Below are 57,671 nucleotides of genomic sequence, written 5' to 3'. Positions count from 1 at the left end.
AAGGGATTAACCGTTGATCGTGCGGGCTTTGATGCTTCGATGAAGGAGCAGCGTGATCGCGCCCGTGCAGCTAGCAACAAAGAAGGCGGCATGAAGGTTCAAGGCGGACCCCTGTCCGAATTAACGATTAAAAGCGAATTTGTTGGATATAATGAATTGGTAGTTACTGCTAATATCGAAGCGATTGTGCATGAGAATGAGCTCGTGGAGCTTGTTGGTGTTGGTGAGACTTGTCAGGTTGTCCTAGATCGTACGCCTTTCTATGCAGAGAGCGGTGGTCAAGTTAGTGATCATGGTACGATTCGTAACGATCAAGTAACTCTACAGGTTGTTGATGTGATGAAAGCGCCGCATGGTCAACATGTACATAAGGTTATTGTTGAATCTGGCGTACTTCGCAAAGGTGACTCGATAGAGGCGGTAGTAGCATCTGCACCACGTACGGATATCATTAAGAACCATACGGCGACTCACTTGCTGCATAAAGCACTTAAGGAAGTGTTGGGCACGCATGTTAATCAAGCGGGGTCCCTCGTTGAACCAGATCGCTTGCGGTTTGACTTCTCTCATTTTGGCTCTATCACTAGTGAAGAGCTGCAAGACGTAGAACAACGTGTGAATCAACAAATTTGGAAGGGCACGGATGTAGATATTTCCCTCAAAGCGATCGCAGATGCGAAAGCAATGGGCGCTATGGCGCTGTTCGGTGAGAAGTATGGCGATATCGTTCGCGTAGTACAAGTCGGTGATTATTCCTTAGAGCTCTGTGGAGGCTGTCACGTTCAAAATACAGGTCAAATCGGCTTGTTCAAAATTGTAAGTGAATCAGGAATTGGCTCCGGTGTACGTCGGATTGAAGCCGTTTCTGGACGCAGTGCGTACGAATATTTAGATGGTCAACTGCAACTGTTAAAAGAAGCAGCTGGATTGCTGAAATCGAACATCACGGATGTTCCGAAACGCCTTGATGCTACCTTGCAGCAATTGAAAGAGCTGGCGCGTGAGAATGAGTCACTTCGTGGAAAGCTTGGTCGTATTGAGGCAGGCTCGCTTACGGATCAAGTGAAACAAGTTGCAGGTGTTGCCGTTCTGGCAGCGCAAGTCAATGCGGCTGATATGGATTCTCTTCGTAACATCGTTGATGAAATGAAAGGGAAGTTGGGTTCGGCTGTAATCGTTCTCGGCGCAGCTGCAGAAGATAAAGTCAATTTAGTCGCTGCTGTAACACCTGATCTGGTTTCCAAAGGCTTCCATGCGGGTAAAATTATTAAAGAAGTCGCGGGGGCTGTTGGCGGCAGCGGTGGCGGTCGTCCAGACATGGCGCAAGCTGGCGGTAAGGATGCATCTAAATTGCAAGCGGCGTTAGCTAGTGTCGAAGGGCTGCTTTCCCAATTCGTATAATTATTTTTCTAATGGACAGGAATTTTTAAAACCATAGAGAATATATCACATGTATAACGCAAGTTTTTTTAATTATTTTACAAAGGTCACAAGGAAGTGGGGTGCTCCTGATGAGTTCCATGGACAAAACGATGAAGTTCAATGTGAAGGCAGAAGAGATCGAAACTTCGCCGAAGGATGTATTGCTGGCGGTGTATGATGCTCTTCAGGAAAAAGGGTATAATCCGATTAACCAGATTGTTGGTTACTTGCTTTCGGGAGATCCTGCCTACATTCCGCGTCACAATAATGCGAGAAGCCTCATTCGTAAACGGGAACGGGATGAACTTATTGAAGAATTAGTTCGTGCTTATCTGGGTCAACACAAATAGAAGAAAAGAGAACCAGCATGAGATGGATGGGCTTGGATTATGGGGATAAAACCATTGGTGTTGCATTAAGCGATGAGCTTGGATGGACAGCCCAAGGGCTTGAAGTGATTCGCCGCAATAAGCCGGGAGAGGACATTGAACGGCTTATACAGATTGTTAATGAATATGGCGTATCGCAAGTTGTTGTGGGGTTGCCCAAGAATATGAACAATACGATTGGACCCCGCGGCGAGATTGCGATTGCCTTTTCGCAAGAATTAGAGCAAAAGATCAGTGTACCAGTACACCTATGGGATGAGCGCTTAACAACCGTAGCTGCGACTCGGACGCTTCTTGAAGCGGACGTAAGCCGGAAGAAACGGAAGTTAGTCATTGATAAGATGGCTGCACAGCTTATTCTACAAGGGTACATGGATGCCAATATGAAGAGGTGAATGAACGTGTCCAAAGAAGAATTGCGTGAAGAAGAACCAGAAATCATTTACATCCCGGACGATGAAGGCAACGAAGAAGAGTTCGAGGTTATCATGAAATTCGAAGTGGACGGTTCAGATAAGAAATATATGATGGTTGTGCCGACAGACGGCGGAGATGAAGAATCCGACGAAGTGTATGCATTCCGTTACGAAGAAGACGACGACGGTGAGGATTTGAAGCTTTTCACCATTGACGACGAGGAAGAATGGAATATTGTGGAAGAAACGTTCAACACCTTAATGGCGGAGTTCGATGAGGAAGAAGAAGCATGAGTTTGACAACACCTTCTGATGTATTGCGCAAAATTTACGGGGATGATATCCTGTTGTCTGACGACCAAAGTGAGTCGACGGTGTATCAACTTCTGAAAGAATTCGTCTATGAGAACCAAACCTATGCTGTTATGCAATCGGAAGCCTTGAAGAAGGAAGAGGAAGTTGCTCTCTTTCGTGTCATTTCCAATGCTGACGGTGAATATGAACTAGTTACCATTGACGATGATGATGAGTGGGAAACGGTTTCTGAGTTATACGACGAGATGGTTTTCCCTGAGCAGGATGACTTGTAAGAAGTAGATAACCGAGCGGATGATATCCGCTCGGTTTTGTTGTGCATATGGTTAATGCTAGTAAGGGAAGCTACAGCAAAGGCTTGATGAGGGATGTTCTTAGGAGGAATCGAAGCGTTGTGAATATGGATGATGAGCTAGAAGAATTACAGAAGCCTAAGCGTAAAGTGTTGAAATGGGTATTGATTAGCTTTAGCATCGTTGTGTTGCTTGTTCTCGGTACAGCGGGTGGCATTGGATTGTTTATTGCAAGTGCGCTGCAGCCAGTTGATGCTACTGACCAAGAGGTCCGTGTATCGATTCCGCAAGGCTCCAGCTCGATACAGATCGCAGATGAATTAGAAACCAAAGGTCTCATTAAGAATTCCTCCATTTTCACGTACTATTTAAAGTTTAAAAAGCAGGGCTCCAAATTTCAAGCTGGTGAATATGCGATGAAGCCAGGTATGACATTTGAAGCAATGATTGATAAGCTCAACAAGGGAGATGTTGTGAAGGAAGAAATGATTCGCATCACGATTCCTGAGGGCTTTACAATTGAGCAGATCGCCACGAAAGTGAGCGAACAGAGCACTTGGAAGAAAGAAACGTTTCTGGGGCTTGTCGATGATCCTGCGGGCTTTAAATCTGAATCAACGCTATCAATTCCGGACACTAAAAATATCAGACACCGACTAGAGGGATATATATTCCCTGAAACGTACGAATTTAAGAAAGGCTCTACCGAAAAGGAGTTTGTCGAACGTTCATTAGACCAACTAGACAAGATGCTCGCGACGCTTCCACCTGACTGGAAGGACAAGTTAAAGGCTCGTAATCTCTCGATACACCAGATGCTGACGATTGCTTCGTTGATTGAGCGGGAGGTTGTTGTTGATTCGGAGCGTGCTACTGTTTCCGGGGTCATCGTGAATCGTTTGAAAATGAACATGCCGCTTCAGATCGATGCGACGGTACAGTATTTATTCGATAAGTCAAAGGAGCGTTTATTGGAAAAGGATCTTCAAATCGAGAGTCCATATAACACGTATTTGAATACTGGCTTGCCACCAGGTCCGATTGCGAGTCCTAGTCTAGCCTCGATTAAGGCCGCGATCTATCCGGAGGAAACGAAATATGTTTTCTATGTGACGAAGAAGGATGGAACTATGGGGCATTTGTTTGCAGAAACCTTTGAAGAGCATAAGAAGAATATTGCCAATAGTAAGAAGGCCACGAATTAAGTTGACAGAAGGTAGGTAAGCACGTGAATAAACCAGAATTAGTCATCAGCTGTGGTTCAATCGCTGATTTGAAACAAATGATCCTTGCAGGTGCAGATGCCGTTATTATAGGGGAAGATCGCTATGGACTTCGACTGCCAGGCGAGGTGAAGCTGAATGAGATCGGGGAAGCCGTCGCATGGGCTCACGAACGGAAAGCGAAAGTGTATGTCGCGGTTAACAATATTATGGACAATCAAACACTCGAAAGTTTAAAAGAGTACTTAGCCGCCCTGCAGGCAAATGGTGTTGATGCTATTATTTTCGGAGATCCAGCTGTCCTCATGACGGTTCGTCAATTACCGGAGTCGCTGCCGCTTCATTGGAATGCGGAAATGACTTCAACGAATTATGCAACCGCGAATTATTGGGGGAAGCAAGGGGCAGTTCGCGTTGTACTCGCGAGAGAGTTGAATATGGAGCAGGTGCTTGATTTTAAAGCGAAGTCAGAGATTCCTGTTGAAGTTCAAGTGCATGGAATTACGAACATTTATCACTCCAAGCGTGAGCTTGTCAAAAATTATATGGCACATCAAGGAACAACGCCGGAAGCGGACCGTTCGAAAGGACGAGGACTATTCCTCATTGAACACGAACGACGCGACCAACGTTATCCTGTTTACGAGGATTGCAATGGCACGCACATTATGAGTTCTGAAGATTTTTGTATGCTGGAAAATTTGCCAGAACTTATCGACGGAAATGTGGATAGTTTGAAAATTGAAGGCTTGCTCAAATCATCGCAGTACAATGAAACGGTCGTGAGAAGCTATCGTGCTGCGATTGATGCTTATCTTGCGAATCCCGAAGGCTATGAGTTTCAGCAAGAGTGGCTGGATGCGATTGTGGAACTACAGGATCCTGAACGTGAGCTTAGTTTCGGGTTTTTCTATAAAGAACAGGTATATTGATCGAAGAAAGAAGGTGCACTCCTAGATGACGACAGCCGTAGAAGCACGAGCCAGGGGTAAACGTGTAAGACTTGATAAGCCGGAGCTTCTAGCTCCAGCAGGTAATTTGGAAAAGCTGAAATTTGCGATTCATTATGGCGCAGATGCGGTATATATCGGTGGACAAAAGTATGGTTTGCGTTCGAACGCCGACAATTTTTCCAAAGAGGAAATGCGTGAAGGCGTTGAATTTGCTAAGCAATATGGTGCCAAAGTATTCGTAGCAACGAATATCTACGCACATAATGAGGATATTGAAGGCTTAGATGAGTACCTACGAGGGCTGCAGGAGGTTGGTATTTCAGCTATTATCGCTGCAGATCCCATCATCATGGAAACGTGTCGACGGGTTGCTCCTGAGCTCGAAGTTCACGTTAGTACGCAGCAGTCGGTGATGAACTGGCAAACGGTCCAATTCTGGAAAGATCAAGGGATCGAACGCGTCGTATTGGCGCGTGAGGTTAGCATGCAGGAAATCGATGAAATCAAGGCGCATGTGGATGTTGAAATTGAAGCTTTTATTCATGGCGCCATGTGCAGTTCGTATTCGGGGCGGTGTGTGTTGTCCAATCACTTTACGGATCGTGATTCGAACCGCGGCGGCTGCTCACAATCGTGCCGTTGGAAATATGATCTATTCACGAAGGATCAGCCGCTTGATGCACCGTTGGCAACGGATTTCCCTATGTTTGCAGAGGATGATGATGCATTCACCATGGGCTCCAAGGATTTAAGCATGATTGATCATATCGCGGATATGATTGAATCGGGTGTGGATAGCTTTAAGATCGAAGGCAGAATGAAGAGCATTCACTATGTGGCAACCGTCGTGAATGCCTATCGTCAGGCGATCGATGCTTATTTCGAAGATCCTGAGCATTTCAAGCTCAATCCTGTGTGGCAGGACGAAATTCATAAAGCGGCGAATCGACCTTTGAACGATGGATTCTTCTATGAAGCGCCAGGTCATGAGGATCACATTTTTGAACCAGAAGATAAAGTTGTTGGCTTTGATTTCGTTGGATTGGTTATGGGGTATAACGAAGAAACAGGGGTTGCCCTTATTCAGCAAAGGAATCATTTCAAGCCTGGCCAAGAAATTGAGTTTTTCGGCCCGGAAGGGACGCATTTTAAACAAACAGTTGGCGTTATCCAAGATGAAGCGGGTCAAGAATTAACCGCAGCTAGACATCCCTTACAGCTAGTTCAGATAAAAGTAGAGTCTCCTGTAAAAAAATGGGATATGATGCGAAAGAAAACAGGCAAATAGTACCATGGAAGCTTTCTCCAGTGTGAGTTATATTGGAGAAGGCTTTTTTTATTCTTTTATATCGTTTTATAAAGGATATTGGAAATGAATGTCGAATTTCATGTATAACAATGTATGTAAACCTTTTCATTTGAGTAAGCATTCAAAAGAAGGTTAATTAGAAACTAATGGTGGTGAACGAAATGACAAAAAGACTCCAAGGTATGCGCTCCATTTTAAACAAAGTAGTTCAAGCAACTGGTCAAGTTCGAAGGGGTCGAAATGACACGGCAGGTGGTGGATCAGCTTCACCGAATGGTACATACGCATTCAAAGGACCGAGCAACATTAGGCTCGAAAATCCTGTAAAATCAGTTGGTATGAAGTTATTTTTGATGTTTTTTATTAGTATTTTGTTTTTCGTTCTTGTAGTAGGGATGATTTCGTATTCCGTCTCCAAAAGTGTTATTAAGGAGAAGGTGTCCCAATCCAGTTTACAAACCGTGACACAAGCAGGTCAGAAATTAGATTTCCTGTATCAGACCTTTGATGATGTATCGTTACAAATTATGCTGAATAAAGAATTGCAGGATTTACTTGATAAGGTTCCTAAATTGGAGGCATCCTCCTATGAAGCACTAGATGTTACACGTCAATTGACAGAGAAATTAAACGTAGTGACCTTCTCCAACAAATCAATTAAAACGCTTCATTTGTATCGACCAGATGGTAAATTGATTCTGATTACTGGAGCTGGTGGCTCTCCGGCAACTGAAAATTTAGCTTCGACAGAGTGGTTTAAAGCAACAATAGAAAACGCGGGTAAAGTAACTTGGTTAGATAGTCAAACCAAAGGATACTCAAGCAACTCCGCGAATACGTTTGCGATCAGCCGTCTGATGCGTAATACGTTAACGAACTCGTCAACAGCTGTTCTAGTTATTGAGCTGAGCACAGACATCTTGACGAAAGAGTTAAGCGGTATGTCTTTAGGAGATGACAGTAATGTCATCATTACGAATCAGAAAAATATGAATATCGCATTAAAAGATATGAGTCAAATTGGCAAAGTATCTTCTATCCAACTTACGAAGGAACAGTTTGAAGAAGAACATGGTTCATTTATCACGAAAGATGATCATTTAGTAGCTTTCTACAAATCAGCTGTATCGGGCTGGAACTTAGTTGGTGATATTCCGGTCAGTGCGCTAGTGAAAGACGCGAAGAAAATTTTCAACTACACGCTTCTGATCGCATTTTTTGCAGCGATTGCAGCGGTCATCATCGGTATCATCGTAGCTAGAATGATTGGTAGTCCACTTATTAATCTGCGCAACCTGATGCAGCAAGGTGCCAAAGGTAAGCTGACAGTTCGCGCCAATTACAAGTCTCAGGATGAGATTGGGCAGCTAGGTGCAAGCTTTGACGTCATGATGCAGCAGATCACGACATTGGTACAGCACACGAGTACATCTGCACAAGCTGTATTCGAAACGGCGCAAGAATTGACGAACTCTTCTAAAGTTACGGCAACAGCGGCAAGAGAGATTGCTGTGGCGACGGATGAGATTTCCAATGGCGCAGGCGGTTTGGCGACGGAGTCTGAGAAAGGCAACGAGCTAACACACCATATCGGCATTCAAATGAAGCAAGTTATTGAAGCCAATCTTGAGATGGGAACTGCGGCAGCGGATGTACAAACGTCCAGTGAGCTTGGAACGAAGTACATGTCAGAGTTGATTGCCAAAACGAATCTGACGGAAGAAATGATCCGCTCCATGGTTGATAAAGTGGATAAACTGAAAGAAAGTACACGTTCGATCCGTAAAATTTTGGATCTTTTGAATAACATTTCGAAGCAAACGAATATCTTGTCTTTGAATGCCACAATTGAAGCGGCACGTGCAGGTACTGCGGGCAAAGGCTTCATGGTCGTTGCGGATGAAATTCGTAAGCTTGCTGATCAGTCCAAACAATCCATCGATGTTGTTGGGCAAATTACAGAAACGATTCAAGGTGAGATTGATGAAACTGTTAAAGTACTTTCAACAGCAACGCCAATCTTCCAAGAGCAGATTATGGCTGTTAAAGAAGCAGATACGATTTTCAAACAAGTAACGAATCATATGGGTGGCTTTATTGTTCAGTTGAGTACCGTTAGTGATTCCATTTCGACACTCGAACAATCACAAGTGGTGCTGTCGGATGCCATGACGAATGTCAGTGCAGTTGCTGAGGAATCGTTGGCGACTTCCGAGGAAGTTGCATCCCTAAGCTCCGAACAGCTGAGCATCAGTGATGGTTTGGTGAAATTGTCGGACAAGCTGGATCAACTGTCCCAATCATTGACCGATACATTATCCAAATTCGAAGTATAATAGCACAAGTGAGTCCACTCTCCATTAGGAGGGTGGATTTTTTGTGTTTTTGCAGTGTGGAAGCGGTTTGCCCTGATGCTAGAATGCCGATACTGGAAGCAATAAGGTCATTTTGAACCGTGTAAAAGGGGATCGTATCATGAGTGAGAATCAATTATCATCGATGGAGAAGAGACGTATGTTTTTGATGCTCTTTTTGATTCTGCTTTTATTTCTAGGTATATTCGGCAAGCTGTTCTGGATCCAAATCGCCGCAACGGAAAGCTATTCATCACGAGGAATCAATTTGGTGAAAAATTCCGTGATTCAAAGGCAGCGTGCACTTGTCTTAGAGAGTGGAAGAGGCGAGATACTGGATCGTAATCTGCAGCCATTAACTGGCCAAATTGTGAAAGCATTAGTTGCATTCCCGATCAATAACGAATTTGCGATGAATGGGCAGGAAGTGAGTCAACTAGCACGTATTTTGAAGACGAATAAAGAGAGTTGGTTATCTTTTGCTCATAATTTGAAAGAGCCGCAAGTATGGGGGACGCAAGATGGGGGGAAGGCACTCTCGTTGAGTTCCCAGCAAGTGAAGGAGATAGATGGATTAGGCTTAGCGAATATTAAGGTAGTTGAAATGGAAGATCGCTATCCTACTGGCATGACAGCGCGTCAGTTAGTTGGCTTTATCGGTCAAAATCCAGATCGTGTGATGCAAATCTACGGCTCGGATTTGGAAAAAGGGCGAGTTGCTCTGACTTCGAAGATTGGGGGAGCAGGCCTTGAGAAGTCATTTGACGCATGGCTTCGCGGTGTGGGTGAAACCTCAATTTCCTATTTCACGGATGCGGGAAAGAGGCCTCTAGCGGGATTGGACGCACGGATGATTGCGCCGGCTAACTCTTTCTACCCTGTGAAGCTAATTACGACCTTAGACAGCCGTGTGCAGCAGCAAATCGAAGCTCTAATGGATAAGCTGAATATTCGCGAGGGAGCGGCAGTTGTTCAAGAAGCAGCTCATGGCGATGTCATCGCCATGGCGAGCAGGCCGAACTATAACCCTTTACAGGTAGATCTAGCCAGTAATAATTGGAGCAATTATGCAATCAAGGCGACGGCGCCTGGTTCGATTTTCAAAACAATTGTAGCCGCGGCAGCGTTGGATGAGAAAGTTGTGTCGCCTACGGAAACGTTTGATTGTGAAGGCGCGCTCGGGAAGTACGGCTTTACTTGCTGGCGGAAAGATGGTCATGGCCCTTTAACTTTAGAAGAGGGATATGCGCAATCGTGTAATATCGTATTCGCGAATGTCATGAGGCGTCTGACAGCCGCTCAACTAGAGAAATATGCCAATAAGCTAGGTGTTCTAAATGAAGTAGGCTGGACAGGGAAAACAGATACGAGAGATGCTTTTGAACAATTTGATTCCGAAGAGAGAGGGCAATTATTTGCTGCACATACCCCAGAGAATGATGAGGGGGTTCTCATGCAAACGGCGATTGGTCAAAGGGATGTCAGAATGACGCCACTACAGGCTTCGAATATGGTTGTGACCTTGTTGAATGATGGGAAGGGCTTTACCCCTAGAGTTGTACAAGAAATTCAATATCAAATGGGGCGTGAGATGGAGGCGTTTCCTGTTAAAAGCCTATCTTCTGATGCTGGCAAAATTTCAGCTGCAACAAGTCGTACCTTGCTGAGTTGGATGAGAGAGGTTGTCACAGAAGGAACAGGTCAAGGCCTGCAAGGTGCGAAATGGAAGCTGGCAGGTAAGTCAGGGACAGCGCAAATTCAAAATGGTAACCATGAGAAAGTGAATCAATGGTTCATTGGATATGGGCCTGTAGAAACGCCTCGTTATGCCGTATCCGTTGTGATCAAAAATACGGACCCAACTGAAAGTAATAAGGCGATTCCTTTATTTAAGGGGATCATGGACATTTTGGCGAGCCAAGGGTTGTCAAACAGCAAATAACAGGTATGATGGATGTTAAGCCTATTTGGCTACCCATGCTGATGACACATACTAAACTCAGGAGACCTAACCTTATGGCGACCCAACTGCCTTCAACCTTACGCTTGCTAGATCGTTCAAATGATACCGAATCCCAACCAATTTTATATGCTTTCGCTTTAGAAGAGCTCTTATGCCGTGCAATTGGGCAAGGAACACCTCCCATCTTACATATTTGGCGGCACCCGCGTGCGTTCGTCATGGGATTAAGAGATAGCAGATTGCCAAACGCTGCGAATGCAGATGAATGGCTGCGAAGCCAAGGGTATGATACCGCTGTACGTAATTCTGGCGGAGCAGCTGTACCCTTAGATAAGGGAGTCGTTAATATTTCTTTGCTGCTCCCGAAGGAAGCGGGAGATATGGAACATCGTAAAGATTTCGATGGGATGGTCGGATTGATTCGAGAAGTGATGGCTTCCATTACGGATCGAATTGACCAAGGGGAAATTATCGGTTCATTTTGCCCAGGGGAATTCGATCTGAGCATTGGAGGGCGTAAATTTTGTGGTATTGCACAACGCAGACAGCAACTGGCCATTTCAGTACAAGCTTTTCTAATCGTTGAAGGCCGCGGCGAGGAAAAGGCTGCATTAGCTCGTGGATTTTATGAGAGGGCTGCCGTAGCAGCAACCAAACACGATTATCCGATTGTAGTGCAGGAAAGCATGTCGAGCTTAGCGGAGTGTTTGCACTTGCCGTTAACAGTGGAGTTGTTTGTTGAGCAATTACGACAAGTAATGAACAAGCGAGGCATTCAGCTTGCTCAAGCTGAGGAAATCGCCGGGTATCCCGACGATTCTCAGATTCAAGAAATGATTACACTGATGAAGGATCGCTATGCCATTTCATCCTAAAAAATAATGAAGCGTAGCTGGCAGTTCAATTTGCCAAAAACCCCATATATGTTTGCCAGGTTTCTCTGTATAGTGAAGCGTGGCATTTTTGTCTTGTAAAAACGTGTGAGTCAGTCTATTTTCCCGGACGAAATCGAAAGTGCCGCGCTCTGTTGTAACGTCGGTTTCATCTGTGCCGATCAACATATAAATCTCAAGCCAAGATAAGTCATCTTCTTGTTTGATTCTTTCACGCGTTATGTCGAAAAATGCGCCTGACAAGGATATAACTCGGCAAAAAAGGCTAGGATAATCTAAAGCGAGATGCAAGGAAACTGTTCCACCAAGTGAATCTCCTGCAAGAATGCGTTCTGATCGCTCCGTACGGACGGGATAACGACTTTCTACATAAGGGAGAAGCTCCTCTGCGAAGAATTGACAGTAGGCATCATGACGCTCTCCTTCAGGTGCGTACTCGGATGTTCGGTTAGCATTATTCACATCGACTCCGACTACGATGGCAGGCTCCAGATTCTCATCCAGGATTAATCGAGTAAGGGTTGTAGCAATTCTGCCGAAATTAAAGAACTGTTCACCATCTTGGCAGTAAATAACGGGATAAGAGAGCAGTTCGTTATAACCAGGGGGGAGATAGATCCGCAGGGGACGATTTTCTCCGAGCAGGCTCGAGGTTACTTCATCTTTTACAATAGTACGCTTATACAAACGGGAGTCATCAAGCATCGTGGATCTCCTTCTCAATTGGGGTAGGTGTATTATAGCAGTTGTTGTTTCCTTATTAACTGTATTATATATTTTGTTAAACTGTACTATTCACTAACAGTAAAAAAGGTGAGATACCCCGCCACTACTGGTGTACAATTCACCAAAACAGGATTATAATAATACTATAACAGAAGTTCAGATAGTAGGCACCAAAATCATATAAGAGGTGAAATGGTATGAGTAAGCCACTTGTCAGCCAAGCAAATTATGAAGTGACCACAGAAAAGGTTGAGCCATTGCAGGTTCTTGCTCCAGATGGCACAGTCGTAAATCCCGACAAAATGCCGAAGCTTAGCGATGAACAATTAAGAGAATTAATGAGAAGAATGGTATTCACACGCGTATGGGATGAAAGAGCAGTCAATCTAGGTCGTCAAGGCCGTCTTGGTTTCTATGCACCGGTTTCTGGTCAAGAAGCATCCATGATTGGTAGTGAATTTGCCCTAAATAAAGATGATTTCATTTGCCCAGGTTACCGCGATATGCCGCAATTGGTATGGCACGGTCTTCCGCTTTATCAAGCATTCTTGTATTCCCGCGGTCATCAACATGGCGGACAAATTCCGCAAGATGTTCACGTACTAATGCCGCAAATTATTATCGGCGCACAAATTCTTCACGCAACAGGCGTAGCGATGGCTTTCAAAAAGCGCAACCAACCGCGTGTAGCAATCACGTACACAGGTGACGGCGGAAGCTCCGAAGGCGATTTCTACGAAGGTATGAACTTTGCAGGCGCATTTAAGTTGCCTGTCATTTACTTTGTACAAAACAATGGTTACGCGATTACAACACCATATTCGAAACAAACAGGAGCACTTTCTGTTGCACATAAATCCGTTGCTGCGGGTATCAAAGGCGTGCAAGTAGACGGCATGGACGTTCTAGCTGTTGTTCAAGCAGTTACTGAAGCTGCTGAAAGAGGACGCAGAGGCGAAGGCGCTACGTTGATCGAAGCGTTGACGTACCGTTACCGTCCGCATTCCTTGGCGGATGATACTACGAAATACCGTACCAAAGATGAAGAGTCCGATTGGGAGCCAAGAGATCCACTTACGCGCATGCGTTTGTTCTTGACGAAGAAAGGTCTTTGGAACGAAGAAATTGAAGCTCAAGTGAAGGAAGAAGCGAAAGCTACTGTTGCTGAGCACATCAAAAAAGCAGAAGAAACAGAGAAAATGACAGTCGCTGGTTTGATCGACTCCATGTTCGAAGTTACACCTTCACATTTGGAAGAACAAAAAGAATTGTATAAATAGAGTACACGTTCGAAACAAGTTTTAACTTTAGGAGGCACAGAGTAGTCATGGCACAAATGACAATGATTCAAGCGATAAAAGACGCGATGCGCGTAGAATTAGAAAGAGATCCTAATGTTATTTTGTTCGGTGAAGACGTTGGTAACGTTGGTGGCGTATTCCGTGCGACAGAAGGTTTACAAAAAGAATTCGGCGAAGAGCGTGTATTCGATACGCCTCTTGCTGAGTCCGCAATCGGCGGACTTGCGGTTGGTTTAGGCGTACAGGGCTTCCGCCCAATCGCTGAAATCCAATTCGTAGGTTTCATCTACGAAGCACTTGACCAAATTTGCGTGCAAGCAGCGCGTATGCGTTACCGTTCCGGCGGTCGTTACAACTCCCCAATCGTATTCCGTACGCCATTTGGAGGCGGTGTGAAAGCGGCTGAGCTTCATACAGATGCACTTGAAGGTCTACTTGTTCAAACACCAGGGATTAAAGTCGTTGTTCCTTCCAATCCTTACGATGCAAAAGGGCTACTAATTGCAGCTATTCGCGATAATGACCCTGTTTTCTTCATGGAGCATTTGAACTTATACCGTGCGTTCCGCGGCGAAGTACCAGAAGGCGAATATACAGTCGAGCTTGGTAAAGCGAATGTTGTCAAAGAAGGTTCTGACGTAACAATCATTACTTACGGCGCTATGGTTCACACATCCATGAAAGCCGCTGAAGAAATCGAAAAAACAGAAGGTGTGAAAGTCGAAGTTATCGATCTTCGTACACTTCTTCCATTGGATATCGATACAATTGTAACTTCCATTAAGAAAACAAATCGCGCGATTATCGTTCAAGAAGCGCAAAAAACATCTGGCGTAGCTGCAGAGGTTATTGCTCAAATTAATGAAAAAGCGATTCTACATCTGGAAGCGCCAGTTCTACGTATTTCACCACCAGATACGGTGTATCCATTTGCACAGATCGAAGATGCTTGGTTGCCAAGTCCAGCAAGCGTTATTGCTGGAATTAAGAAAGTACTTGAATTCTAATTCACCCAGTCGAAGGTAACAGGAGGTCGTACACGTGGCATTGTTTGAATACAAGTTCCCAGAGCTTGGTGAAGGCATACATGAAGGCGAGATCGTGAAAATGTTAGTTAAAGCGGGTGATACCGTAACTGACGAAACGATTCTTATGGAAGTACAGAATGATAAAGCAGTCGTTGAAGTTCCTTGTCCGGTTGAAGGCAAGATCGTCAGCGTTGCCGTCAAAGATGGACAAGTCTGCACAATCGGTGAGCTTGTGATGACGATTGAAGTAACGGGCGAGATGCCTGCGGCTTCGATGCATCAAGKATCCAGCCACGCGGCACCAGCCGTGGCTGTAGCGACTCCACCTGCTGCGGCTCCGGCGCCAGCAGCAGTAGCAGCGCCTGCGGCAGCAGCTGTAGCAGCACCGGCCGCACCAAGCACTGGCGCGGGCCGTGAAGTGCTTGCGACGCCAAGCGTGCGCAAGCTGGCAAGAGAGAAAGGCATCACACTCGCAGAGGTGACGCCTACAGGGAAGCACGGCCGCGTAACACGCGAGGACGTGCTTGGATTCACAGGAGCTGGCACAGCCGCAGCTCCGGCAGCAACAGAAGCAGCGTCAGCAGTAGCTTCTGAATCAACAACAGCACCTGCTGCTGCACAAGTGGTTGCAGTTGGCGATCGCGTCGAAGAACGGATTCCGTTCAAAGGCATCCGTAAAATCATCGCGAACGCGATGGTTAAATCCGTGTACACGGCTCCGCACGTGACATTGATGGATGAGATCGACGTATCCGCACTTGTCGCTCTTCGTGAGCGTACGAAGCCTCTAGCAGAGAAAAAAGGCGTGAAACTGACGTACCTTCCTTTCATCGTGAAAGCATTGGTAGCAGCTTGCCGTCAATTCCCGGTCATGAACGCGATGATCGACGAAGAGAAGCAAGAAATCGTCTACAAAAAGTACTACAACATCGGGATCGCAACAGATACAGACAACGGCTTGCTCGTTCCTGTTATCCATGATGCTGACCGTAAAAACGTATGGTCCGTCGCAGCAGCGATTAAAGATTTGGCCGTGCGCGGTCGCGAAGGTAAATTGTCTCCGAACGAAATGAAAGGCGGCACCATTTCCATCACGAACATCGGGTCTGTTGGCGGTATGTTCTTCACACCGGTAATCAACTTCCCGGAAGTTGCGATCTTGGGTGCAGGCCGTATCACGGAGAAGCCAGTTGTAAAAAACGGAGAAATCGCTGTTGGACACGTTATGGCGCTTTCTTTGAGCTTCGATCACCGTATCGTAGACGGAGCGACAGCACAAAGCTTCTTGAACTACATCAAACAGCTTCTGGCTRATCCAGAGCTTCTCGTCTTGGAGGTGTAACATCATGGTTGTAGGAGATGCTTCTTTAGATATAGATTTGTTGGTTATCGGTGCGGGTCCTGGCGGTTACGTTGCTGCGATTCGCGCAGCACAGCTTGGACAAAGCGTTCTTATTGTTGATAAAGAGGCTTGGGGCGGCGTCTGTTTGAACCGCGGTTGTATCCCATCCAAAGCTTTGATCTCAGCAGCACATACGTATGAGCACGCTCAGCATGCTGACAGCATCGGGATTTCCGTAGAGAACGTGAAAGTGGACTTTGCGAAGGTACAAGCTTGGAAAAACAGTATTGTTGCTAAACAAACAGGCGGCGTTAGCGGCTTGCTCAAAGGCAACAAGATCCAAACGTTCCAAGGTGAAGCGATGTTCATCAACGAGCACGAAGCACGTGTGTTCAATGATGCTGAAGCACCGCGTTACCGTTTCAAGAACTGTATTATCGCAACAGGCTCTCGTCCGATTGAGTTGAAAGCTTTCCCTTACGGCGGAAGAATCATCTCTTCGACAGAAGCGTTGAACTTGCCTGAAATCCCGAAAAGCATGATCGTTATCGGTGGTGGCTATATCGGGATCGAGCTTGGTCAAACGTATGCGAAATTCGGTACGAAAGTGACTGTATTGGAAGGCTCTGATTACGTGCTTCCTGGCTTCGAGAAAGAATTAACAAAGCTGGTAGCTAAGAACTTAGAGAAAGTTGGCGTAGAGGTTCATACCGAAGCGTTAGCGCAATCCTGTACGAAAACAGACAACGATGTTACGGTTACTTTCACAGTTAAAGGCGAAGAGAAACAAGTCACCGCAGATTACGTTCTTGTAACTGTTGGTCGTCGTCCGAACACAGATGGCGAACTTGGTCTAGATCTTATTAACTTGAAAATGACAGATCGCGGTTTGATCGAAGTCGATAACCAAGGTAGAACGAGCATTCCTCACATTTTCGCAATTGGTGATGTTGTTCCTGGTCTTTCCTTGGCACACAAAGCTTCCTATGAGGCAAAAGTGGCGGCTGAAGCGATTGCTGGTCACGCAAGTATCGTTGATTACAAAGCAATGCCTGCAGTCGTATTCTCCGATCCGGAAATTGCTGGCGTAGGTCTAAGCGAAACCGAAGCGAAAGCGCAAGGAATCAATGTAACCATTGGTAAATTCCCATACGCGGCTAACGGACGTGCGAACTCTTTGAACGCGGCTCAAGGCTTCGTGAAGCTTGTCGGCGACAAAGAAACGGGCCAATTGCTTGGTGGACAAATCGTAGGACCAGAAGCTTCGAACTTGATCGGTGAGCTAGCGCTTGCTGTTGAGATGGGCGCAAACCTGGAAGATATCGCACTTACGATTCATGCACATCCAACATTGACGGAAATGATTATGGATGCCGCTGAAGGTGCGCTTGGACATCCGATTCACCAACTTGGCAAATAATTTATTTCATACGGTTATTTCAGGCCTTTAGATAAAAGTCCCGAGAGTTTGGCTATAAGCCGCTCTACGGGACTCTTTTAATTCAAAGGATGAATTCGGAACATGATGATGATTGACGCTTCGAATCGGCAGCTTATATAATTTGTAGAGCAAGTCATGTAAGCTAATACGTTGGGAGCGTTGAACATGCATACACCGAAACCGATCATCATTGGTCACCGCGGCGCGGCGGGTGAAGCTCCAGAGAACACGCTGGCTTCATTTGTATTGGCGCTTTCGCAAGGCGCACAGGCGATTGAATTGGATGTTCATATCACGAAGGATGGCGAGATCGTCGTTTGTCATGATGGAACATTGGATCGAACAACGAATGGTTCAGGACTTATTTGCGATAAACCATGGGCAGACATTCAGAAGCTAGATGCTGGAGCATGGTTTTCGGAGAAGTTCAGAGGGGAACGTATCCCCCTTCTAAGCGAAGTATTTGATGTAGTGCCGAAGGGCACGCTCATCAATGTGGAAGTGAAGCATGCCTACGAAGGGCGCATGGAGAAAGCACTTTTGGCGTTCTTCCGAGAGGTAAATCGGTACGAGGACGTCGTTGTTTCTTCTTTTGATCACAAAGTAATTCAGCGTTTAAAACGTACAGAACCCGCGTTGAAGGTGGGCTTGCTGTATGCAGCGAATCTCATCGACCATGCGGGATATGCCAAACTGCTTGAGGTCGAAGTCTACTCCCTGCATCCCCATTATCATTCGATGGATGAAACGGATATTGCATCGGCAACAGCAGCGGGGCTAGCAGTCTACCCCTACACGGTGAATGAACTTTCGGACTATCAACGGTTGACCAACGCTGGTGTCACCGGTATTATCACAGATTTCCCCGGCAGGTTGAAGGCATTTTTGCATACATAGCCAAGAATAAATAGACCGAAGCATACAGATGCTGAGGTCTTATTTTTTTTCCCCGCATACAATGAACTATTGACAGACTCGAACGAGATACCAATAGGGGGAATTTCCATGTTCAAATGGATGTTCGTTACGCTAGTAAGGCTTTTACTTCCGTGCTTGCGTCTGTTTGTGTTGCTTGCTTTTAAGGTGAAAGTGACGGGCATGGCGAAATTCGATCTGACGGGCAAAACAGTGCTCATTCCGAACCACGTATCCTTATTGGATGCGGTGGTACTTGCTTTGATTTTGCCTACAGATGTGGCATTTGTTGTGAATACGAACATTGCAAAGCGATTTGCGTGGGTACTCCACTTCAGGGCTCATATCACGGTGGACACCTCGAATCCCTATGCAGTTCGTACAATGTTAAAAACGATCCAAAGTGGAACACCGCTTGTCATTTTTCCAGAAGGACGGATCACGACGACAGGCGGCATGATGAAAATATACGGGGGCATAGGGTACATTGCATTACGATCACAGGCTCGAATTATACCGATTTCGATTGAAGGTTTGGAGCATTCGAAGTTATCGTATTTACGCGGAAAAATAAAGCAACGCTGGTTCCCGCAGGTGAACATTGCGTTTGGTGAAGCTTTTCAAGTCCCGGCAGGGGATGAGCGCGTCACGAGAAAAGTTCAAAAGGAGCAGGCGACGGAGGCGATCCGCACGAAGTTGTTGTGTCATTTGCTGAATAGTCGGCTCCAGCCCGAGGTTAACTTATTCAACGAGCTGCTCGCGGTGGCTCAAAGGCACGGTCAATCGAGAGTCATTTGCGAAGATGTGATGAGTCATTCTGCTTTGACGTATCGGAAGCTGCAGTTGAGCAGCTATACATTGGCAGTTCGATTGGGGAAGCTTTTGGATGATCAAAAGCGGGTAGCCTTGTTGCTGCCAAATGCCGCGGGGCATGTGGTGACGTTGTTTGCCCTATTCCGATTAGGCGTTACGCCGGCGATATTGAATTACTCTGCTGGTAGGCAAGCGATGCTGGAAGCGTGTGAAACGGCCGAAGTGAGGACTGTGCTGACGTCTCGAGTTTTTATCGAGAAGGCGGGTCTACAGGATTTTATCCAGAGTGCTAGCGGGTTATTCAATGTGATTTATCTTGAAGATGTGAAGAAAGCACTAGCGTTGCAAGATAAGTTAAGTGGTTTGTTGGACTTTGTTCTGAGGAAGAAAGGGCCAGTGGGTGCTGATCTTAATGAAGTTGTGCTTTTCACTTCAGGCAGTGAGAGTATGCCGAAGGGTGTCGTTCTTACGCATCGAAATATTTGCGCGAATATACAGCAGGCAAGGCTTGTTATTGCCTTTAATAGTTCAGATAGCGTGCTTGGCAGCATGCCGATGTTTCATTCGTTTGGTCTGACAGCGGGGACGATGCTTCCGATTCTTTCGGGGGTGAAGTTGGTTTTATATCCGAATCCCTTGCATTATAAAGTCATTCCAGAGCTCGTTTATGATCGGAATATTACAATTTTATTCGGCACCTCAACGTTTCTTGGTGCTTACGCGAGAACGGCGCATCCTTATGATTTTGCCCATTCCTTGCGATATGTTGTGGCTGGTGCCGAAAGGCTGAAAGAGGAAGTACGTCAAATTTGGCAGGATAAATTCGGGATTCGCATTCTGGAGGGCTATGGAACGACGGAGACGACGCCAGTTATTTCACTGAATACACCGATGCATGGGAAGAAAGGTTCAGTAGGTAAATTACTCCCTGGCATTGAGGCTGTCGTGGAAATGGTAGATGGGATTGCGACTGGTGGTCATTTGCTCGTTCGAGGCCCGAATGTGATGAAAGGGTATTTGATTCATGGTCGTGGCTTCGTTCCTGCTTCGGAGTGGTATAGCACTGGGGATATTGTGACGTTGGATGATCAAGGCTATTTGTTCATTCAAGCCCGTTTGCAGTCTTTTGCTAAAATAGGTGGCGAAAAAGTATCGCTTCTCATGGTGGAAGAGCTCGTAGCAAAGAGTTTGGTGGCGCCTGCGGTTTGCGCTGCAGTACATGTGCCTGATCGGAGAAAAGGGGAGCGAATCATTGTTTTTCATACCAGTAAGGTGAGTCCTCTTGAATCACTACGCGAGTTGATGAAGCAGGAGGGGCAGCCTGCGATTTATATGCCATCTGAGTTTCGGTATATCGAGAAGCTGCCGCTTTTGGGGAGTGGGAAGACAGATTATGTGACGATGAAGCAATGGGCACTGACAAGTGATGCTGGAAGTAAACCCACAGCTTAGGCTGTGGGTTTTGAACGTATGACGGAAATACCGGCGGGGATGAGTTCGATTTGAATAGGCGTGGAGCCAGCGAACTCCCCGTCTGCTTGGACAAGCAAGGGCTTTTCTGTCCGAATAGAAATAGATTTTCCTTTATAAAAAGATACTGCAGGATGCTCGGTGTGCTTGCCTTGGTACACGGTGAAAAGAACGGGCAGAAGGCGAATGCGGCTGTTGCTTTGAATAACAACAACATCGGCCATACCGTCAGTTGGACTTGCTGTTGGACAAATTTGAATCGACCCTCCGTAGAATGGAATATTCGCTACGGCTGCCAGCCACATGTTAGGTAGTCTCGTAACACTGCCGTCTACCTCTATCCATGCGGTGGAGGGTTGATAGGTTGCGAACACACGAAGAATAGAGATGAAATAGGATAAGCTACCTAGTCCAAGGCGGTTGAGGAACTTTTTGTAGCTGGCTTCATTCGTAAGTTTGGCGACCATGCCGTCAAAGCCAGCGCCAATGCTATTAACTGCCACTTGGTTGATCTGAATGGCATGGAGAAGGTCAATTTGCACTGTGCTGGGAGCAGTTAAGGCAATTTGAAGGGCCTCTAATGGATGATTAGGTATGCAGTAGGCTTTTGCAAAATCATTGCCAGTTCCTGCCGGGATAACTGCGAGGGAGCAGACTGGGGAGGAACCGTTGCTATTCTGATGCTGCCAAACGCCACCTGCTGCTTCATGAACGGTGCCATCTCCGCCAATGATAATAATCCGCTGAACGTKATGCTCTTGAATCAGTGTTATGGCATGTTGTGTTGCTTCACCTGCTTGGGTTGTTAATTTGACTAGATAAGAGATTTGATTCGTTTGGAGGTAGGATTGGATGACTCCCCAGATGTTAGCTCCTCTGCCATTGCCTGAAAGCGGGTTCACAATAATTCCGATTGATTCCATGTGTATTTGCCCCTTATCTTTTCGTTGAGGTGGTAGTTTTTGGTAAGTGAAACAATTGCTATGCGTAGGTTTTATACGAATTTTCCTTTACATAAGGGGCACTGTTTTGTAAAATAAACCATAGGTAAATTAATTTAATTTTGATGTTAGTTTTTATGTCATGGGAGAAAGTTGTATGATTTACACTCGGGGGGAGAATGGGTAACTTTGAAATTGAAATCGGAATTGAACAGCATGCAAAGCACAGGAAAGTTCAACGTCAACCTGTCCGTCCTTCGTAATCTGAAACTTCGTTTTAAACTGCTGTTCATGAATGCGATTGCCATTTTATTTTTATTAATTGTAGGGATTACGGGCTATTATTATATGGACAAGATGTCTAGCAACTCTACTAAAATGTACGAGGAAAGTCTGCTATCTGTCAAATGGATTAATCAACTCCAAACAAATTTCAATGAAACCGAATCTAATTTACTAGAAATGATGTTATCCACGGATGTGAAATATAAGGCCAAGCTGAAAGCTAAGTTGGATGAGAACGCTGGTACGAATAAAGATTTAGTTACGAAAATTGCAGGGATTGCGTTGAATGGGGAAGAGGCTGGGGCTTTCAAAAGCTTCGAGGAACTGAATCTGAAATATCGTGAATTTGTCACTAAAACCATAGATCAAGCGACGCAAAATAATCAAGTTGCTTATCAGGTTTACAATAATGAAGTATCCCCGCAAGGTGATAAAACGGTAGAAGCATTAGATAAACTCGTAGCGCTTAAAGAAACCGCGGCTGAACAATTTCAGAAATCAAGTAGTTCGGATTCAGCAACGTCGCATTGGGTCATTATACTTACGATCATTATTGCGATTGTTGTGATGACGTTGGGCGCATTGACGTTGGATATGATCATCTCGACACCCATTCGCAAACTCCAAGAAAATATGGAAAAGGCAGCCGGTGGAGATCTGTCCGTTAAAGGGGACTATCCTTATGGGGATGAGGTAGGTAAATTAACGAATTCCTTTAATGTCATGACAGGGAGCTTGCGTGGCTTAGTTATGCAAATCTCAGATAATGCTTTAACACTTTCAGCGAGTTCCGAAGAGCTGCTTGCTAGCTCAGAGCAAAGCTCTCTGGCAGCAAGACAAGTTGCTACTTCTAGTCAGCAGTTGTCGGAGGATTTCGATAAACAATTTGCTGGTGTGACGCAAGCGAATGAGGCCGTTGGGCTTATGCTGACTAGCACGAAGCAAATTGATGAGTCGGCGCAAGTGGTTGCTGCGCTTGTGAATCAAGCAACGCAGGCCGCTCAGCATGGTAAGCAATCGGTCGTTTCAATCGCGGGGCAAATGACTGAGATATCAGATGCGGTTCGTGATGTTAATGTCGTTATCGAAGCTTTGGGTAAAAATGCACACAAAATTGGTGAAATCGTCAATGTCATTAACGAGATTTCGACGCAGACGAATCTGCTTTCCTTGAATGCAGCGATTGAAGCAGCACGTGCAGGGGAAGCTGGGCGCGGCTTCGCGGTCGTTGCTGKGGAAGTGCGCAAACTTGCGGAGCAGTCGTCCACTTCGGCGCGAAATATTACGGATCTAGTGTCGACGATTCAACGCCAGATCAATCAAGCTGTTAGCTCCATGCATACCGGAGCAGGGAAAGTGCAAGAGGGATTGACGATTTCGGAGGAAGCGCAGGAATCGTTCGTACATATCGAGACTTCGGTCGAGAAGGTGAATACGAAAGTGGAAGATGTGAACCGGAACATCCACCAACTCGTAGACGCGAACTTACGCATCGAGCAAGTGATGCGTATTGTGAGCTCCGTTTCGGAGACGGGGATTTCCGTCAGCCAAGAGACATCCGCTGCGAGTCAGCAGCAAATGTCGACCACGGAGGAAATCGAGAACTCCGCGAAGTCCCTGGCCGGACTAGCGGAAGAATTACAAATTTCGCTGCAGAAATTTAAGGTGTAGCGTGAACCCGCGGGCGTTGAGCCTGCGGGTTTTTGTTTGTGTGCCGGAGTTGGACGAATCTGACGCAAGCGGTGCTGTTAGTGATGAAAAACATCACTAAAGTAGGTGGAGCTGGACGAATCTGACGCAAGCGGTGCTGTTAGTGATGAAAAACATCACTAAAGTAGGTGGAGCTGGACGAATCTGCTGAAAACGTGCAGTTAGTGATGAAAAACATCACTAAAGCAGGTGGAGCTGAGTGAATCAGCCGAAAATGCTGCAGTTAGTGATGAAAAACATCACTAAAGCAGGTGGAGCTGGGTGAATCAGCCGCAAATGCTGCAGTTAGTGATGAAAAACATCACTATTGGAGCTGGATAAGTCGAATCCGTCGTATCACTTCGCACTATCCCATCAATTGCTGAAGTATCTCAGCTGTAGGGCGGTAGTATCTAATCCGTTTAGTCCCTTTTCCTGCGGGTTCAAGCATGTTTTTCACATGCATGACCTTGAGCAGTTGTCGTGCTTTCTGAGATTCGATAGCGAGTACTTGGCATACATCTTGAGTGGTGAGGGGATTATCACTGTTTATCGCATACCGCAAGACTTCCTTCTCCACGTAGCTTATCAATTGGACTGACCCGTCGTTCATGCCCAAATAGCGTCCCATAAATTGTTGTAGGATTTGTTGGCACATGCGAGGGCGATCTTTGATATCGTCGTAGGAGAAACGAAGGATTCGCCAGCCATCGATGATGAGGTGGTTCTGACGAATGAGGTGATCGGAGAATTGGGATCGGCTAATTTGTGAGGCGTGGGTGGTGAAACCATCGATTTCGATGGCAAGTTTGAGTGTATGTTTGATAAAAGCAAAATCAAGGAATCGGGTTCCATCTCGGAAGTCTTTCACTTCATATTCGGGATGAAGATCGTTGAAATGTTTAAAAGCAGGCCACCAAACCTGCAAAAGAAATAGTTTTTCAGCATGACTGTGGCCCTCCAGCAGTCTGCGAAGCGAGTCACCTTTTCGAGTGGACGCGTGGTAAGCGATAAATCCATCATGTGCAACTTCGAATGCTATTTTCATGTGGATGCCTCCTTGAAATGATAAAGCCGCTTCTCATGAACAGCCAAGGCTGAACTTGAAAAGCGGCGTATGCTTTACGACCAACTATGTCAACATTGTAGCACACACACTCCGTATATCACCACCGTATTGACACGCATGTACTATTATTATATAATATTGAAGTTGATTGAAATGAAACCATATAAACACTTCATATTTAGCCTCATTTACCCCACACGAACGATTAGCGAGAAGAAAGTAACCCCCTCTCCTTGTTTGTTTTTCTCCCAATGCGCAGTCCATCAGCTCATTTATGGTAAACCCGAGGCAACGTAAGTGTTTCGGCAGTAAGTGTTTGTAACGCAATTCGCACTGGCGCGGTCATTGGAGCCGCAAGGATGAAAGAGAGGTAGGGCTTTCATTGTTTTGATATTCCAACACATGAATTACGCAATTTCATAGAGATCAATTGAAGTTAGATAAATCGTTTTCGTGCTGATTAGGTGCGGGAACGATTTTTTATGTTGTTTGAATGACTGGTGAATCCTGCTTGCTTCCTTTACAATAAAATGAAATCTACCAAAGATTTGCTGGAGGTTTGAGGTATGAGGTTTGAGGTTTGAGGTTTGAGGTATGAGGTATGAGGTATGAGGTTTGAGGTATGAGGCTTGAGGTATGAGGCTTGAGGTTTGCTTGAGGTTTGGAAGGTTTTACGAAAAGTTGATTGTGAATTGTGGGTTTGTTTAAATGTAAGGTTTTGATCATACATAGAAAGAGGCGTATTTCCCATGCCAGAGCAAGTTTTTGAACTTAAGGCCACATGGACCGGCGGTCTTGATGGGACCGGCCAACTCCAAGCGGATGGCTTCCAGACATCCATTTCCGTGCCAAGCGAATTTGACGGACCTGGCGTAGGGACGAATCCGGAAGAAATGCTGCTCGGCGCCGCGGCAACCTGCTACCTGATCACACTCGGCACATTGCTCCATCGAGCAGGCATCGAATCCCTAGAACTCCATTCCCACATCTACATCCAGAACCAACCAACAATGAAAGTGAATGCGATCGTCCATCGTCCTCTAATTTCTGTGCCACCACATATGACCGAAGCTCAACTGGATAAAATAAACAAAGCGGCCTTCCGTGCGGAACAAACCTGCATGATTAGCAAAGCTTTGCGAGGCAATGTACATATTAGCGTCGAACCCGAGATTCGAATCTCGGGCGTGTAGTTGACTAATCCATTGTCCGATTCGATCTAGAAGGAGGGCAGCGCAGCGATGAATCTGAACAAAAAAGTATTTATCGGTTTTTTACTTTTCATCATCATCCCCTTATTCGTCCTAGGGTCAGCGGTGTACACAGTCTCCCAGCAGCTAATTGAGAAAAAATATGGGGATCTCACAGAAGTCACGTTGCAAGCGATCTCTCGTAATATTTACTACATGTTCAAGGAAGCGAACTATTTCTCCGATTTCTGGATGGTCAAAGATAGCATTCAAGGCATCTATCGTACGATAGATGCGGCAAAACCGAACGAGGATCCCCTATCCTCGTATGATTTGAACACATTTGATACGCTGCTTCGCGGCTCGATTCTGACTTATTCGCCTGTTCAATCTGTTGTCATTTACAACAATAGCGGCAAATCCTTTAGTGCCGGGCGAACGAGTGGAAGTTCGATTCCATGGCAAACGATTCAGCAAAGCATGGCCTTCCAGCACATCCAAGATCTTAATGGCAGTCCACTCTGGATAGGACCCTCCGAATTCAAAGAGTTCGGTTCAGGCCGCGGCGAGTTCTATCAAGCGCGAATGGTGAAAGATTTTTGGACGATGGATAATCTCGGCTATATGCTGTTGAAATTTAAATTCAATGAGCTGGATCAGATATTCAAATCCTTCAATACGAGTGAGGAAAGCTCCAAACGCTATCTGCTGATCAATAAAAACGGTCTTATTTTTTACGATAATAAGCAAAGTTTAGAAGGGGCGAATGTCCTGCAATTGACGCAAGGGAAATTCGATCTTGGATTCAATAATTACAGCTTCCAGGCCAATTTTCAAAATGAGAAAAGTCTGATTTCCCTCTATCATTTGAATATTAATGGGATGGGGGTTCAGGATTGGAGTGTCGTGTCGATCACGTCATGGAAATATGTCGCTGGGGAAATCGAGACGATTATGAAGCTCGTGGCAGGAATTACGTTTATTTGTTTGTTCTTTGCCCTGGTGTATAACCTTGTCTTCGTAAGACGTATTATTCAACTGATTCTTCGCATGCTTTCCTCTATGAAAAAGGTGGAGCGTGGTGATCTGACGACCCGTATGGAAGTGAGCGGAAAGGACGAAACCACAGCGCTAGCGAGAGGATTTAATAGTCTAGTTGTAAGGGTCGAGGATTTGCTCGAAGAGGTGAAGCGTCAGCAGGACCGCAAAAACAAGGCAGAGCTTATGCTGCTGCAAGCACAGATTAAGCCTCATTTTCTTTTTAATACGCTCGAGTCCATTAATGTACTAGCCATTCAAAACCAAGGGAAGAAAGTCAGCCAGATGGTGATTCGACTTGGGAATTTGCTCCGGATCGGGATGGAAAACCGGGAAGAGATTACGTTGAAGCAGGAGCTTGAGCATCTGCGCAGTTATTTGGAAATACAGGAGTTCCGCTTTGAGGATCAGTTCCAATACACGATTGAGGCGCCTCCGGAGCTGCTCCATGAGGACATTTTGAAGCTGACCTTGCAGCCTTTGGTCGAGAATAGCTTACAGCATGGCTTTGAACCAATTGACTATATGGGGCTAATTACGGTGAAGGTTGTGGATGAAGGGGATCGTATTGGGCTATATGTGACGGATAACGGCGTTGGCATCAGTAACGAAAAGCTAGCGAAATTCCATTATAAAACCGAACTGGAGACGCCATTTCATGAAATTTTGGAATCGAATGAAGAGCGAAGAGGCCTTGGTGTAAGTAATGTTGCCGATCGGGTTCGGATTCAATATGGTGAGCACTATGGGATGTTTATTTGTTCTCAAGAAGGTCAAGGTACGACGATGAAGGTGATTATTCCGAAAAGAAAGAGGGATGCAGGGTGAGGTTAAAAGCGATTTTGGCAGACGATGAGCCTAACATTTTACGTAATTTGCAGGCGGTCATTCCTTGGAAAGAGCTCGAGATTGATATTGTAGGCACAGCCAAAAATGGGCTTGAAGCCTTAGAACTCTGTGTTCAGCATATCCCGGACATCGTGATGAGTGATATTCGGATGCCGCAAATGGATGGCATTACGTTCATTCATAAGCTGCGGGAAATCAATGAAGACTGCACGGTGCTGATGGTGACGGGGTATCAGGATTTCGACTATGTGCGCTCGCTCCTGCGGGTGGGGGTTAGTGATTATATTCTAAAGCCAATCAATTACGAAGAGCTTGAGAATTCGATTCGTAAGCTTGCCGGCGAAATTCGTGCTAAGAAACAGAACCATCAGGAAGAACTCCTGAAGTGGGGGAAGATTAGAAGCTTGGCTTACGAGAAGATTTTGCAGGATATTATGATGGATTATACGGATATTACGGCGAGTACACAGCTTCCCATTGATCAGGGGGATCTAGAGACACTGCGTTATGTGTTCGCGATTATTGACGTAGATAATTATTCTCAGAAATCTTTGCTGTGGAGTGAGCAAGAACGTAAGCTGTGGAACTTCGCTGTGCGGAATGTCCTACAGGATTCCTTGGCGGACGAGATCTCACAGTACACCGTTCTTCAGATGCGAGAAGGAGAATGGTCACTGCTCATGGCGTGGGAGGAGGAAGACCCTACAGACCCTACTTCCGTAGAAACGAAATTACGTGAGTTAGCTGCCAAATTACAACGAAATGTCAGTCAATCTGTGAAGCTAGGGATTAGTGTGGGCTACTTTCCAGGGCCAGTAGGACTGCAACAGCTAGCGGATACCTATCGAAAGCTGCAGAGGTTTATGCAGTTGAATTTAGATAAGCAGCAATCCGTACTGCCCTATAAAGAAGCCAAAGAATCTTCGGATGCGAGTAGTTCGCTTTGGTTTTTGGTAGAGGAAATTGTTACGGGCATGAAGCAGTTGAATCGTCCGAAGACCGAGGATGCGCTGGATCGTCTTAAGTTGTTACTGGAAGGTTTGTCGGAGGGATCATTCGCTCGCGCTTATCAGATGCTGCACTATTTGATCCTGCATGTACTGCGAGAGTTGCGTGAGATGAATGCCCTCGATAGTCAGGAAGAAGAACAGATTTGGCGTGAGTTGGATAAAAGCGAGAGTATCCCGCATTTGTTGCAGGTTATGGTACAACTTGTATCGAACGGGCTCGAAGGTACGAACAAGAAGAAAAATAGTGAGCTCCTCATGGCCTCTGCTAAGGAATATATTCGAACACATTATTCAACGGATTTCGGCATTGAGGATATTGCCAGCTCCTTGGGAATTAGCTCGAGCTATTTCAGTTTGTTATTTAAACAACACTTTGGGGAAACCTTTGTGGAGTATGTAACGAAGCATCGGATGGAGCAGGCGAAATCCTTATTGCTTCATAGTGACAAAAGCATTACGGATATTGGGAAATGCGTGGGCTACATCGAACGGCGCTATTTTACTAAGGTATTTCAGAAGTTTACGGGCGAAATTCCTTCCGAGTATCGGGATAAGCGAAAGGAAGGGAACTAGAGGAATTTGCCCCTAGATTAGGAATTTATCTGTCTTTAGTACACACAGAGGTTCAATTATACTTAAATGGTAAGCTTAAAGCGGTTGTTTAAAAAGTCCACTTTTGATCACGAAGTAGTCCAAGAAGCATTTAAAGGAGAACCGAGTGGATGAGAAAACGGTCACTAATTTGGAGTGCAGGTGCTATAGCTCTCACGTTCATGCTGTCGGCATGCAGTATATTTTCGGATAAATCGGATCCAGGGCATGATGCGTCTAGTGGAAAAAGTGTCCAGAATGGGCCAATCTTGCTGACCATCCGGCATACACAGGTAAAGGATACGCAGAAGAAACGCCTCGCCATGCTGCAGGATGTTGTCAAAGCGACCGAAGCCAAAGTGCCTGGTTTGACGATTACGTTAGATGGTGTTGAGGATAAGGTGAATCGCTTCGAAAAGCTGCGAGCAGAAATGGCTGCAGGGAATCCGCCAGAAATATTCGACCTGTTCGGAGGCACGGATACGAAGGATTACGTGAAGGCGAATCGACTGCTGGACCTTACCCCCATCCTGCAAGAGCTTGGGTTAACAGATAAGTTCTATAGCTTTGAAGAGTTTACGGTGAATGGCAAAATCTATGGGATTCCGATGGCTGGCTATGTGGAAGGCCTGTACTATAACAAAAAGATTTTGAAAGAGCAGGGAATCAAGCTGCCCGAAACATGGGACGAGCTGGTAGCCGCAGCAGCGAAGCTGAAAGCTGCCAAAATTACCCCTTTTGCCATGGCGGCTAAGGACTCCTGGGTTATTAACATGATGATTAATACGATGTGGGTGCGCACGGCAGGGGCGGATTCGATCGAGGGGTTTTTGAATGGAAGCATGCATTGGACGGATCCCGAGGTATTGAAAGCTTTTGAACAGTATCGAACGCTTATTCAGAAAGACTACTTCCAAGATGGCAGCCTAGCACTTGCGTATGCCGAACAGCAAAATACATTCAGCAGTGGAAACGCAGCTTTCATGTTTGATGGCAGCTGGGCGAACACGCCGCTCCTAGATCCTGATAAGTCAGTCATTGCACGGGATATCGGCTTCATGAACTTCCCTTCTATGGGGGGACCTGGTGATGGGTATATCAATGGGGGCTGGTCCAATGCCTATGGATTTTCCAAAAAGGTAACCCCCGAACAATTGCTGGCGATCAAAGAGTTCATTAAGCAAATGTATACGGAATCGATGCAGAAGAGGCAGCTCGTTGAAGAGGGGATGCCGCCAGCGATGAAGCTGCAGGATACGAGTCAAGTAAACCCCTTGATAACGGAAATATTGAATGTGTTTGCGACTAGTAAAGGAACTTTCCCAGCCTTCGATTCCCGCATACAAACGAAGGTTCGCGAAAAGCTTGAACGAGGAATGCAGGAGTTGCTTGGCGGAAGAACAGATCCGGCCTCGCTGATGACGGAATTACAGAAGCAGCAAGAAGCTTCGAATAAAGAAGAAACCCATTCCAAATAGTAGTAGGATGACATATGAATCAAATGGGAAGAAATGCAAGGGCGTACATGCTCTTTACTTTGCCGACGCTGCTCGTATTTGCGATTTTTTTCATGTATCCAATGTTGATGTCGCTGCGTTACGGGTTTACGGAGTGGAACGGCATCTCCCCGGCGACATTTAATGGGCTGGACAATTTCGTTGCAGCTTTTCATGATCCTTATTTCTGGATTGCTGTACGAAATAATATGTACTTCATTGGCTTTTCTATCGGGATTCAAATTCCCGTTATATTAGCTATTGCATTGCTTGTGAGTAGATTAAAGCGTTGGATCAGGATGTATAAAGCTCTGATTTTCCTTCCAACGATTCTATCGACTGCGGTCGTAGGTGTGCTCTGGGAATTTATTTATCATCCGCAGGCGGGGCTGCTTAATCAAGTCTTAGAAGCAGTCGGTTTATCGAGCTGGCAGCATGCTTGGCTGGCAGATGGCGCGACGGCGATGCTCGCCATTTTGATCACCAATGCTTGGCAATGGATGGGGTTCTATGTGGTGCTTGTGGTATCTGCCATCTATGCCATTCCAAAGCATCTGGTGGAAGCTGCTCAAATGGATGGTGCAGGGGGCATCCGTCAAGCTTGGTCAATCATTTTGCCGCTGCTAAGACCCGTAATTATGGTTATGATGCTCTTATCGATTACGGGCGGCATGAAAGCCATGGACATTGTAGTTGTCATGACAGGTGGGAATCCCTATGGGATCACGGAGGTTATGGCATCTTATATGATCAAAAAAGCTTATCGTATCGGCGAGTATGGCTACGCGAACAGCATCGCGGTACTGATTCTCATTTTTACGGCTATCTTAACGTCCGTATTCGGATGGTTCACAAGGAACCAGGAGGAGGTGCGCTTATGAGAGGAAGCCTCCTGCGCCGTATTTTCCCACATGCGATTTTAGTGATCTACATCGGGTTGATTTTATTTCCACTTGGGTGGACGTTGAATTCATCCTTCAAGACAAATAAAGAAATTATTACTGCCCCATGGTCCTTTCCCACAGAGTTTTCGTTATCGAATTATTGGAATGCGTGGACTGGCGCACATGTGGGCCATTATTTTATGAATAGTGTGATCAATTCGACGGTTTCAGCTATTGTTTCGTTAGCGCTAGGAACTGCGACCGCTTATGCGCTGACTCGGATGTCTTTTCCAAAGCTAAGTCTCGTTCTGAAAAGGATACTGATCTTGGCCTTGCTGGTGCCTGCCGCTTCCTTGCTGGTCCCTTTGTATATGCTGCTAAGGAGCTTGCATCTCTATAACACACCGCTGGCTTTAATTCTGCCCTATGTGACATTAGGATTGCCGTGGACCGTGTTCATGATTAGCAGCTTTCTGAGCTCCATACCGAATGAACTGGAAGAAGCGGGTATCATGGATGGGCTTTCCATTTACGGGTTGTTGTGTCGGATCATCGTCCCCATTTCACTACCGTCCCTATTTACCGTATTCATGTTGAACTTTCTAACGAGCTGGAATGAATTCATTATGGCGAATTTATTTCTGACCAAAGAGAAGCTGAGGACGCTCCCCGTGAGTATGGTGGCCTTCTATGACCAGTTGAATATGAACTATGGTTCGCTATGTGCGGCAATCATGATCAGTGTAATTCCTGTTGTTGTGATGTATCTCCTTCTACAGAGAGGCATCTTGGAAAATATCAAAGCCTAATTAAACTCTCAAGGAGCGTGTACATTCATGTCAGCAGCTGGAAATACGAACTATAAGCCACTCACGTTACGTCAAAAGGTAGGGCAACTATTCGCTTGTGGGTTTGACGCACTGGAACCAAATCCTCATATTAAGCAATTAATTGAGGAGTATGGGATTGGCGGTGTTATCTATTTCCGCCGTAATGTGAAGGACGCTCATCAGCTTGCTCAGCTGTCTGCCGATTTGCAAGACATCAGCCTGAAGAGCGGAGGTCAGCCGCTATTTATCACAGTCGATCAAGAAGGCGGCATGGTGTCCCGTATCGAGAAGGGAGCAACGTTACTGCCGGGGAATATGGCATTAGGTGCTGCCTTTGCACCATCTGGCGTTTATGCCAGCGCTAAGGTGATGGGCAAAGAACTGCGCCAAATGGGCGTGAACATGAACTTGGCCCCTTGCTTAGACATTAATAATAACCCGCTAAACCCCGTAATTGGGGTCCGTTCTTATKGGGAAACGGCAGCCATTGTGAGTGATATGGGCACGCACGCTGTTAAAGGTTTACAAGACATGGGCGTTATCGCTACGGTGAAGCATTTCCCTGGACATGGGGATACCACAGCGGATTCGCATCATGATTTACCTGTAGTTCCGCATAGCATGGAGCGATTGATGGAGCTGGAGTTAGCCCCGTTCATCAAGGCGATTGAAGGCGGTGTAGATGCGATCATGTCCGCACATGTGGTCTTTGAAGCGTTGGAAGAAAGCAGTATACCATCAACATTATCGTATAAAATATTAACAGAATTACTGCGTGGTCAGCTTGGTTTCAAAGGGCTTATCGTCACGGATTGCTTAGAGATGAAGGCAATCTCCGAAGGGGTTGGCGTAGCGGAAGGGGCAGTTCGTGCACTCGAAGCGGGGGCGGATATTTTGCTGGTCAGTCATGAGCTGGAACGTCAGATTGCGGCTATGGAAGCGGTCATTGCCGCTGTGGAAAGGGGGCGTGTTTCAGAAGCGCGTATTGATGAGTCTGTTCTTCGTATTATGACGTACAAGTATAAGCGTGACATCCGCTTTGATACACTAACGCAGGTTCCGGAGGGGCCGATCTCGACACCAGAGCATCAGGAGCTGGCGAAGGAGTTAAGTCGCAAAAGCATCACGAAGGTCAAGGATGAAGTTGGCAAGGACCTCCAACTGAACGATAAAACCTGCGTGATTTGGACAGAAGTCCAATCGGGGACGGAAATCGATGAGGTTGTTGATCGTGAGGGAACGCTTGGCAGCGTGTTGTCCGAGTTGACTGKGGAGCACGTGCAAGAATTGTACTTGGGTTTATTTCCTTCCGAAGGGGAAATTGCGGAGACACTGAAGCGTTGCGAAGCCTATGAGCAAGTGGTCATTGTAACCTACAATGCGACGTTCTCTGAGGGACAAACACAGCTGGTTAAGGTTTTGACACAGAAAGAAAACGTGCATCTCATCGTCGCGGCAGGACGTAATCCGTATGACTTGCTTGAGTTCCCAGAAGTGAAAACCTACTATGCTTGTTATGAGAATCGGCCACTGGCAATGGTTTCTCTAGCTAATGTGTTGCTTGGTCGTGAAGCAGCTGTCGGACGGTTACCTGTAACTTTATCCGAGCAATATCCGATTGGCTGGAGACAGGACTAGGGGGAAAATGAGTATAGAAGTTCTTTCTCTAGCAACTTGAAGCATTCTCCTTGTAAAATCAGATAGGCTTGTGAAACTTTTCGTTTCCAATTACGTAGGAACAATGCGCACATTTCACGCATTTCACAAGCGATCTAATTATGAAGGGGTGTATATTTTCAAATGAGTCATGCAAACGCTCAATCTGAGCCAACGATGAAATCATTTTTTGCGAATCGATTCGTTCAAACGATTATGTTATCGGGCATTTTGCTTCAAATCGGAATTTGGATACGTAACTTTGCGATTCTACTCTATGTCACAGACATGACGAATAATGATCCATACTCGCTTTCCTTAATCTCGGTAGCTGAGTTCGCGCCAATATTTATCTTCTCCTTTATCGGTGGAGCATTCGCCGATCGTTGGAGGCCAAAGCTGACGATGGTGTGGTGCGATTTACTTAGTGCAGCATCCGTTTTTGTTATTTTGATCACCTTGTATATGGGGTCTTGGAAAGCGATCTTCTTTGCTACTTTGGTGTCATCGATTCTTTCCCAATTCTCTCAACCATCGAACATGAAGCTATTTAAAGTACATGTCCCTGCTTCGCAAATGCAATTGGGGATGTCGATGTTCCAATCGATGATGGCGATTTTTATGATTTTGGGGCCTATGCTGGGCTCATTCATCTATTATCGTTTCGGGATCGAAACGGCCGTGGCCATCATGGGAGCATGTTTCTTATTATCCGCACTGGTACTTACGTTCCTGCCTAAGGATATAAAAGAAGATACATCGGAGCCGCGCACGACGCATATCCTCACGGAAATGGGTCAAGGCTTCCGTTATGTGTTGAGGAACCGTATGTTAGTTATCCTTGGCGGATGTTTTGCTGTTGCGGGTCTAGCGATTGGGTTGATAAGCCCACTTGGCATTTTTCTAGTAACTGAGCAATTAGGTTTAGAGAAGTCGAGCTTGCAGTGGTTTATGGCGGCAAATGGGGCTGCGATGATTATAGGCGGTGGTGTAACGATGGCCTTTGCCAAAAAAATATCCCCACAAGCGATGCTCACCGTCGGTATGGCGGTTAGTGCGGTCACTTTTGCGATGTTAGGTGTGACGCATTTGGTGTGGTTGGCACTCCTGATGCAGTTTATCTCAGGACTTGTGATGCCAGCTATTCAGATCGGGATTAGTACATTAATTCTAGGAAATACCGAGGAATCGTTCGTGGGACGCGTGAATGGTATCCTAACTCCGCTCTTTATGGGTTCCATGGTTATTACCATGAGTTTGGCAGGTACGATTAAAGCGTCTTTCTCCCTTGAATCGATTTACCTCACATCGGCGTTGCTCTTTGTTATCGGGGTTGGTATTATGGTACCGTCTTTGAAAATGAAGTCAGGGCCAATTCCACAGCCGAGCAGTGAACTGAAATAAGCATGAAAAGTGAAAAGCGATATCTCTTGGCCTGATGGCTAGGGATATCGCTTTTATGTTTTATAGAAATGGAGTTCCCGACTCCTTGAACGCCAGCTTCATTTCCGGCGTGATAGAGGAGTCGCTAATGATACCAACGGCTTCCTGTACCTCGCCAATAACGAACAAAGAGCTTCGGCTAAATTTGGAATGATCAGCTACGAGATACGTTTCCATCGATTGCTTCATCATCCGGCGATTCGTTTCGGCTTCAAGCTCATTATAGATCATCATGCCGCGTGAGAGGGAGATGCCGTCGCAGCCCATAAATGTTTTGCGGATACTGAGATTCTCAAGTGTGGCATTCGCTAATGGGCCTGAGAGTTCAAAGGTTTGTGTGCGAATCACACCACCGGTTAGAATCAGCTGCAACCCAGGCGTGCCGATGAGCTCGTAGGCAATATTCACGGCATTCGTAATGACGGTCAAATTTTTGAATTGGTTCAGCTTTTTGGCGATGAAAGTCGTAGTCGTTCCACCTGTTAGCCCAATGATATCGCCATCTTCGATGTAACGAAGGGCTTTGTCAGCGATTTCTTTCTTCTCATCGGTATAGAGGTCCATTTTATTAAAGAAGGGGACTTCCACTTTCAAGCTCTCAAGCACAGCTCCGCCAAAGGTGCGGATACAGCGTTTCTCTTGCTCGAGAATTTCTAGATCCCGTCGTGCAGTTGCTTCAGAGACATTGAATTGCTTCACAATATCCGTCAAGGCAATGGAGCCTTTATCTTTAATTGCATGCATGATGGCATCTCGGCGAACATCGGTCTTTCCCATGGTACCTCCTGACAGCTTTCCGTCTGGAAAGCTAAGTAACGATTCTATGTTAATAGGCTTATTTGGCTAAAAATAACGCTTCCTTCTATTTTATCATGGCGAAGGATGGTCGTCTATCGGATCGAATGTTGTTTGATTTGTTCTCTTTCAATAATTTTATGAAAGGAGTACAAACCGATATCCATTCCGCTTCGTTACCTTAAGAAGGAAAAGCATTCTACCAAAATTGAGTTTGCTTCACCCCATTTAAGGAGGCGTGTACGGTATGAGGTATTTGAAGAAATTAGTCCTTTCAGCTGTTGTACTTCTAGGTGTTGTCATGGGTCTGACCGCGTTGACAGCGATTGCAGCTGAGCAAATGCAAGTCAAATCGGAGACAGATGTGGCAGGCGATCTAGGTATCTTACAAGGAGACGGCAACGGTCTTACGACGGAATATCTTACTAAGTCTACAACGAGATTTCAAGCAGCGATCATGTTTTTACGTTTAAAAGGACTGGAAACTGAAGCATTAGCTTACAGTGGGATGACTAATTTCAAGGATGCAAGTCTTGTCTACAAAGAGGGGCAAGCGGTTCTTGGTTACCTTAAAGATCACCCTGAGCTAGGTTGGCAAGGTACAGGTGGAGACCAATTTGATCCATTATCTGGCATCACAGCTCAAGCTTATTACAAGGTATTGCTGGAAGCCCTCGGTTACAAGCAAGGAACAGATTTTGAGTTCGCTCAGGCACTTACTTTTGCTGAACAAAAGGGACTATCCAAAATCGCAGGTGTTGGGCAGCTCGTCAACATGAATGTGGCAACTGCGACAATCGAAGCTTTGCACGCGACATTGAAAGGCAGCGACAAAACACTAGCAACTGTGTTATCAGGAAAGGGGATCCTGGCTGCGAATAAGCTTGAAGCACTTACATACAAGTCACTACAAGTAAAGAAAAACGATGCGCTTGGAAGCTATCTGGCTGATTCCAAAGGAATGACGCTCTACTATTTTACCAAAGATGCAGGGGATCTGAATTCTTGTGTGGATGCTTGCTTAGCAAAATGGCCTGTTTATTATGATGATCAACTGATCGTGCCAGCAGGCTTTCAAGCAGCCGATTTTACTGTGTTACTGCGCAAAGACGGTAAGAAACAATTGATGTACAAAGGTTGGCCTTTATATTATTATGCTATGGATCAAGCAGCAGGGGATACGAAAGGCGATTCGGTTGGTAAGCTCTGGTATGTCATTAAACCTGCAGCTGGGATTGCAGTAGGGACCAAAGCCGATCTAGGCAACTATTTGACGGACACCAAGGGTATGACACTTTATTATTACGATAAAGATACGAAAGGTGTCAGCAACTGTGCAGGAAAATGTTTGGAAAAATGGCCTTTATACGATGCCGACCACATTGCTGCACCTACGGGTATGAACTCGGCTGATTTTGGAACTATTATTCGTGCGGATGGCAAGAAGCAAACGACTTACAAAGGCTTTCCTTTGTATTACTGGGTAGACGATAAGAAGATGGGAGATACGACAGGACAAAATGTAGGCAATGTATGGTTTGTCGTAGATCCAGCGACTTTCAGTGGAACGAAAGCCGTCAACAGTTCGGTAAAAACAAGCAAATCTGATCAACTTGGCACATATCTAGTTGATACGAATGGCATGGCGCTATACTTGTTTACCAAGGATAAAGCTGATGTGAACTCCTGCGTCGGTGCATGTATTGTGAACTGGCCGATATTCTATGATGCGAATCTGACAGTGTCGAGTGATTTGAATGCAAGTGATTTTGGTGAATTCACGCGAACGGACGGAACAAAGCAAAACACCTACAAAGGTTGGCCTTTGTACTATTGGGTTAAAGATAAAAATCCTGGAGATACAACAGGGCAAAATGTAGGGAAAGTGTGGTTCGTTCTAGATCCTGCAAAAACTGAAATCAGGTAACAGGCAACAGAAAAGCTGTAACTGTGAACTTCAACCTACTGCTTGATGCAGAAAGGTTGGAGTTTTTGTCTATACGAGCTGAAAATATGGTAATGTAAGAGTTAATTAGACATCACTTTCACTCGKGGAGAGCCAAGCTATGCGAAATCGAACAGATGGGGAGCTTATGCAGCTAATTATGGCGAAAGAGCATTCTGCTTTAGAAGAGCTCTACGATCGTTATGCTAAGCTTGTGTACTCGTTTGCTATGAAATCCATGAAGAATGAGCAAGAAGCTAGAGAAATCGTACAATTGGTGTTTACGCGTCTGTGGACAACCAGCAAGGGCTATGATGACAGCAAAGGCGTATTCGTCAATTGGATCATTACGATCACACGCAATATTACGATTGATTATGTACGCAAAAATCGTAAACTGGGCCAAGTCGTTCGATTTGAGCCGCGTGAGTGGGAACAAGCACTTGTTTCGGGGGATTCGAATCCGGAGTCGGTCATATCCCGTAAGTCGACGGTTGAACAAATTCAACAAGCCTATGTGCATTTATCAACAAATCAGATTGAATTGATCGAAATGATGTATTGGGAAGGCTATTCGTTAAGTGAGATTGCTTCAAAAAAGAATGAACCAGTAGGCACCGTAAAGAGCCGACTACATCAATGCTTAAAAATTCTTCGTAAGCATTTGACATCACGAGGGGAGGATGACATATGAAAGAACAAGAACCTATTGACTGCAGCTTTATCATCAATTATTTAACAGGCGAATGCACGGAATGGGAACGTGCTTCTTTCGAACGACATCTGCGTACCTGTGACTCATGCAGAGAAGAACTGCCAGAATTGCGCGCTGTCTGGCTTACACTACCTTATCACATGGAAGAAGTGGAACTTCCGCCGGACTTGAAGGGGCAAGTGATGGAGGCCATTCGTAATGAGCCGATCCATAAAGAAGTAAACCATAAAGAAGAGATTCATAACGTAGAGCCCAATAAAGGTCCAATTCTTAAGCGGCGTTCATTTGCATGGATGTATGGGGCAGCTGCCGTGGTCGTGTTTGGTATCGTGGTAGGTGCTATATGGAACTATGACGCTTTTCACACCAAGGAAACAGCAAGTGGTATGAGTGAGCCTTCAAAGGTTGTCAATACGTTCAATTTGACATCGGCGGACACTTCCATGCCAGCAGCTTCGGGAACAGCTTGGGTTGTGCAGTACGGGGATGTTCATAAAGTTGTCGTGAACTTGTCGGGACTGAATGAAACGAGTGGCGATTGGACTTATCAGGTATGGTTGAATCATAACGGGAAAAAGTACAACTGCGGAACGCTGCGTGTGGATAATAAAGGGGTAGGCGTACTGTCTTATGATGTTCATGCCAAAAATTTGAGTATCGATTCCATCGGTGTTACGTTGGAACCGGATCCTAATGGCAGCCAGCCGCGAGGGAAGAAAGTGTTGGGGTCGGCTTAATCAAAAACAGGTCTCCTTTTTCAGAAAAGGAGACCTGTTTTTCGTTCATTTCATGCCCGAAAGCCAAGTGGCTAATGATTCGATATCATCGGGCTTTAATGTGTCTTTGAAGGGAGGCATCTCGACTTTACCGTTCATGATTTGCGTGACGATTTGCTCCTTTGTTCTACGTGAACCAACTTTCGTTAGGTTCGGGCCGTAATCTCCTGCCAAGCCTACACCATGGCATACCAAGCAGTTGTCTTTATAGAGCAGCTCGGCTTTTGCGCTTGGGATGCTTGCCGGCGTATCCTGCGGCTTTACAGACGGCGCAGGCGCAGGCGTAGGTGCTGCAGTAGGTGCAGGCGTCGCGCTAGCAGGCAATGGCGTTGGGGCTGGTGTCGGCGTCGGCGCAGACGTCGCAGCTGCTTGGGGTTGCGGCGTTGCGCTGACAGCCGCAACTGGGCTTGCTGTAGCGGCAGGCGAAGGCGTTGCCGCAGGTGGTGCAGTCGCCGACGCTTGTGGAGTCGGCGTTGCTGTTGCCGTCGTTGTCGCTACAGGCGACGGCGTGGCTGAAGCAGCGGCAGGCGAGACAGCCGTCGGACTGGCTTCCTTACCGCTGCACCCTGAAGCAGCGAAGATGATCATCCCACAAAGGCTTGCTTGCATCCATTTGTTCAATCGTTCCAACTCCTTCGTATGTATTAATTGAGGTAACGAAGGATTGTTGATTTCGGTTTGATTTGTGTAAGGAAAAGTGGGCTTACATTTTGCCGATTCGTGTTTAGATGTATAAACTACAGCTAATTTGCTCGAATGTGAAGCGTTTTCGTAATTAGATGGAAAAAATACATCTAATTTGTATGAAAATAGAAGAAACAAGCCATTAGAAGGAATTTAACTACAGGAAATACAGTTAATCCTTCGAATTCGAGAATTCCACTTCAAATAGATGGAGAAAATCCAGTTAATTTGCTGGGAGCAGGTTTACGCATCCGTCATTAACGCAAAAAAGCTGTCTCGAAAAGTCAAAACTGACTTTGAGACAGCTTCTTTGCGTACATTATGGAGCTACACCGTAGCTCCAGTCAAATCAAGCCAGGCCAGCTCTTGCGCCGACAGCACTAGCTCTGCGCCATCGCGGCAGGAGACCATTTCGGCCTCGGTGCGCGGACCGATCAGCGCGCATGCCGGAAAAGGCTGGCTTAGCACGTAGGCGAGGGCGATCTGGATCGCGCTCACGCCTTTTTCCTGTGCGAGCTGCTGCGCACGCTGCAAGCGCGTCCAGTTCTCGTCGCTGTAGAATACGCGAACGAGATCCGCGTTATCGCGGATTTCCGGCGAGAACCGGCCCGTGAAGAAACCGCGCGCCTGCGAAGACCATGACAGCAGCGGAAACTGCTGCTCTTCGTACCAGCGCAGCGCCTCGCYATCTGCAGATACGCAGCCAGCCCAGAACGGCTCATTTGGCTTAGCGAGACTGAGGTTAGGTGAGCTGAAGCTAAAGCCGACGAGGCCGTGCTGCGCGGCATATTCATTCGCTTCTTGTAAACGCTGATGCGTCCAGTTGGATCCGCCGAAAGCGCGGATTCTGCCAGCTTCCAGATGCTCATTCAAAGCTTCGACAATGACGCCAACAGGTGTCGCAGGGTCGTCACGGTGTAAACCATACAAATCGATGTAGTCGGTACGCATCCGATCTAAACTTGTCATTAAGTCCTGACGAATGGCTTCCGGATTCACACGAGGACCGTTGTTATCATGATGAGCACCTTTAGTGAATAACACCATCTCTTCTCTTTTGCCCGTTTCGTCCAACCAAATACCAATCGCTTGCTCGCTTTGTCCACCACAATAAATATGAGCAGTATCAATCGTGTTCCCGCCAATAGTMAAATAATGATGGAGGATTTCTCTAACTTCGTGCGGGTTATCTAGTCTGAAAAAGTCAGATCCCATCACCAACTTGGATACCGGTTTATCTAATCCTTTGATCTGAATATGCTTCATTTATGTTCTCCAGCCTCTCGGTTTGAATTATTAAAGCTGAACGCGCGCGCGTTCTGTTGCGGATTGCAAGCAGGCGTCGATAACTTTCAAATTTAAAATGGCATCATGTGCAGGGAAGCGTTGCGGTTTCTCACCCCAAGCAGCATAGGCCATATCGTCCACCTGCAGGGCGTACTGGTTAAGGAAAGGAACTTTTTCTTCGCGCTGTTCGTTCCCCACAAAAACTTGGAAATGACCGGATTCTTCAGTCGGTGTTACAAATGCCGATGGAATCACAATGCGCCCCTTGGAACCTAGAATCTCAAGTGTATTTCGGAACGAAGCCCACATCCCGCAATCGAACGTGAGGGCTACATTGCCACTGAATTCAACAAGTCCGGACATCATCATATCGACGTTATCATGTTCCGGTGAGAAGAACGCATGAGTGGTAACAGCCTCAGGTTCACGTTCTAGCAAATATCTAGCCGCACTTAGCGGGTAACAGCCAACGTCATAAACCGAGCCGCCGCCCCATTCGCGGACGTAACGAACATTTTTGCTATCATCCGGGTTGCTGAACGTAAATGTACCGTGAATACCGCGAATATCTCCGATTTCGCCAGATTGCATGATGGCTTTTACGCGTTCGTAACGAGGGTGATGGCGGTACATGAAAGCTTCAGCGAACAGCACACCAGCTTCTTCACTAACCGTAACCATTTCCTGAACTTCAGCTGCCGTCAGTGCAGCAGGTTTCTCACACAGGACATGCTTTCCTGCTTGCGCTGCGCGGATCGTCCATTCTTTATGTAAATGGTTCGGAAGGGGGATGTAGATCGCATCAATATCCCGATCCGCAATTAATTCTTCATAGCTTCCATAAGCTTTCGGGATTTCAAGTCGAGTGGCAACCTCTTGAGATTTCTCCAGATTGCGACTAGCGATTGCGCTTACAACACCAGTTTCGGACTGCTTAATTCCTGGGATACAGGCACGGATGGCAATACCCGCACAGCCTAGAATTCCCCAACGAAGTTTAGTCATGACAGCATTTCTCCTTTTTTGAAGCGGAATGTGTGACGTTATATTGCTATTATAAAATGAGTTATTTAAAATGAATATAACAATATATTGAATCGACTATCGTAATATTGTCATTAGAGATGAGGTCTTATTCGATGCGCCGACAAGTTATGTTACCTACTTTACAGCAATCCATGTATTTCATATTCCCAGAATCCGTAGGCTGGTATCGCGAAGAGCCCCAACATGAAGTCGAGCGGCCGGAGGGTTTATGGTCAACGTATAGTTTGCATTTTGTCATCTCAGGAAAAGGTTATGTGGAGATCGAGGGGCAGCCATACACTTTGCAAAAGGGGGATGCCTTCCTATTTCCGCCTTATCAAGAGCAGCGTTATTCCAGTTCCAAAGATGATCCGTGGGATGTTCGGTGGGTGCATTTTTATGGGGATCAGATCAAGGAGTTCCTATTGGAGAAGGGGTTTTTGCGCAATTTATGGACGTTAAAAAGAAATGCTGAGCTTGAGAAAGCTTTCAATGAGCTGCTTTTAGAAGCGGAAGCCCATCAAATACTTCGCCCCACGCAGTTGAGCACGTTGATGTATATGATTTTGTGCGAATTCATGAGCTATGCCTCGCCGTTAACCGTCAATCGTGGGACGGAATCGGTGGATCGGATTCTAGCCTTGCTTCCCGAGATGCAGCGTAGAGCTTGCGAACCATTTAATCTCGAGGAGTGGGCGGAGCTCACGGGCGTCAGTACGTATTATTTTTGCAAAATATTTCGAAAAGCCACTTCGATGACGCCGTTGTCGTTCATTACACTTTGCCGAATTCAATTCGCTAAGCAGCGCTTAATTGAGAAAGAAAATTGGCCGATCAAAGACATAGCAGTTGAAGCGGGTTACACGTCTGCAAGCTATTTCAATCAGCGATTTCATGAACATGAAGGCATGACACCGAGTGAGTTCCGCAGCCTATACATGAAAGGATCTTTCAGCTAAATGGGTGATCCCGGGCTCGGTACTAGTAAAAGTTAGTACTTTTGGAAGGCATGCTAGCACGGTACTCTTAGTCTGTAGAGACGATAAGGGGGYTGAGCAGATGCAAAGTCAAGGGAATAAGAAATCTTTTCAAACCAATCGGATATTGCATATGATCCTGGTTGTGTGGCTTGGTGTGTGGGGATGGTTGGCAATTGCGCCGCATAGTCGCGGGGATTGGGTGTTAGAAAATCTTTTGACGTGGGCAGCTTTACTTGGACTGATCGCTACGTATAGAGTATTTATTTTTTCAAATCTAACGTATGGCTTATTGGCGAGTTTCTTGTTGCTGCATAGTGTAGGGGCTCACTTTTCTTACAATGGGACATGGTTCGATCCTTGGTTGCGGAGCATATTTGGGTCAGAGCGGGATCATTTTGATCGGCTGGTTCATTTGAGTTTCGGATTGCTTTGTGCCTATCCTATTTATGAAGGTTTGAGGGGCTGGACAACACTTGGGAGAAGATGGATTTATGTGATGACGTGTGTTATCGTTTTGGCTATGGGTGCTTTCTATGAGCTTATCGAAATGTGGGTTGCCATGATCGTAGCTCCTGAGATCGGTACGTTATTCGTTGGTGCGCAAGGGGATCCTTGGGATGCTCAGCATGATATGGAACTCGCCTTGTACGGAGCGATTATTGCGATGTGTGTGACGGCTTTTGGGAAACGAAGGCAAGTGGAAGATCACTTATAGGGGAAAATGGGAGGCAGAGTTGGGAATGGGAAATGAGCGTGAAACTGCTATTAGTGATGCGAATGCGAATACAAATGAAAATGAAAGTGAAAATACAATTGAAAAGTCAAAGGCATTTGTGTATGTTGGTTCATACACGGATGATCAGCATCCAGTTGGCATTTCTTTATATAGCTTTGATGGGCAAAATGGTGAATTGACGCTGGTCGAAACGTATAGCGATTTACCGAATGCTTCGTTTCTGGCGGTGAACAAGGATAAAACCGTCTTGTACGCGGTGAGTGAAACGGTGACATATGAGGGACGGTTCGGAGGCTCGGCAGCAGCCTATGCGATTGAAGCGGGCACGGGGAGATTGAGCAAAATCAACCAACAGCCAGCAGCTGGCTCTGCGCCTTGTTACATTAGCTTGGATGCCACGGGCCGCAGGGTGTATGTGGCGAATTACTTAAGCGGCGATGTAACGGTGTTTCCCGTAGAAGCGGGGGGTGGTTTGGGCGAGCACACGCAGCTGATTAAGCATGAAGGCGAGCTTGGACCGCAAGCGGATCGCCAAGAAGCGCCGCACGCGCACTCGATTGTCCCGTCTCCGGACAATCAGTTTGCTGTATCGGCCGATCTGGGCCTTGATCGGCTAGTTGTTAGCCGCATTGACGCGGAGAGCGGCGCCCTGCTGCCGCATGGCGGAGCAGAAGTGAAGCCGGGCGCGGGCCCGCGGCATGTGGTGTTTAACGCGGACAGCATGTATGTGTACGCGATCAATGAGCTGGACAACACGGTAACCGTGTTGTCTTATGAGGCGGACGCGGGCCGCATGGCCGCGGTCCAGAACTTGTCGACACTGCCGGAGGACTTCGGCGGTGTCAGCTATTGCGCGGACATCCACCTCTCCGGGGATGGCCGTTTCTTGTATGCATCGAACCGCGGACACGATAGTATCGCGGTTTATGGGGTCGACCGAGACAGCGGCACGCTGTCGGTCGTGGGTTGGCAGTCGACGCGGGGGCAATGGCCGCGGAATTTTGCTTTATCGCCGCAGGATGCGTTCCTGCTCGCGGCGAATCAGAACTCGGACAGCATCGTTGTCTTCCGCAGGGATGCGGAGACAGGGATGCTGCAAGAAACGGAGCAAACCGTAGCGGTATCGCGACCGGTTTGCGTAAGGTTTCTATAAGAAGCGCTGAACGCGCAGCGTTAGGCGCTATTTGTGAAAAAGGTGGGGCAAGTTTCGACTTGCTCCTCCTTTTTTTAGCATGGCGTGCGCTGTAACGGTGAAAAACATCACTACAGCCGCAAAACCCGCTAATACCAGCCGCGCTCAAGCTCTATAGTGATGAAAAACATCACTACAGCCGCAAAACCCGCGAAACCCGCCGCGCTCATGCTCCATAGTGATGAAAAACATCACTACAGCCGCAAAACCCGCCAAAACCAGCCGCGCCTTGGCTCCATAGTGATGAAAAACATCACTACAGCCGCAAAACCCGCCAAAACCAGCCGCGCCCAAGCTCCATAGTGATGAAAAACATCACTATAGCCGCAAAATGCGCCAAAACCTACTGCCCCCAGGCTCCTTAGTGATGAAAAACATCACTACAGCCGCAAAACCCGCCAAAACCAGCCGCKCCCAAGCTCCATAGTGATGAAAAACATCACTATAGCCGCAAAATGCGCCAAAACCAGCCGCGCCTTGGCTCCATAGTGATGAGAAACATCACAACAGCCGCAAAACCCGCCAAAACCTCCCGCCCTCAGGCTCCATAGTGATGAATAACATCACTTCTGCTCAAATACCCGCCAAAAATTAGTTGCACATGCAACGTGTTCGACGTACACTAAATTAGTAGCAAGTGCAACGATTCGGTAGGTTAGGTGCATTTTAGCAGTAAAATCAGAAACCAGGAGGGGTTGTTGCAATGATTGAAACGCGAAATTCGATTCCAAGATKGGTATCGCTGATTTACCGGTACGGACAGATGTATATTGGTGACCATTTGAAGCAATTCGAGATCGGTAGAGGTCAGCATATTTTCCTCAATGCGTTGTATAAAGAGGACGGTTTAACGCAAGAGGAGTTGTCCKACTATTTGAAAATCGATAAAGGAACGACGGCAAAAGCGCTGAAAAAGCTAGAAGAGCAAGGCTACATAACGCGCACAGTCAGTGAAAAAGATAAGCGATGCTACGAGGTTTTATTGACGGACAAAGCTCGCGGAATTAAGGAGGATGTACGCAAAGTTCTMACGGATTGGCGCGAGAGATTGACGTTCGGCATGTCGGATGAGGAGAAGCAGATGGCTCTTACGATTTTAGAAAAAATGKGTCACAATGCGGCTCACTTTGCTGAGGAAGAGGTAAACCAATGAATATGAGGGCTGCGGGAGCTGTGTTCGTTGATCGTCATTTCCATGCGTTGACACACAAGAATTATCGCTATATGTGGTTAGGGCAATGTGTATCACTGATCGGCACATGGATGCAAAATATCGGGCAGTCCTGGCTCGTTCTCACACTGACGGGATCGTCTCTTAAACTTGGGATTGTGGCTGCGTGTCAGTTTCTACCTATCCTTTTGTTTTCGCTGTTTGCCGGCATTATCGTGGATAAATTTCCTAAGAAGAAGATTCTTATACTCACACAGACGGTATCGATGATACTTGCCTTCGCATTGGCCACATTGGTGCTAACGGATACGGTTCGTTATGAATATATTCTTGTCTTAGCATTGCTTCTAGGCTTGAATAATACGTTGGATATGCCTACAAGGCAGGCGTTTAATGTGGAGATTGTGGGTAAAGAAGATTTGATGAATGCGATTGCCCTCAACTCAACGACGTTTAATATGGCAAGAATTGTTGGCCCTTCAATCGGTGCAGTCATGATGGCCTGGTTGGGAGCAGGTTGGTGCTTTTTGCTAAATGGAGTCAGCTTTATAGCTGTTCTATATGGACTGATTCATATTGAGGCAGCACCTTACGTACGTAAGATGAGAGCGAAGGAAGGTATTCTGAAGGAAATTAAAGATGGTATCGTCTACATTGCCAAAGATCCGATCCTCTCACCAACTGTGTTGCTAGTAACCGTCATTGGTACGCTTGCTTTTAACTTTAATATTCTTATTCCTGTGTTCACCAAAAATGTCCTGCACATKGGAGAGACGACTTATGGTACGTTGATGTCTTGTTTGGGAGTGGGGTCACTTGCAGGGGCTCTGACGATGTCGTTTCGCAGTAAGCGAGGTCCGAAGCTGAAGTTGAGTATGGCTGCAAGCTGCTTGGTTGCCATTTGCTTAATTCTTAATGGACTGAGTGGTTCCGTTTGGGTCTGTGGTACGCTGCTTGCGTTCACGGGGTTCTTTAATATTTTATTCGCGACAAATAGTAATTCGGCTCTTCAAATGTACGCGAAGGATGAGTATCGTGCACGTGTCATGAGTGTGTATTCCCTTGTATTTGCGGGTTCGACACCGATTGGCAGTCTGTTCTCTGGGTTCATAGCGGATCGGTTTGGGGCGAATGGGGCATTTATTGCTTGTGGGGTTCTAACGGGCTTGCTCTGCCTATTCATTACTTGGAAATATAAGTCATCACTCTCAATACAATCGCTTAAGGAGCAGGAAATCGCTTGAAATGAGTAAATTCGACTTTTATTTTATAAAGATTCCATCATTTGGGTTGTCAATTAACTTGGGATTCGCTACAATATGAGGATAAGTTCATGTGTGAGGAGGGATCTTGTGCTGGGGATATTGAAGAAATGGATGCAGAAACCAATGCAGGAACCGAAGCACACGGTGGATTACCAAACGATGGAAATCGACGTTGTCATTAAATGTTTTGTTTCGGATAAGGAGAAGCCGTTTCGAGTCATCTTTAAAGTAGAGAAACAAGGCTCTTTCTTTTCGAAAGATATTTTTGTGAAAAATGTGGATTCGAAAACATCCTATGAGCTCATTCATAACTTTTCCACGCTTGGCATGAACAATGAAGAGTTGAACAAGTATGAAAGCACGGATTATGCTGAATACAGCTTCGCTACGTTGGAAGAAGCCAAAAAAGTGAAAGATACAACCGTCGATTACATACGCTTTCTGATTCGCGAGCATCAGCAAGAGACACTAGCAAAAATTTCATAATGGTATAAAGAAGGAAGGAGCTGGCGATCAATTCGCTCGGCTCCTTTTTTTGGCGCTTATATTCGATTGTACCTATGCTTCAGCCTTTTGTTGCAAGACAATCTCTTTCAACTTATGTTGGCGAAGCTTCGTAATCGACGTGTATTTGGATTCGGATCCTCTAACTTCGAAGAACACTTTGCCGTCCCCAATATGTTGAATTTTACGAGTGTTCACATAACAATCTGTGTTTACTTTGAAAAAGCTGCTGTCTGAGGTCATATTTTGGATCTCTTCCGTATTTAAGCGTTTCTTAATATGGTAGTTCTTCCCATGAAAGGAGACTAGGCCATGTTCACCAACGCGGAAATACATAATGTCCTTTTCTAAAATAAAATCCTCATATGTATTCTTTACTTCGAGCGCTACATTCATTTTATTTGCCCCCTTCTTAAAATGATAACGCTTACATTACTTGAGACGGTTTTATCTTACCATAATCTGTGAGGTATGGGAAGGCTTTTTTCATTTAAAAAAACCAACATGTTTCGCCCTCAAAGGCAGAAAATGTTGGTTTTATGCTGATTTTGACGAACGAGCAATTATTTCCTCGGAAATAATTTACAGTGGAATATTACGAGCAACCCATACGCCAGCAGCACCTGCTTGTGCTAATCCTCGTGTAATTCCTGCTCCGTCACCGCCACAGAAAAGACCTGTAATTTCCGTCTCAAAGCTCTCAGTCAGCTTAGGTCGAGCAGAGTAAAATTTGGCTTCTACTCCATAGAAAAGCGTATGTTCGGATGCGATACCTGGTGTAACTTTTTCAAGTGCGTGGATCATTTCAATTAAGCTTTTCATTGTATTGTAGGGAAGAACAAGTCCAAGATCACCTGGAACTGCTTCCGAGAGAGTGGGTTCTAAAAATCCTTCGCGTATCCGTTCAGCAGTGGATCGACGTCCTCGCATAATATCGCCGAATTTTTGAACTATTACGCCTCCGCTTGATAAGTCATTCGCGTGCTTACATATTTCTCTTGCATATTCATTCGGCTTATCGAAAGGCTCCGTAAATTTATGAGAAACAAGTAATGCGAAATTCGTGTTGCTGGATCCAAGCGCAGGGTCCTTGTAAGAATGGCCATTGGCGGCCATAATACCGCTGTGATTCTCAACCACAACATGTCCAGAAGGGTTGCTGCAGAAGGTCCTAACACGTGTACCAACGGAAGTGTTATACACAAATTTACCTTCATACAGATGTTCGTTAATTTCACGCATGACAACATCAGAGGTTTCAACACGAACACCAACATCGACTTGATTGTTGGACATTTTGAGTCGGCGTTTCTTGAGCACCTGCGTTAACCAAGCCGAACCGTCTCGTCCTGGAGCCAGCATGACATAGTTGCTTAGGTGCTCCGTGCCATCTTTCAAACGAATTCCTTGAATGACATGTTTATCTTCTTTTTTCGTTGTTATGATATCATCAACTTCGGTTTTGAACTGCATATCGATGTGTGTTTTCAAATATTCATAGATGGATTTGAGGATCATTAAATTTTGCTCCGTACCCAAATGACGAACCTGAGCGCGAAGCAGCTTTAAGCCCGCCGCGTAAGAGCGTTGCTCTATATTTTTCACTGCTTCGGTTGTAGGATCCGTAATGTTTTCTGTTGCGCCATGCTGTAGATTGATGCTGTCTACATAACGAATGAGCTCCATAACTTTACTTGGGGCCAAATAATCCGTCATCCAGCCACCGAATTCGGTTGTAATATTGAATTTTCCATCGCTGTAAGCACCTGCTCCGCCAAAACCGGAGGTAATGGAACACGCGGGAAGACAGCCAGAGAAGTCTTTCTTACCAGCTGGAGGTGGACAAAGTTTGATTTTATTTTCGAGAATTGGACAACTGCGCTTGTAAATGTCGTGGCCTTTGTCAATGAGTAAAATGTTCGCGTTAGGGTGAAGCAATGTCATCTCATAGCATGCAAAAATACCGGCAGGTCCTGCACCAACAACGATAAAATCATAAGCTTTCATAGCAGCAATCTCCTCTGGAACAGTTATATTTGGACGCAAAAAAACCTAGCCACACGGGTATGCGAAAAAGAGCACCCGTCGTAGCTAGGAAGTTATGGCTTCCTCTAGAGACCCCCAAGCCAATCCTCGAGGATATACGAACGATTCATATTTATATGGCTAATTGTCATTGCCTTGACTATCATAATACGAACATTATTGGTTGTCAACGATTTAATGTTCGTTAAATTGAAATGGGAGCTGGAGAGCAAAAACAGCCGTATGCCTCATGCACACGACTGTTTTTGTTTGTTTTTCTCACAGTGGTAAACGTGTAATCGTAACGACGGCTGAGCGTGGGTTTTTGTCTCCAGACTTATGCTGCCATTGACTTGTTGGTTTGTTGGTTCCTGCACCTGTTGACCCTGGATGGTTAACGGATAAGAATACAGTATCCTGCAATTCGGTGAAGGAAACGCCGCTAAGTGCAGCTTCAATGGGGGCAGAAGCGAATTGTTTCGTTTTATTAGCGACACCTGATCGGTGGATGAGATACATGCCATTATTTTTAAATTCGGACCAAGCACCGGAATTTAATTGGTCAGGAGCAACGTCCGATCCGACCCATAGGTTACCATTTTTATCAAAGGTTAAACTGGCAGGTGAGCTAAAACCGCTCTGTCGTCCGCCTGTAAGAAACGTTTCGAATTCAAAGTTCGAGCTGCCATTTTCTTTTAGACGGATAATCTGACCGTAAAGGTTGCCGCGGCTAGTATTCTGCGTATAGGCAATATAAATAGATTTATCTACGGGATGCAGGGTAAGCTCAGAAGGCCGATCACATGGAGTAGCTCCTATAATTTGTGCTGCTTCATTGGCATAGGTAAGCACATCGCTTTGGGATGTGAACTGTTCAAGCAGGACTTCTTTGGATTTATACATAGACTCAGGGACTTGATAGGTAAAGCTTTTCAGCATTTTGCTAACATTCGATAGGGAGAGCTCAATCCAACGGCCCTGAATGAAGTCTGCCGCGTACAGACTACCTTCAGTTAAGAGATTTTCTTTATCTTGACCTTCTCTCCATGGATCCTTGCTTACAAATTTGTATACAAATCCGTTTGGCGAGTCTTCACCCATGTAAACGACGACTTGATTGTTCGTGTTCAAGGTCATAGCTGCACTGCCGTGATGAAATCTGCCAAGTGCTGTATGTTTAACGGGCTTGTTCTGTTCATTGAAAGGGTCGATCTCAACGATCCAGCCGTAATGAGACAGTGCTAAACCGGCGTCACGACAAGTTTCTTCATAGTGGTTTTCGCAAGTAAGCTGCGTGTTCCATAGGGTTTTGGAGCCTCCACGGTTACCGATTGTTCTTTGGACGCGCGTTGCACCATGAACGGCTGAAGTTCCACTAACTGGACCCGTCAGATCGATCGGAGATAAGCCTGAGATCCGTCGTGCAACGGAAGAATTATCAACAAGCTTCCATGAACCGAAGGTATCCTTCTTCAGATGTAACAATGAGCCACCTTGCTCGTAAAGCAACTGTTTCTGTTGTTCCCAAACGATAGGTTTAGAACGATCTATGAGCCAAGGATACGGACCTGATTCATGATTGACCCATAACATGGCTTCTTTATTTGAATTAGGCAGGGGGAAAAAGGAGGTGTAGCAGCTGTTATATCCAAAGGTATCACCTTTTGAATTTATTTTATCCCCGTATGCGGCTATAAGCTGATATGTAAATCCGTTGCTTAGAAGAAGTTGATCCGCATCAGCCGCTGTATGTAAGGTTGGGTTGAATATTTCTGGCAATTGCTCGTAAGCATTATTGTCTTCTGATGCACTAGCTTTCTGAGCGAATGCTGCGAGACCTGTATAGGTGGAAGCAACTGAAACTGCACTTAAGCCTAAATATTGCAAAAAATGACGCCGTGAAAATGTTTTTTTCGAGTCCATGACAGTCCTCCCGACTTAAATGAGCTTATTATAGTAATAACATACCATAAAATAAAAAATATGCATGTATTATTACCTATATTTTGCTAGAATAATAGAGAATATTGTCGAAATTTTTAGAATTGAAAGATTGGTAAGGAATACTGTCGAATTTATATATCTTTTACGTTTAATTTGCATTCAACCGTCTATTCGAAATTAGGAGGATACAAATAATGGCCTATATTGGTGAAATTCGTATGTTTGGAGGCAATTTTGCTCCAGTTGGATGGATGTTTTGTAATGGGCAGATGCTCTCTATTTCCCAATATGAGACTTTGTATTATTTATTAGGAACGACTTATGGCGGAAATGGAGTTAGTACATTTTCATTACCCAATTTGCAGAGCCGAGTTCCTATGCATAGTGGGAATGGGATCACTTTTGCTGAGCAAGGTGGCGTGGAGGAGGTTACCTTAACCGTAAACCAAATTCCTGCTCATTCACATGCTTTCGGTGTATCGTCCAAATTTGGGAGTACGAACACGCCGGAGGGGACTGTCTTAGCGAGATCAACACTCAATCAATTCACGGATAGCGTTGGGGCGACGGCCTCAACAGGAATTCTTGGAAGTGCTGGTGGAAGTCAGCCACATACGAATATGCAGCCGTATTTGGCTGTTAATTATATTATTTGTACAGAGGGGATGTTTCCAAGCAGTGGAGGGGGCATGTCTGATGAACCGTATATTGGTGAAATCCGATGGGTTGCATTTAACTTTGCGCCAGGTGGCTGGCAATTATGCAATGGACAAACGCTTGCGATTAATCAGAATGCAGCACTTTTCTCATTAATTGGAACATTTTATGGTGGTAATGGACAAACGACATTTGCTCTACCCAATTTACAAAGTAGAATTCCTCTTCATATGGGGGCAGGACACACGATTGGCGAGTCTGGTGGAGAGCAATTTCATACGCTAGTTTCTAGTGAAATGCCATCCCACATGCATTTGCTAAATGCTAGTGTAAACGCTGCGGATTCCAAAACTCTCGAAAATCACACATTTGGTATGACCACTACGAGTTCTTATGGGTATGTTTCAGATGGTGTATCAAACAGTGCAATGGTTACTAGAGTGGGCGGAKGGCAACCTCATGAGAATAGACAGCCTTTTCTTTGTTTAAATGCAATTATCGCTCTACAGGGGATATTCCCTAGTAGAGATTAAGGAGGAGTATTATGATCGATGATGTTTATCTTGGAGAAATTCGCATTTTTCCGTTTAATTTCGCTCCTACAGGGTGGGTGCAGTGCAACGGCCAAATACTACCTATTCAGCAATATGCAGCCTTATTTTCCCTGTTAGGTACTACGTATGGAGGAAACGGTTCTACTAACTTCACGCTTCCAAATTTACAAGGTAGAGTTCCCTTGCACCCTGGTCAAGGACCAGGTTTATCAGAGTACGTTCTCGGTCAGTCAGCTGGCGAGACATCAGTCACGTTACTACTTTCGGAAATACCAGCGCACTCTCATGCGGTCCAATATGGCACATCTGGTTTCGCACAGGAATCACCTACTGGCCAACTGTTGATGGATATTCAAAGTAGACGTGGGGCAGCAGCGTATACAGAGAAGACTAACTTGAAGCCTATGGGACCACAAGCTGTTGCTTCAACTGGAAATAACCAGTCCCATAATAATATGCAGCCGTATCTAACTCTTAATTTTTGTATGGCTACGCAGGGAATATTTCCACCACGTCCTTAAGTTGAGTTTGATTTTTTGATTTATCAGAAAGGAGGCGGGAAAAGTGGATTATGCTCAAAAGGAATCACGGACTTTGATAAAATTCAATAGGAGTATGTTAGTTTTTCTTCTAATGTTGGTTGCCATTGTTGGCGTTTGGTTTAGCTTTGTTGGGTCCGCTAAAGCTGCTACCACATTTACAGTAAATACAACTATGGACGTTGTAGATGCGTATCCAGGGAACGGGATTTGTGATGATGGGGTTGGTAACTGCTCGATCCGAGCGGCGATAATGGAAGCCAACATAAAGGAAGGCGCAGATATAATTACGATACCTCCAGGTGTATATACGTTGAATTCTACACTCGGGCAATTGGTGATTAGTAGTGACATCATTTTAGATGGGATTCAAGGCAATCCCGCAAATACGATCATTCAAGCGGCAAGTAATCCCGAGTCAGCAACGAACCGGGTATTGTCCATCAACCCTAATGTCAATACGCCTGGTTATGATGTTAAGATTCAGGGACTCACGATTCGTTATGGAAAGGCCCCGTTTGGATACGGCGGAGGCGGGATAGATGGAGATGCTGGAACTCGTACGATAGAAATTGCTCATTCGATCATTGAGGATAACTATACATCCGGAAATGGTTTCGGAGGCGGGGCTTATTTAACGGGTGCAGCAGGTGGGACAGTTAAACTAAATGATGTTATTCTTCGGAATAATGCGGCCGGAATTTCTAGCTCTACGTTATATAGTTCTCAAGGCGGAGGTGTATTTCTGCAGKGGGATATGAACCTGGACCTGGTTAATGTTACCGTTACAAATAATACCTCTTATGGGCTTGGGGGTGGTTTGGCAGTAACGCCAGAGACAACAGCTGCGCGAGTAGTTACCATCAAAACTAGCTCGATCACAGGGAATAGGGCATACAGCAAAGTAAGTGCAGCAGGTTCGGAGGGGCAAGCCGGAGGTTTATATCTGGGTGTACCTGCGAACATTTCCAATACAACGATATCGAATAATATCGCTGGTGGGGACGGTGGGGGACTGCTACTTGATCATTATTTTGGAAAAGTATACATGAGTGCAGTGACGTTGGCTAGTAATTATGCTGTACGCGGTGGAGCTATTTATGTAAGCGGCTCATCAATACCTAGTATGCTTAATGATGTTGTGATGAGTGGAAATACTGGCGGGGATATTACGCTTAATCCAGATAAGCAGGATTTACAAGTAGCCATAGCGCCGGCGTCTGGTTCAAACGGGATTTTTTCGCCAGGGAAAACGGGAGCACATTATACGGTTACGGTTTATAATTCCGGGACACCGCCGGTGAGTGGTCCAGTGACAACGGTAGTTTCGTTGCCAGCAGGATTGACACCAACAGCAATGAGTGGGAGTGGATGGAATTGTAATTACAATACATTGACCTGCTCAAGGACCGATATCCCGCTGCAAGGTCAATCCGCTTATGCGCCTATCGATGTGACTGTGAATGTTGCAGCTAATGCGGCCCGCACATTGACAAGTTCGGTAACAGTGTCTGGCGGCGCTGAGATGGTTACTACAAATAATAGTGCGTCATACGTTACCACTATCATGAGTAATGATTCTCTTTTAAGCCATTTATCAGTTTCTAAAGGCATATTAAATCCTACGTTCGACACAAATACTAGGGCATATTCAGTAAGTCTCCCTTATGAGGACGACACTTTGAAGGTTATGCCGACTATTAATGAGTCACATGCAACAGTAACCGTAAATGGTAACTCGGTCGAAAGCGCTACTTGGAGCGAACCTATTTCTCTTCAGGTGGGTACTACAGAAATTAGTATTTCGGTGAGAGCAGAAGATGGAACAACAGCTACGACTGTGGTCACCGTGACTCGTGCTTTACCAGTTGTGAGTAGTATTGAAGTGTTAAGTGATAACAATGCGACATCTGTGATGATAGGACATACATTGCAAATGAGCGTCAATGTCTCACCCGGGAACGCTGGTAATAAGTCAATAACTTGGAGTATCGACGCTGGTACGAGTCATGCAAGTATTAGTTCTGACGGATTATTGACTGGAATGTCATTAGGTGAGGTACTCGTTAAGGCTACAGCCAGAGATGGTTCTGGGATAGTTGGGACGAAGAGTATTACGATTGTGCCTGTAAAGGTTACGAGTATAGATGTGATGAGTCAAGGAGAGGCATCAAGCGTTCAAAATGGTGAACAGCTGCAATTGAGTGCGTTGGTATATCCTGAGGATGCAACTGATCATTCCGTAGAATGGAGCGTTGTGCCAGGTACAGGTAATGCAGATATAAACGAGTCGACTGGTTTATTGACGGGAACAGCGGTAGGAGAAGTACTAGTCAAAGCCGCAGCTACGGATGGTTCAGGTATCGTAGGTGTCAAGACCATTGTGATTACAAAGATTCCGGTTACTGGCATAGAGGTAATTAGTGAAAGTGAAACAACAAACGTTCGGAATGGCAAAACACTGCAAATGATTGCGTTGGTATCACCTGATGATGCGACAGATGCTTCTGTAGTATGGAGCGTTGTGCCAGGAACAGGTAAGGCGGATATAAACGAGTCGACAGGAGTATTAACGGGAACTGCAGTTGGTAATGTTATTGTTAGAGCAACGGCGATTGATAACCCAGATATCGTTGGGACGCTGACAGTTACAATTAGAGCAGTACCTGTTACAGGAATTGAGGTAATGAGTGAAAGCGAAGCATCAAGCCTACGGAATGGAGAAACGCTGCAAATGAGAGCGTTAGTTTCACCCGAGGACGCGACGGATGCTAGTGTAGTATGGAGCGTTGAGCCAGTTACAGGGACAGCAACAATCAGTCCGACTGGTGAGTTGAGAGGAACTAGTCTAGGTACAGTCACAGTCAAGGCCACAGCCGTAGATGAGTCCGGGACTGTAGGGACGATGACGGTTACCGTCATACCGGTATTGGTCACAAGTATTAATGTTACGAGTGAAAACAATGTAACAAGCATTCCCAATGGAAGTACACTCCAAATGAGTGAGAAAGTGTTGCCAGGAAATGCAACGAAYACTTCCGTAACATGGMGTGTRGAAGMAGGTACAGGAACAGCAACAATTAGTCCGTCAGGTGAGTTGAGAGGAACTAGTCTGGGCACAGTAACAGTCAAAGCCACAGCCAATGACGAATCCGCAACTGTTGGTACGATGACCATTACAATCACTCCGATACTTGTCACAAGTATTAATGTTACGAGTGAAAACAATGTAACAAGCATTCCCAATGGAAGTACACTCCAAATGAGTGAGAAAGTGTTGCCAGGAAATGCAACGAAACTCCAAATGAGTGAGAAAGTGTTGCCAGGAAATGCAACGAA

At 45.7% G+C, this 57,671-nt stretch carries 48 protein-coding genes and 1 riboswitch (1 of these 49 running past the window's edge); of the genes, 38 read left to right on the top strand and 10 right to left on the bottom strand.

Annotated features, from left to right (window positions below; all coding sequences use genetic code 11):
• From alaS to AC1DLM_RS22885, 11 genes are all read left to right on the top strand, one after another.
• Positions 1-1,401, top strand: partial view of an alanine--tRNA ligase gene (alaS, locus tag AC1DLM_RS22935; RefSeq protein ID WP_477571285.1) — the 3' portion only. 1,227 nt of this gene lie to the left of the window's left edge; only the last 1,401 of its 2,628 coding nucleotides appear in the window; its start codon lies off the left edge, out of view; it ends in the stop codon at positions 1,399-1,401.
• 110 nt (positions 1,402-1,511) lie between these two features.
• Complete coding sequence (locus tag AC1DLM_RS22930) at positions 1,512-1,772, top strand: IreB family regulatory phosphoprotein (protein ID WP_028555746.1); 261 nt, start codon at positions 1,512-1,514, stop codon at positions 1,770-1,772.
• A gap of 17 nt (positions 1,773-1,789) precedes the next feature.
• A complete protein-coding gene (gene ruvX / locus AC1DLM_RS22925) occupies positions 1,790-2,206 on the top strand; it encodes a Holliday junction resolvase RuvX (RefSeq protein ID WP_056610483.1) in 417 nt (138 codons plus the stop codon).
• Positions 2,207-2,212: 6 nt separating this feature from the next.
• On the top strand, positions 2,213-2,521 hold the full coding sequence (locus tag AC1DLM_RS22920) for a DUF1292 domain-containing protein (RefSeq protein WP_056610485.1): 309 nt from the start codon (positions 2,213-2,215) through the stop codon (positions 2,519-2,521).
• Positions 2,518-2,817 (top strand): DUF1292 domain-containing protein, encoded by a 300-nt coding sequence (locus AC1DLM_RS22915; RefSeq protein ID WP_171632067.1) that lies wholly within the window; start codon positions 2,518-2,520, stop codon positions 2,815-2,817. Before AC1DLM_RS22920 ends, AC1DLM_RS22915 begins: the two co-directional genes overlap by 4 nt.
• 125 nt (positions 2,818-2,942) lie before the next feature.
• Entirely contained in the window at positions 2,943-4,040 is a 1,098-nt protein-coding gene (mltG, locus tag AC1DLM_RS22910) for an endolytic transglycosylase MltG (protein ID WP_441990029.1), read from the top strand.
• A gap of 23 nt (positions 4,041-4,063) precedes the next feature.
• Complete coding sequence (locus tag AC1DLM_RS22905) at positions 4,064-4,990, top strand: peptidase U32 family protein (protein WP_441989944.1); 927 nt, start codon at positions 4,064-4,066, stop codon at positions 4,988-4,990.
• 25 nt (positions 4,991-5,015) lie between these two features.
• Positions 5,016-6,299 (top strand): peptidase U32 family protein, encoded by a 1,284-nt coding sequence (locus tag AC1DLM_RS22900; RefSeq protein WP_477571284.1) that lies wholly within the window; start codon positions 5,016-5,018, stop codon positions 6,297-6,299.
• A 182-nt stretch (positions 6,300-6,481) separates the two neighbouring features.
• Complete coding sequence (locus tag AC1DLM_RS22895) at positions 6,482-8,656, top strand: methyl-accepting chemotaxis protein (RefSeq protein ID WP_441989942.1); 2,175 nt, start codon at positions 6,482-6,484, stop codon at positions 8,654-8,656.
• A 139-nt stretch (positions 8,657-8,795) separates the two neighbouring features.
• Entirely contained in the window at positions 8,796-10,616 is a 1,821-nt protein-coding gene (locus AC1DLM_RS22890) for a peptidoglycan D,D-transpeptidase FtsI family protein (RefSeq protein ID WP_477571283.1), read from the top strand.
• A 74-nt stretch (positions 10,617-10,690) separates the two neighbouring features.
• Positions 10,691-11,512 (top strand): lipoate--protein ligase family protein, encoded by an 822-nt coding sequence (locus AC1DLM_RS22885; RefSeq protein WP_441989940.1) that lies wholly within the window; start codon positions 10,691-10,693, stop codon positions 11,510-11,512.
• Here the strand turns inward: AC1DLM_RS22885 and AC1DLM_RS22880 are convergent.
• A complete protein-coding gene (locus AC1DLM_RS22880; RefSeq protein WP_441989939.1) occupies positions 11,504-12,235 on the bottom strand; it encodes an alpha/beta hydrolase in 732 nt (243 codons plus the stop codon). The two genes, AC1DLM_RS22885 and AC1DLM_RS22880, sit on opposite strands and share 9 nt — an antisense overlap.
• Positions 12,236-12,453: 218 nt before the next feature.
• Here AC1DLM_RS22880 and pdhA point away from each other — a divergent pair, with 218 nt between their 5' ends.
• The 6 genes from pdhA (at position 12,454) to AC1DLM_RS22850 (ending at position 20,548) form a co-directional block, all read left to right on the top strand.
• A complete protein-coding gene (pdhA, locus tag AC1DLM_RS22875; RefSeq protein ID WP_441989938.1) occupies positions 12,454-13,536 on the top strand; it encodes a pyruvate dehydrogenase (acetyl-transferring) E1 component subunit alpha in 1,083 nt (360 codons plus the stop codon).
• A 47-nt stretch (positions 13,537-13,583) separates the two neighbouring features.
• Positions 13,584-14,564 carry an alpha-ketoacid dehydrogenase subunit beta gene (locus AC1DLM_RS22870; RefSeq protein WP_057311951.1) on the top strand — a complete coding sequence of 327 codons (981 nt, stop codon included), beginning with the start codon at positions 13,584-13,586 and terminating at the stop codon, positions 14,562-14,564.
• A gap of 34 nt (positions 14,565-14,598) precedes the next feature.
• A complete protein-coding gene (locus AC1DLM_RS22865) occupies positions 14,599-15,927 on the top strand; it encodes a dihydrolipoamide acetyltransferase family protein (protein ID WP_477571282.1) in 1,329 nt (442 codons plus the stop codon).
• A 4-nt stretch (positions 15,928-15,931) separates the two neighbouring features.
• The gene (lpdA, locus tag AC1DLM_RS22860; protein WP_441989936.1) at positions 15,932-17,347 is read left to right on the top strand and encodes a dihydrolipoyl dehydrogenase; all 1,416 of its coding nucleotides are present in this window, start codon (positions 15,932-15,934) and stop codon (positions 17,345-17,347) included.
• A gap of 186 nt (positions 17,348-17,533) precedes the next feature.
• Positions 17,534-18,265, top strand: coding sequence for a glycerophosphodiester phosphodiesterase (locus AC1DLM_RS22855; protein WP_477571281.1), 732 nt, complete (start codon positions 17,534-17,536; stop codon positions 18,263-18,265).
• Between the two features lie 108 nt (positions 18,266-18,373).
• Positions 18,374-20,548, top strand: coding sequence for an AMP-binding protein (locus AC1DLM_RS22850; RefSeq protein ID WP_477571280.1), 2,175 nt, complete (start codon positions 18,374-18,376; stop codon positions 20,546-20,548).
• On the opposite strand, the gene AC1DLM_RS22845 is transcribed toward AC1DLM_RS22850, so the two are convergent.
• Positions 20,545-21,489, bottom strand: coding sequence for a diacylglycerol/lipid kinase family protein (locus AC1DLM_RS22845; RefSeq protein WP_477571279.1), 945 nt, complete (start codon positions 21,487-21,489; stop codon positions 20,545-20,547). The two genes, AC1DLM_RS22850 and AC1DLM_RS22845, sit on opposite strands and share 4 nt — an antisense overlap.
• A gap of 207 nt (positions 21,490-21,696) precedes the next feature.
• On the opposite strand from AC1DLM_RS22845, the gene AC1DLM_RS22840 reads away from it, so the two are divergent.
• The gene (locus tag AC1DLM_RS22840; protein WP_477571278.1) at positions 21,697-23,463 is read left to right on the top strand and encodes a methyl-accepting chemotaxis protein; all 1,767 of its coding nucleotides are present in this window, start codon (positions 21,697-21,699) and stop codon (positions 23,461-23,463) included.
• 385 nt (positions 23,464-23,848) lie between these two features.
• Here the strand turns inward: AC1DLM_RS22840 and AC1DLM_RS22835 are convergent, their stop codons facing one another.
• On the bottom strand, positions 23,849-24,529 hold the full coding sequence (locus tag AC1DLM_RS22835) for an endonuclease domain-containing protein (RefSeq protein ID WP_441989931.1): 681 nt from the start codon (positions 24,527-24,529) through the stop codon (positions 23,849-23,851).
• A gap of 770 nt (positions 24,530-25,299) precedes the next feature.
• On the opposite strand from AC1DLM_RS22835, the gene AC1DLM_RS22830 reads away from it, so the two are divergent.
• From AC1DLM_RS22830 to AC1DLM_RS22795, 8 genes are all read left to right on the top strand, one after another.
• Positions 25,300-25,743, top strand: coding sequence for an OsmC family protein (locus AC1DLM_RS22830; protein ID WP_441989930.1), 444 nt, complete (start codon positions 25,300-25,302; stop codon positions 25,741-25,743).
• Positions 25,744-25,791: 48 nt separating this feature from the next.
• Positions 25,792-27,606: a sensor histidine kinase gene (locus tag AC1DLM_RS22825; RefSeq protein WP_477571277.1), complete on the top strand. Its 1,815-nt coding sequence runs from the start codon at positions 25,792-25,794 to the stop codon at positions 27,604-27,606.
• Entirely contained in the window at positions 27,603-29,210 is a 1,608-nt protein-coding gene (locus AC1DLM_RS22820) for a response regulator transcription factor (protein WP_477571276.1), read from the top strand. Before AC1DLM_RS22825 ends, AC1DLM_RS22820 begins: the two co-directional genes overlap by 4 nt.
• Before the next feature lie 149 nt (positions 29,211-29,359).
• Positions 29,360-30,706: an extracellular solute-binding protein gene (locus AC1DLM_RS22815; protein WP_441989927.1), complete on the top strand. Its 1,347-nt coding sequence runs from the start codon at positions 29,360-29,362 to the stop codon at positions 30,704-30,706.
• A 14-nt stretch (positions 30,707-30,720) separates the two neighbouring features.
• A complete protein-coding gene (locus tag AC1DLM_RS22810; protein ID WP_477571275.1) occupies positions 30,721-31,605 on the top strand; it encodes a carbohydrate ABC transporter permease in 885 nt (294 codons plus the stop codon).
• On the top strand, positions 31,602-32,417 hold the full coding sequence (locus AC1DLM_RS22805; RefSeq protein WP_477571274.1) for a carbohydrate ABC transporter permease: 816 nt from the start codon (positions 31,602-31,604) through the stop codon (positions 32,415-32,417). The genes AC1DLM_RS22810 and AC1DLM_RS22805 overlap by 4 nt, the downstream gene beginning before the upstream one ends.
• Positions 32,418-32,444: 27 nt before the next feature.
• Complete coding sequence (gene nagZ / locus AC1DLM_RS22800) at positions 32,445-34,076, top strand: beta-N-acetylhexosaminidase (protein ID WP_477571273.1); 1,632 nt, start codon at positions 32,445-32,447, stop codon at positions 34,074-34,076.
• A 162-nt stretch (positions 34,077-34,238) separates the two neighbouring features.
• Positions 34,239-35,498, top strand: a complete 1,260-nt coding sequence (locus tag AC1DLM_RS22795; protein WP_477571272.1) for an MFS transporter — start codon at positions 34,239-34,241, stop codon at positions 35,496-35,498.
• Between the two features lie 60 nt (positions 35,499-35,558).
• Here the strand turns inward: AC1DLM_RS22795 and AC1DLM_RS22790 are convergent, their stop codons facing one another.
• Positions 35,559-36,314 (bottom strand): DeoR/GlpR family DNA-binding transcription regulator, encoded by a 756-nt coding sequence (locus AC1DLM_RS22790; RefSeq protein WP_171632028.1) that lies wholly within the window; start codon positions 36,312-36,314, stop codon positions 35,559-35,561.
• Positions 36,315-36,579: 265 nt separating this feature from the next.
• Here AC1DLM_RS22790 and AC1DLM_RS22785 point away from each other — a divergent pair, with 265 nt between their 5' ends.
• From AC1DLM_RS22785 to AC1DLM_RS22775, 3 genes are all read left to right on the top strand, one after another.
• On the top strand, positions 36,580-38,259 hold the full coding sequence (locus AC1DLM_RS22785) for a hypothetical protein (protein ID WP_477571271.1): 1,680 nt from the start codon (positions 36,580-36,582) through the stop codon (positions 38,257-38,259).
• 139 nt (positions 38,260-38,398) lie between these two features.
• Positions 38,399-38,971, top strand: a complete 573-nt coding sequence (locus AC1DLM_RS22780) for a sigma-70 family RNA polymerase sigma factor (RefSeq protein ID WP_441989921.1) — start codon at positions 38,399-38,401, stop codon at positions 38,969-38,971.
• The gene (locus AC1DLM_RS22775) at positions 38,968-39,729 is read left to right on the top strand and encodes an anti-sigma factor domain-containing protein (RefSeq protein ID WP_477571270.1); all 762 of its coding nucleotides are present in this window, start codon (positions 38,968-38,970) and stop codon (positions 39,727-39,729) included. Before AC1DLM_RS22780 ends, AC1DLM_RS22775 begins: the two co-directional genes overlap by 4 nt.
• A gap of 45 nt (positions 39,730-39,774) precedes the next feature.
• On the opposite strand, the gene AC1DLM_RS22770 is transcribed toward AC1DLM_RS22775, so the two are convergent.
• The 3 genes from AC1DLM_RS22770 to AC1DLM_RS22760 all read right to left on the bottom strand — a co-directional run bounded on the left by AC1DLM_RS22770 (position 39,775) and on the right by AC1DLM_RS22760 (position 42,744).
• A complete protein-coding gene (locus tag AC1DLM_RS22770) occupies positions 39,775-40,389 on the bottom strand; it encodes a c-type cytochrome (protein ID WP_477571269.1) in 615 nt (204 codons plus the stop codon).
• A 390-nt stretch (positions 40,390-40,779) separates the two neighbouring features.
• A complete protein-coding gene (locus AC1DLM_RS22765) occupies positions 40,780-41,718 on the bottom strand; it encodes an aldo/keto reductase (RefSeq protein ID WP_477571268.1) in 939 nt (312 codons plus the stop codon).
• A gap of 30 nt (positions 41,719-41,748) precedes the next feature.
• Positions 41,749-42,744 carry a Gfo/Idh/MocA family protein gene (locus AC1DLM_RS22760; RefSeq protein ID WP_441989917.1) on the bottom strand — a complete coding sequence of 332 codons (996 nt, stop codon included), beginning with the start codon at positions 42,742-42,744 and terminating at the stop codon, positions 41,749-41,751.
• A 134-nt stretch (positions 42,745-42,878) separates the two neighbouring features.
• On the opposite strand from AC1DLM_RS22760, the gene AC1DLM_RS22755 reads away from it, so the two are divergent.
• From AC1DLM_RS22755 to AC1DLM_RS22730, 6 genes are all read left to right on the top strand, one after another.
• Complete coding sequence (locus AC1DLM_RS22755; RefSeq protein WP_441989916.1) at positions 42,879-43,724, top strand: helix-turn-helix transcriptional regulator; 846 nt, start codon at positions 42,879-42,881, stop codon at positions 43,722-43,724.
• 100 nt (positions 43,725-43,824) lie between these two features.
• Positions 43,825-44,460 carry a DUF2238 domain-containing protein gene (locus AC1DLM_RS22750; protein WP_477571267.1) on the top strand — a complete coding sequence of 212 codons (636 nt, stop codon included), beginning with the start codon at positions 43,825-43,827 and terminating at the stop codon, positions 44,458-44,460.
• A 25-nt stretch (positions 44,461-44,485) separates the two neighbouring features.
• Positions 44,486-45,634, top strand: a complete 1,149-nt coding sequence (locus AC1DLM_RS22745; protein ID WP_477571266.1) for a lactonase family protein — start codon at positions 44,486-44,488, stop codon at positions 45,632-45,634.
• A gap of 742 nt (positions 45,635-46,376) precedes the next feature.
• Positions 46,377-46,826: a MarR family winged helix-turn-helix transcriptional regulator gene (locus tag AC1DLM_RS22740; protein ID WP_477571265.1), complete on the top strand. Its 450-nt coding sequence runs from the start codon at positions 46,377-46,379 to the stop codon at positions 46,824-46,826.
• Positions 46,823-48,088: an MFS transporter gene (locus AC1DLM_RS22735; RefSeq protein ID WP_477571264.1), complete on the top strand. Its 1,266-nt coding sequence runs from the start codon at positions 46,823-46,825 to the stop codon at positions 48,086-48,088. The genes AC1DLM_RS22740 and AC1DLM_RS22735 overlap by 4 nt, the downstream gene beginning before the upstream one ends.
• Before the next feature lie 108 nt (positions 48,089-48,196).
• The gene (locus tag AC1DLM_RS22730; RefSeq protein WP_171632009.1) at positions 48,197-48,595 is read left to right on the top strand and encodes a hypothetical protein; all 399 of its coding nucleotides are present in this window, start codon (positions 48,197-48,199) and stop codon (positions 48,593-48,595) included.
• A 72-nt stretch (positions 48,596-48,667) separates the two neighbouring features.
• Here AC1DLM_RS22730 and AC1DLM_RS22725 read toward each other — a convergent pair whose 3' ends face one another.
• The 3 genes from AC1DLM_RS22725 to AC1DLM_RS22715 all read right to left on the bottom strand — a co-directional run bounded on the left by AC1DLM_RS22725 (position 48,668) and on the right by AC1DLM_RS22715 (position 52,561).
• Entirely contained in the window at positions 48,668-49,009 is a 342-nt protein-coding gene (locus tag AC1DLM_RS22725; protein WP_477571263.1) for a LytTR family transcriptional regulator DNA-binding domain-containing protein, read from the bottom strand.
• A 186-nt stretch (positions 49,010-49,195) separates the two neighbouring features.
• The gene (locus AC1DLM_RS22720; RefSeq protein ID WP_477571262.1) at positions 49,196-50,620 is read right to left on the bottom strand and encodes an NAD(P)/FAD-dependent oxidoreductase; all 1,425 of its coding nucleotides are present in this window, start codon (positions 50,618-50,620) and stop codon (positions 49,196-49,198) included.
• Between the two features lie 61 nt (positions 50,621-50,681).
• Positions 50,682-50,780: riboswitch (purine riboswitch) on the bottom strand.
• Positions 50,781-50,917: 137 nt separating this feature from the next.
• Positions 50,918-52,561, bottom strand: coding sequence for a PhoX family protein (locus AC1DLM_RS22715; RefSeq protein WP_477571261.1), 1,644 nt, complete (start codon positions 52,559-52,561; stop codon positions 50,918-50,920).
• A gap of 215 nt (positions 52,562-52,776) precedes the next feature.
• Here AC1DLM_RS22715 and AC1DLM_RS22710 point away from each other — a divergent pair, with 215 nt between their 5' ends.
• The 3 genes from AC1DLM_RS22710 to AC1DLM_RS22700 form a co-directional block, all read left to right on the top strand.
• A complete protein-coding gene (locus AC1DLM_RS22710) occupies positions 52,777-53,772 on the top strand; it encodes a phage tail protein (RefSeq protein ID WP_477571260.1) in 996 nt (331 codons plus the stop codon).
• Positions 53,773-53,783: 11 nt separating this feature from the next.
• On the top strand, positions 53,784-54,314 hold the full coding sequence (locus AC1DLM_RS22705; RefSeq protein ID WP_477571259.1) for a phage tail protein: 531 nt from the start codon (positions 53,784-53,786) through the stop codon (positions 54,312-54,314).
• Between the two features lie 94 nt (positions 54,315-54,408).
• Positions 54,409-57,671: beta strand repeat-containing protein (locus AC1DLM_RS22700; protein WP_477571258.1), on the top strand; the 3,263-nt coding region annotated here is incomplete at its 3' end.

The organism is Paenibacillus sp. 01T442, assembly GCF_056398345.1.
Note: the sequence above shows the minus strand (reverse complement) of the source record. Positions and strands in the feature narration are given on the sequence as shown.

Coding starts and splice junctions, on each gene's coding strand:
- AC1DLM_RS22930 (WP_028555746.1), top strand. CDS start 1,512: ATGAGTTCCATGGACAAAACGATGAAGTTCAATGTGAAGGCAGAAGAG.
- ruvX (WP_056610483.1), top strand. CDS start 1,790: ATGAGATGGATGGGCTTGGATTATGGGGATAAAACCATTGGTGTTGCA.
- AC1DLM_RS22915 (WP_171632067.1), top strand. CDS start 2,518: ATGAGTTTGACAACACCTTCTGATGTATTGCGCAAAATTTACGGGGAT.
- mltG (WP_441990029.1), top strand. CDS start 2,943: ATGGATGATGAGCTAGAAGAATTACAGAAGCCTAAGCGTAAAGTGTTG.
- AC1DLM_RS22900 (WP_477571284.1), top strand. CDS start 5,016: ATGACGACAGCCGTAGAAGCACGAGCCAGGGGTAAACGTGTAAGACTT.
- AC1DLM_RS22895 (WP_441989942.1), top strand. CDS start 6,482: ATGACAAAAAGACTCCAAGGTATGCGCTCCATTTTAAACAAAGTAGTT.
- AC1DLM_RS22890 (WP_477571283.1), top strand. CDS start 8,796: ATGAGTGAGAATCAATTATCATCGATGGAGAAGAGACGTATGTTTTTG.
- AC1DLM_RS22885 (WP_441989940.1), top strand. CDS start 10,691: ATGGCGACCCAACTGCCTTCAACCTTACGCTTGCTAGATCGTTCAAAT.
- AC1DLM_RS22880 (WP_441989939.1), bottom strand. CDS start 12,235: ATGCTTGATGACTCCCGTTTGTATAAGCGTACTATTGTAAAAGATGAA.
- pdhA (WP_441989938.1), top strand. CDS start 12,454: ATGAGTAAGCCACTTGTCAGCCAAGCAAATTATGAAGTGACCACAGAA.
- AC1DLM_RS22870 (WP_057311951.1), top strand. CDS start 13,584: ATGGCACAAATGACAATGATTCAAGCGATAAAAGACGCGATGCGCGTA.
- lpdA (WP_441989936.1), top strand. CDS start 15,932: ATGGTTGTAGGAGATGCTTCTTTAGATATAGATTTGTTGGTTATCGGT.
- AC1DLM_RS22855 (WP_477571281.1), top strand. CDS start 17,534: ATGCATACACCGAAACCGATCATCATTGGTCACCGCGGCGCGGCGGGT.
- AC1DLM_RS22850 (WP_477571280.1), top strand. CDS start 18,374: ATGTTCAAATGGATGTTCGTTACGCTAGTAAGGCTTTTACTTCCGTGC.
- AC1DLM_RS22835 (WP_441989931.1), bottom strand. CDS start 24,529: ATGAAAATAGCATTCGAAGTTGCACATGATGGATTTATCGCTTACCAC.
- AC1DLM_RS22830 (WP_441989930.1), top strand. CDS start 25,300: ATGCCAGAGCAAGTTTTTGAACTTAAGGCCACATGGACCGGCGGTCTT.
- AC1DLM_RS22825 (WP_477571277.1), top strand. CDS start 25,792: ATGAATCTGAACAAAAAAGTATTTATCGGTTTTTTACTTTTCATCATC.
- AC1DLM_RS22815 (WP_441989927.1), top strand. CDS start 29,360: ATGAGAAAACGGTCACTAATTTGGAGTGCAGGTGCTATAGCTCTCACG.
- AC1DLM_RS22810 (WP_477571275.1), top strand. CDS start 30,721: ATGAATCAAATGGGAAGAAATGCAAGGGCGTACATGCTCTTTACTTTG.
- AC1DLM_RS22805 (WP_477571274.1), top strand. CDS start 31,602: ATGAGAGGAAGCCTCCTGCGCCGTATTTTCCCACATGCGATTTTAGTG.
- AC1DLM_RS22795 (WP_477571272.1), top strand. CDS start 34,239: ATGAGTCATGCAAACGCTCAATCTGAGCCAACGATGAAATCATTTTTT.
- AC1DLM_RS22790 (WP_171632028.1), bottom strand. CDS start 36,314: ATGGGAAAGACCGATGTTCGCCGAGATGCCATCATGCATGCAATTAAA.
- AC1DLM_RS22785 (WP_477571271.1), top strand. CDS start 36,580: ATGAGGTATTTGAAGAAATTAGTCCTTTCAGCTGTTGTACTTCTAGGT.
- AC1DLM_RS22780 (WP_441989921.1), top strand. CDS start 38,399: ATGCGAAATCGAACAGATGGGGAGCTTATGCAGCTAATTATGGCGAAA.
- AC1DLM_RS22775 (WP_477571270.1), top strand. CDS start 38,968: ATGAAAGAACAAGAACCTATTGACTGCAGCTTTATCATCAATTATTTA.
- AC1DLM_RS22760 (WP_441989917.1), bottom strand. CDS start 42,744: ATGACTAAACTTCGTTGGGGAATTCTAGGCTGTGCGGGTATTGCCATC.
- AC1DLM_RS22755 (WP_441989916.1), top strand. CDS start 42,879: ATGCGCCGACAAGTTATGTTACCTACTTTACAGCAATCCATGTATTTC.
- AC1DLM_RS22750 (WP_477571267.1), top strand. CDS start 43,825: ATGCAAAGTCAAGGGAATAAGAAATCTTTTCAAACCAATCGGATATTG.
- AC1DLM_RS22745 (WP_477571266.1), top strand. CDS start 44,486: ATGGGAAATGAGCGTGAAACTGCTATTAGTGATGCGAATGCGAATACA.
- AC1DLM_RS22725 (WP_477571263.1), bottom strand. CDS start 49,009: ATGAATGTAGCGCTCGAAGTAAAGAATACATATGAGGATTTTATTTTA.
- AC1DLM_RS22720 (WP_477571262.1), bottom strand. CDS start 50,620: ATGAAAGCTTATGATTTTATCGTTGTTGGTGCAGGACCTGCCGGTATT.
- AC1DLM_RS22715 (WP_477571261.1), bottom strand. CDS start 52,561: ATGGACTCGAAAAAAACATTTTCACGGCGTCATTTTTTGCAATATTTA.
- AC1DLM_RS22705 (WP_477571259.1), top strand. CDS start 53,784: ATGATCGATGATGTTTATCTTGGAGAAATTCGCATTTTTCCGTTTAAT.